Annotated in this window: 55 protein-coding genes (2 of these 55 cut by a window edge); 11 read left to right on the forward strand and 44 right to left on the reverse strand. The window is 66.6% G+C overall.

Translation table 11 applies throughout. From position 1 onward, the window contains the following. A protein-coding gene (locus RCH07_RS00990; protein WP_326965590.1) for an exonuclease domain-containing protein crosses the window boundary here: on the reverse strand, positions 1-489 show its 5' end (the start). 531 nt of this gene lie to the left of the window's left edge; the window shows 489 of its 1,020 coding nt (coding positions 1-489); it begins with the start codon at positions 487-489; its stop codon lies off the left edge, out of view. Positions 490-591: 102 nt separating this feature from the next. On the opposite strand from RCH07_RS00990, the gene RCH07_RS00995 reads away from it, so the two are divergent. Then, a complete protein-coding gene (locus RCH07_RS00995; RefSeq protein ID WP_326965591.1) occupies positions 592-1,359 on the forward strand; it encodes a VTT domain-containing protein in 768 nt (255 codons plus the stop codon). 209 nt (positions 1,360-1,568) lie between these two features. On the opposite strand, the gene rdgB is transcribed toward RCH07_RS00995, so the two are convergent. The 6 genes from rdgB to clpS form a co-directional block, all read right to left on the reverse strand. Further along, on the reverse strand, positions 1,569-2,201 hold the full coding sequence (gene rdgB / locus RCH07_RS01000; protein ID WP_326965592.1) for an RdgB/HAM1 family non-canonical purine NTP pyrophosphatase: 633 nt from the start codon (positions 2,199-2,201) through the stop codon (positions 1,569-1,571). 29 nt (positions 2,202-2,230) lie between these two features. Further along, on the reverse strand, positions 2,231-2,989 hold the full coding sequence (gene rph, locus RCH07_RS01005) for a ribonuclease PH (RefSeq protein WP_326965593.1): 759 nt from the start codon (positions 2,987-2,989) through the stop codon (positions 2,231-2,233). Between the two features lie 30 nt (positions 2,990-3,019). Beyond that, positions 3,020-3,817: an MBL fold metallo-hydrolase gene (locus tag RCH07_RS01010; protein WP_326965594.1), complete on the reverse strand. Its 798-nt coding sequence runs from the start codon at positions 3,815-3,817 to the stop codon at positions 3,020-3,022. After that, a complete protein-coding gene (murI, locus tag RCH07_RS01015; RefSeq protein ID WP_326965595.1) occupies positions 3,814-4,878 on the reverse strand; it encodes a glutamate racemase in 1,065 nt (354 codons plus the stop codon). Before murI ends, RCH07_RS01010 begins: the two co-directional genes overlap by 4 nt. Before the next feature lie 98 nt (positions 4,879-4,976). Next, positions 4,977-5,543 (reverse strand): DUF2017 domain-containing protein, encoded by a 567-nt coding sequence (locus tag RCH07_RS01020; protein WP_326965596.1) that lies wholly within the window; start codon positions 5,541-5,543, stop codon positions 4,977-4,979. After that, positions 5,536-5,916 (reverse strand): ATP-dependent Clp protease adapter ClpS, encoded by a 381-nt coding sequence (gene clpS / locus RCH07_RS01025; protein ID WP_326965597.1) that lies wholly within the window; start codon positions 5,914-5,916, stop codon positions 5,536-5,538. Before clpS ends, RCH07_RS01020 begins: the two co-directional genes overlap by 8 nt. 95 nt (positions 5,917-6,011) lie before the next feature. Here clpS and RCH07_RS01030 point away from each other — a divergent pair, with 95 nt between their 5' ends. The 3 genes from RCH07_RS01030 to RCH07_RS01040 all read left to right on the forward strand — a co-directional run bounded on the left by RCH07_RS01030 (position 6,012) and on the right by RCH07_RS01040 (position 8,542). Then, positions 6,012-7,340: a nicotinate phosphoribosyltransferase gene (locus RCH07_RS01030; RefSeq protein ID WP_326965598.1), complete on the forward strand. Its 1,329-nt coding sequence runs from the start codon at positions 6,012-6,014 to the stop codon at positions 7,338-7,340. Further along, positions 7,340-8,041, forward strand: a complete 702-nt coding sequence (locus RCH07_RS01035) for an isochorismatase family protein (protein WP_326965599.1) — start codon at positions 7,340-7,342, stop codon at positions 8,039-8,041. The genes RCH07_RS01030 and RCH07_RS01035 overlap by 1 nt, the downstream gene beginning before the upstream one ends. Before the next feature lie 138 nt (positions 8,042-8,179). Then, positions 8,180-8,542 carry a hypothetical protein gene (locus RCH07_RS01040; RefSeq protein ID WP_326965600.1) on the forward strand — a complete coding sequence of 121 codons (363 nt, stop codon included), beginning with the start codon at positions 8,180-8,182 and terminating at the stop codon, positions 8,540-8,542. Between the two features lie 128 nt (positions 8,543-8,670). On the opposite strand, the gene RCH07_RS01045 is transcribed toward RCH07_RS01040, so the two are convergent. From RCH07_RS01045 to RCH07_RS01085, 9 genes are all read right to left on the reverse strand, one after another. Further along, positions 8,671-10,464 (reverse strand): DEAD/DEAH box helicase, encoded by a 1,794-nt coding sequence (locus RCH07_RS01045; RefSeq protein ID WP_326965601.1) that lies wholly within the window; start codon positions 10,462-10,464, stop codon positions 8,671-8,673. 271 nt (positions 10,465-10,735) lie between these two features. Next, complete coding sequence (locus tag RCH07_RS01050) at positions 10,736-11,062, reverse strand: DUF3039 domain-containing protein (protein WP_442784754.1); 327 nt, start codon at positions 11,060-11,062, stop codon at positions 10,736-10,738. Positions 11,063-11,141: 79 nt separating this feature from the next. Further along, positions 11,142-11,924, reverse strand: a complete 783-nt coding sequence (gene nagB / locus RCH07_RS01055) for a glucosamine-6-phosphate deaminase (protein WP_326965603.1) — start codon at positions 11,922-11,924, stop codon at positions 11,142-11,144. A 111-nt stretch (positions 11,925-12,035) separates the two neighbouring features. Continuing rightward, positions 12,036-13,607: a transporter gene (locus RCH07_RS01060; RefSeq protein ID WP_326965604.1), complete on the reverse strand. Its 1,572-nt coding sequence runs from the start codon at positions 13,605-13,607 to the stop codon at positions 12,036-12,038. Continuing rightward, positions 13,589-14,398 carry an ABC transporter ATP-binding protein gene (locus tag RCH07_RS01065; RefSeq protein WP_326965605.1) on the reverse strand — a complete coding sequence of 270 codons (810 nt, stop codon included), beginning with the start codon at positions 14,396-14,398 and terminating at the stop codon, positions 13,589-13,591. The genes RCH07_RS01060 and RCH07_RS01065 overlap by 19 nt, the downstream gene beginning before the upstream one ends. A 116-nt stretch (positions 14,399-14,514) precedes the next feature. Continuing rightward, a complete protein-coding gene (locus tag RCH07_RS01070; protein ID WP_326965606.1) occupies positions 14,515-14,799 on the reverse strand; it encodes a hypothetical protein in 285 nt (94 codons plus the stop codon). A gap of 571 nt (positions 14,800-15,370) precedes the next feature. After that, a complete protein-coding gene (locus RCH07_RS01075) occupies positions 15,371-16,471 on the reverse strand; it encodes an NADH:flavin oxidoreductase/NADH oxidase (protein WP_326965607.1) in 1,101 nt (366 codons plus the stop codon). Beyond that, entirely contained in the window at positions 16,471-17,514 is a 1,044-nt protein-coding gene (locus RCH07_RS01080; protein WP_326965608.1) for a tetratricopeptide repeat protein, read from the reverse strand. Before RCH07_RS01080 ends, RCH07_RS01075 begins: the two co-directional genes overlap by 1 nt. Before the next feature lie 148 nt (positions 17,515-17,662). Continuing rightward, entirely contained in the window at positions 17,663-19,570 is a 1,908-nt protein-coding gene (locus RCH07_RS01085; RefSeq protein ID WP_326965609.1) for a hypothetical protein, read from the reverse strand. A 271-nt stretch (positions 19,571-19,841) separates the two neighbouring features. Between RCH07_RS01085 and RCH07_RS01090 the strand changes: the two genes are divergently transcribed. After that, positions 19,842-21,065: an AI-2E family transporter gene (locus RCH07_RS01090; RefSeq protein WP_442784755.1), complete on the forward strand. Its 1,224-nt coding sequence runs from the start codon at positions 19,842-19,844 to the stop codon at positions 21,063-21,065. Between the two features lie 11 nt (positions 21,066-21,076). Here RCH07_RS01090 and RCH07_RS01095 read toward each other — a convergent pair whose 3' ends face one another. Further along, on the reverse strand, positions 21,077-21,892 hold the full coding sequence (locus RCH07_RS01095; RefSeq protein WP_326965610.1) for an alpha/beta hydrolase: 816 nt from the start codon (positions 21,890-21,892) through the stop codon (positions 21,077-21,079). Between the two features lie 23 nt (positions 21,893-21,915). Further along, positions 21,916-22,269 carry an ATP/GTP-binding protein gene (locus tag RCH07_RS01100; protein WP_326965611.1) on the reverse strand — a complete coding sequence of 118 codons (354 nt, stop codon included), beginning with the start codon at positions 22,267-22,269 and terminating at the stop codon, positions 21,916-21,918. A 59-nt stretch (positions 22,270-22,328) separates the two neighbouring features. Here RCH07_RS01100 and nucS point away from each other — a divergent pair, with 59 nt between their 5' ends. The 3 genes from nucS to RCH07_RS01115 all read left to right on the forward strand — a co-directional run bounded on the left by nucS (position 22,329) and on the right by RCH07_RS01115 (position 24,374). Next, complete coding sequence (gene nucS / locus RCH07_RS01105; protein WP_326965612.1) at positions 22,329-23,024, forward strand: endonuclease NucS; 696 nt, start codon at positions 22,329-22,331, stop codon at positions 23,022-23,024. Between the two features lie 319 nt (positions 23,025-23,343). Then, positions 23,344-23,547, forward strand: a complete 204-nt coding sequence (locus RCH07_RS01110; RefSeq protein WP_069952225.1) for a cold-shock protein — start codon at positions 23,344-23,346, stop codon at positions 23,545-23,547. 674 nt (positions 23,548-24,221) lie between these two features. Next, a complete protein-coding gene (locus RCH07_RS01115; RefSeq protein WP_326965613.1) occupies positions 24,222-24,374 on the forward strand; it encodes a hypothetical protein in 153 nt (50 codons plus the stop codon). A 92-nt stretch (positions 24,375-24,466) separates the two neighbouring features. Here RCH07_RS01115 and RCH07_RS01120 read toward each other — a convergent pair whose 3' ends face one another. The 26 genes from RCH07_RS01120 to argS form a co-directional block, all read right to left on the reverse strand. Then, on the reverse strand, positions 24,467-27,130 hold the full coding sequence (locus RCH07_RS01120) for a bifunctional lysylphosphatidylglycerol flippase/synthetase MprF (protein WP_442784753.1): 2,664 nt from the start codon (positions 27,128-27,130) through the stop codon (positions 24,467-24,469). Continuing rightward, positions 27,127-28,557 carry an alpha/beta hydrolase gene (locus tag RCH07_RS01125; protein WP_326965614.1) on the reverse strand — a complete coding sequence of 477 codons (1,431 nt, stop codon included), beginning with the start codon at positions 28,555-28,557 and terminating at the stop codon, positions 27,127-27,129. The genes RCH07_RS01120 and RCH07_RS01125 overlap by 4 nt, the downstream gene beginning before the upstream one ends. Positions 28,558-28,562: 5 nt before the next feature. After that, entirely contained in the window at positions 28,563-28,994 is a 432-nt protein-coding gene (locus RCH07_RS01130) for a DUF2550 domain-containing protein (RefSeq protein ID WP_326965615.1), read from the reverse strand. A gap of 10 nt (positions 28,995-29,004) precedes the next feature. Then, positions 29,005-29,289, reverse strand: coding sequence for a F0F1 ATP synthase subunit epsilon (locus RCH07_RS01135; protein ID WP_104172348.1), 285 nt, complete (start codon positions 29,287-29,289; stop codon positions 29,005-29,007). Position 29,290: 1 nt separating this feature from the next. Next, entirely contained in the window at positions 29,291-30,745 is a 1,455-nt protein-coding gene (atpD, locus tag RCH07_RS01140) for a F0F1 ATP synthase subunit beta (protein ID WP_326965616.1), read from the reverse strand. An 82-nt stretch (positions 30,746-30,827) separates the two neighbouring features. After that, positions 30,828-31,721: a F0F1 ATP synthase subunit gamma gene (locus RCH07_RS01145; protein ID WP_326965617.1), complete on the reverse strand. Its 894-nt coding sequence runs from the start codon at positions 31,719-31,721 to the stop codon at positions 30,828-30,830. Positions 31,722-31,797: 76 nt separating this feature from the next. Continuing rightward, on the reverse strand, positions 31,798-33,435 hold the full coding sequence (atpA, locus tag RCH07_RS01150) for a F0F1 ATP synthase subunit alpha (protein ID WP_326965663.1): 1,638 nt from the start codon (positions 33,433-33,435) through the stop codon (positions 31,798-31,800). Between the two features lie 83 nt (positions 33,436-33,518). Next, positions 33,519-34,346: a F0F1 ATP synthase subunit delta gene (locus tag RCH07_RS01155; RefSeq protein ID WP_326965618.1), complete on the reverse strand. Its 828-nt coding sequence runs from the start codon at positions 34,344-34,346 to the stop codon at positions 33,519-33,521. Continuing rightward, positions 34,346-34,894, reverse strand: coding sequence for a F0F1 ATP synthase subunit B (locus tag RCH07_RS01160; RefSeq protein WP_326965619.1), 549 nt, complete (start codon positions 34,892-34,894; stop codon positions 34,346-34,348). The genes RCH07_RS01155 and RCH07_RS01160 overlap by 1 nt, the downstream gene beginning before the upstream one ends. Before the next feature lie 53 nt (positions 34,895-34,947). Then, on the reverse strand, positions 34,948-35,166 hold the full coding sequence (gene atpE / locus RCH07_RS01165; protein ID WP_326965620.1) for an ATP synthase F0 subunit C: 219 nt from the start codon (positions 35,164-35,166) through the stop codon (positions 34,948-34,950). 79 nt (positions 35,167-35,245) lie between these two features. Continuing rightward, on the reverse strand, positions 35,246-36,046 hold the full coding sequence (gene atpB, locus RCH07_RS01170; protein ID WP_326965621.1) for a F0F1 ATP synthase subunit A: 801 nt from the start codon (positions 36,044-36,046) through the stop codon (positions 35,246-35,248). A 91-nt stretch (positions 36,047-36,137) separates the two neighbouring features. Next, positions 36,138-36,467 carry a hypothetical protein gene (locus RCH07_RS01175; RefSeq protein WP_326965622.1) on the reverse strand — a complete coding sequence of 110 codons (330 nt, stop codon included), beginning with the start codon at positions 36,465-36,467 and terminating at the stop codon, positions 36,138-36,140. Further along, on the reverse strand, positions 36,460-36,945 hold the full coding sequence (locus RCH07_RS01180; RefSeq protein ID WP_326965623.1) for a hypothetical protein: 486 nt from the start codon (positions 36,943-36,945) through the stop codon (positions 36,460-36,462). The genes RCH07_RS01175 and RCH07_RS01180 overlap by 8 nt, the downstream gene beginning before the upstream one ends. Before the next feature lie 132 nt (positions 36,946-37,077). Then, entirely contained in the window at positions 37,078-38,103 is a 1,026-nt protein-coding gene (locus RCH07_RS01185) for an MraY family glycosyltransferase (protein WP_326965624.1), read from the reverse strand. Beyond that, positions 38,100-39,971, reverse strand: coding sequence for a polysaccharide biosynthesis protein (locus RCH07_RS01190; protein WP_326965625.1), 1,872 nt, complete (start codon positions 39,969-39,971; stop codon positions 38,100-38,102). The genes RCH07_RS01185 and RCH07_RS01190 overlap by 4 nt, the downstream gene beginning before the upstream one ends. Before the next feature lie 169 nt (positions 39,972-40,140). Next, positions 40,141-41,100: a glycosyltransferase gene (locus RCH07_RS01195; RefSeq protein WP_326965626.1), complete on the reverse strand. Its 960-nt coding sequence runs from the start codon at positions 41,098-41,100 to the stop codon at positions 40,141-40,143. Between the two features lie 6 nt (positions 41,101-41,106). Next, positions 41,107-42,015 carry a glycosyltransferase gene (locus RCH07_RS01200; RefSeq protein WP_326965627.1) on the reverse strand — a complete coding sequence of 303 codons (909 nt, stop codon included), beginning with the start codon at positions 42,013-42,015 and terminating at the stop codon, positions 41,107-41,109. Position 42,016: 1 nt separating this feature from the next. Further along, a complete protein-coding gene (locus RCH07_RS01205; protein WP_326965628.1) occupies positions 42,017-42,832 on the reverse strand; it encodes an L-threonylcarbamoyladenylate synthase in 816 nt (271 codons plus the stop codon). A gap of 15 nt (positions 42,833-42,847) precedes the next feature. Continuing rightward, positions 42,848-43,741, reverse strand: coding sequence for a peptide chain release factor N(5)-glutamine methyltransferase (gene prmC, locus RCH07_RS01210; protein WP_326965629.1), 894 nt, complete (start codon positions 43,739-43,741; stop codon positions 42,848-42,850). A gap of 16 nt (positions 43,742-43,757) precedes the next feature. Then, complete coding sequence (gene prfA, locus RCH07_RS01215) at positions 43,758-44,831, reverse strand: peptide chain release factor 1 (RefSeq protein ID WP_326965630.1); 1,074 nt, start codon at positions 44,829-44,831, stop codon at positions 43,758-43,760. A 209-nt stretch (positions 44,832-45,040) separates the two neighbouring features. Next, positions 45,041-47,347: a transcription termination factor Rho gene (gene rho, locus RCH07_RS01220; protein WP_326965631.1), complete on the reverse strand. Its 2,307-nt coding sequence runs from the start codon at positions 47,345-47,347 to the stop codon at positions 45,041-45,043. Positions 47,348-47,666: 319 nt separating this feature from the next. Further along, positions 47,667-48,653 carry a homoserine kinase gene (thrB, locus tag RCH07_RS01225; RefSeq protein ID WP_326965632.1) on the reverse strand — a complete coding sequence of 329 codons (987 nt, stop codon included), beginning with the start codon at positions 48,651-48,653 and terminating at the stop codon, positions 47,667-47,669. A gap of 2 nt (positions 48,654-48,655) precedes the next feature. After that, positions 48,656-49,762 (reverse strand): threonine synthase, encoded by a 1,107-nt coding sequence (gene thrC, locus RCH07_RS01230; RefSeq protein WP_326965633.1) that lies wholly within the window; start codon positions 49,760-49,762, stop codon positions 48,656-48,658. Further along, entirely contained in the window at positions 49,763-51,103 is a 1,341-nt protein-coding gene (locus tag RCH07_RS01235; protein WP_326965634.1) for a homoserine dehydrogenase, read from the reverse strand. Beyond that, positions 51,104-52,639 (reverse strand): diaminopimelate decarboxylase family protein, encoded by a 1,536-nt coding sequence (locus RCH07_RS01240; protein ID WP_326965635.1) that lies wholly within the window; start codon positions 52,637-52,639, stop codon positions 51,104-51,106. 5 nt (positions 52,640-52,644) lie between these two features. Next, on the reverse strand, positions 52,645-54,309 hold the full coding sequence (gene argS / locus RCH07_RS01245) for an arginine--tRNA ligase (RefSeq protein WP_326965636.1): 1,665 nt from the start codon (positions 54,307-54,309) through the stop codon (positions 52,645-52,647). Between the two features lie 223 nt (positions 54,310-54,532). Here argS and RCH07_RS01250 point away from each other — a divergent pair, with 223 nt between their 5' ends. The 3 genes in view from RCH07_RS01250 to RCH07_RS01260 are tightly spaced (at most 55 nt apart) and all read left to right on the forward strand, a layout consistent with a single transcriptional unit that may run on beyond the window. Beyond that, positions 54,533-54,970, forward strand: coding sequence for an FMN-binding protein (locus RCH07_RS01250; RefSeq protein WP_326965637.1), 438 nt, complete (start codon positions 54,533-54,535; stop codon positions 54,968-54,970). 55 nt (positions 54,971-55,025) lie between these two features. Beyond that, positions 55,026-55,961: an FAD:protein FMN transferase gene (locus RCH07_RS01255; protein WP_326965638.1), complete on the forward strand. Its 936-nt coding sequence runs from the start codon at positions 55,026-55,028 to the stop codon at positions 55,959-55,961. Then, on the forward strand, positions 55,958-56,944 hold the 5' portion of the coding sequence (locus RCH07_RS01260) for an FAD-dependent oxidoreductase (RefSeq protein WP_326965639.1). Its footprint extends 615 nt past the window's final position; the window shows 987 of its 1,602 coding nt (coding positions 1-987); its start codon is at positions 55,958-55,960; its stop codon lies beyond the right edge, outside the window. Before RCH07_RS01255 ends, RCH07_RS01260 begins: the two co-directional genes overlap by 4 nt.

Consider the following 56,944-nt stretch of genomic DNA (forward strand, 5'->3'; position numbering starts at 1 on the left):
GTCGATCAGGATCCCGGCGCACGCCCGGGCGTCCTCCGCCGCGTCGTGGTGGTTCACCAGCGGCACACCGGCCTCTTCGGCCGCATACGGCAGGGAGTTGGACACGAGCGAGTAGCAGCGGCGCGACAGCATCACCGTGCAGACGTAGTCGTAGGCGGGGCCCGCCAGGCCGGAGACTTCCAGTCCGGAGCGGATCACGCCGAGGTCGAAGGCGGCGTTGTGGGCCGCCAGCACATCGCCGCCGATGAAGGCACCGATTTCCGGGAAGAGTTCACCGAAGCGCGGCAGGCCAACCACCTGCTCCGGCCGGATGCCGTGGATCCGGACGTTGTGGTGGTCAAAGCGGTCGTGGTGCTCCGGCGGGCGCATCAGCCAGGAGGCTTCCCCGACGACGACACCGCCACGGACCTTCGTCAGGCCAACAGCGCATGGTGAACCGCGGAAGCCGTTCGCGGTCTCAAAGTCGATCGCCGTAAAGTCCAAACCCACGCCCCAAACTTTACCGCCGAAAGTCGGCCCGGCCCGCCGCACGCGCCGCCGGGAGGCCCGACGTCGGCCGTCCAGTACCCTTAACAGGTGAACATTTTAGCGATGAGTGACTTTGCCGTGTCCGCGATCGGAGGAGCGGGCCCGGTGCAGCCGCACCTGTCCTCGCTCCTGCCCGACTGGCTGAACCCCCAGGTCTTCCTGGCCGACCCGGCCCTTGCGCCCTGGGTGGTGTTGTTAGTCTGCGGCATCATCTTCGCCGAGACGGGCCTGCTGGTCGGATTCTTCCTGCCGGGCGACTCGATGCTATTCACGGCCGGGCTCCTGGTGGCCACTGGCACCATCAAGTTCAACATCTGGGCCTTCGCGGCGCTGATCATCATCGCCGCGATCGTGGGTAACCAGACCGGCTATCTGATTGGTTCCAAGGCCGGTCCCGCCATCTTCAACAAGCCCAATTCCAAACTCTTCAAGCGCGAGAATGTTGAAAGCGCACACGCCTTCTTCGAGAAGCACGGCGGCAAGGCCCTGATCCTGGCCCGCTTCGTCCCCATCATCAGGACCTTTGTCCCCGTGATTGTGGGCGTTGCCCAGATGAGCAAGCGCAAGTTCTTCCTGTTCAATGTCATCGGCGCCGTGCTCTGGGGCGGCGGCGTGACCCTGCTCGGCTACCTGCTGGGCGACACGGTCCCGTGGGTCCGCGAGAACCTGGATATCATCTTCGTCATCATCGTCCTGGTCTCCGTCATCCCGATCGGCGTCGAGGTCATCCGCGGCTTCGTGGCCAAGAGCCAGGCCGAGAAGTACGGCACGGACATCTTCGAGGAGTTCATCGAGGAGCACGAGCCCGAGGAAGAACGCAAGACCCCCTAGCGGTCATTTTCGTTAGTTCGTTGGGGTCAGACGGACCCTGGACCTTTTCACGCCGCGGGACATGCCCATTTTTCGCACCCGGGACTGGACACAATGACACTATGTCCACCCGCTGCCCCCGGCGCGGGGCATGTCCCCTTGGGCCGGCCACCGCGCCCAGTCCCCCGACGAACTAACGCAAGACCCCTTAGCCCAGCACCAGGGCGGAACTACTTCGCGGCCAGGGCCGCCACGATGGCTGGCAGCAGCGCCCGGAACGCCTGGCCGCGGTGGCTGATGGCGTTCTTCTCCGCCGGGCTGAGCTCGGCGCAACTGCGGTCCAGTCCGCTGGGCTGAAGCACCGGGTCGTAGCCGAAGCCCCCCGCGCCGCGCGGTTCGCGCAGCAGGGTGCCTTCCAGCTGCCCGTACTCGACGATTTCCCGGACCTCCTCCGGCGATGACCCGGGAACGGCCAGCGCCGCGGCGCAGACAAACGCCGCGCCGCGGTACTCGTCGGGCACATCGGCCAGCTGGTCCAGCAGCAACTGCAGGTTCGCGGCGTCGTCCCCGTGCCGTCCTGCCCAGCGGGCCGAGAAGATCCCCGGTGCGCCGCCGAGCACATCCACTGCCAGCCCGGAGTCGTCGGCGATCGCCACGAGTCCGGTGGCCCGGGCCACGGCGCGTGCCTTCAGCAGCGAATTTTCGGCAAACGTCACGCCGGTCTCGGCGACGTCGGGCGCGCCGACGGCGCTGGCGTCCACCACCTGCGTGTCGACGTCGAGACCGGGCACCTGGCCGCGGAGCAGTTCGCGGAGCTCCCTGAGTTTTCCCTGGTTGTGCGTGGCGAGGACCAGAACGGGCACGGGAGTACGGTGCTGTGCCGGACCCGCTGTCACGGGGCTTCCGCCAGGGTTTCGCGCTGGATGGCGGCGAGCTGCCCCGTGCCCAGCAGGGCCAGGTCCAGCAGCTTGTTGAGCTCGTCGCGGTCGAACGGGGCGCCTTCGGCGGTGCCCTGGACCTCGACGAACTTGCCGGAGCCGGTGACCACGACGTTCATGTCGGTCTCGGCGCGGACGTCCTCGACGTAGGGCAGGTCCAGCATCGGAATGCCGTCGATGATGCCGACGGAGACGGCGGCGATGGTGTCGATCAGGGGCTTGGCGTTGCGGGCGAGCATCTTGTTCTCCTGGGCGAAGCGGATGGCTTCGGCCAGTGCCACGTAGGCGCCGGTGACAGCGGCGGTGCGGGTTCCGCCGTCGGCCTGCAGGACATCGCAGTCCAGCACGATGGTGATCTCGCCCAGGGCCTTCGTGTCGATAATGGAGCGCAGCGAGCGGCCGATCAGCCGGGAGATCTCGTGCGTGCGGCCGCCGATCTTGCCCTTGACGGACTCGCGGTCGGAGCGGGTGTTGGTGGCTCGCGGGAGCATGGCATATTCGGCGGTGACCCAGCCGCGGCCCTCCCCCTTAAGCCAGCGCGGGACACCCTGGGTGAGGGACGCCGTGCACAGCACCCGGGTGTTGCCGAATTCGATCAGGGCCGATCCTTCGGCCTGCTTGGACCAGCCGCGGGTGATGCTGATGGGCCGGAGCTGGTCCGGGGTGCGGCCATCGGCACGGATGATGGGGGCAGTGAGTGCTTCGGAAGTCATGCCTCTAGCTTATCGACTCGGGGCACGGGCTCAGATCGTGTAGTGCACACCTGCCACGGCCACGGCGACGTCGCGGCTGAAAACCTGCTTCGCTTCGGCCATCACGGTGGTGGGCGAGGTCCAGACCGGGATGTGCGTCAGCAGGAGCCGCCGCGCGCCGGCGGCTTCGGCGGCTTCGCCGGCCCGTTTGCCGGTCAGGTGCACGTCTTTGATGGCGTCGTCGCGGCCCTCCTCGAACGCCGCCTCGCAGAGGAACAGGTCAGCGCCGCGGGCGGCGTCTTCGAGGCCGCGGCAGGAGTCCGTGTCCCCCGAATAGCTCAGGACGCGGGTGACGGGGGTGCCGTCCTTGCCGGGCTCGGTGACGTCCACGCGCAGCGCATAGGCCTCCTCCACCGGGTGGTTCACGGTGTACGGGGTCACAGTGAAGGGACCCACGGCCACGGGCTTCCGTTCCGCCCAGTTGCTGAAGTCGAACTCCTGGTGCATGCCCGGGTCCAGTTTCAGCCCGTAGGCGGTGGCCATCCGGTCCGCGGTGGCCGCCGGTCCCCAGACCGGAATCCGGCCGCCGCCCCAGCCGCCCGGCTTCCAGCGCACCGCCACATGGAGCCCGCACAGGTCCATGCAGTGGTCCGGGTGCAGGTGGGTCAGGAAGATGCCGTCAATATCCTCGAGGTCTGTGTAGCGCTGGATCGCGCCGAGCGCCCCGCTGCCGAGGTCCAGGACGATCTTCCAGTTCCGCTCGCCGTCATTGGCGGTCAGCAGATAGCACGACGCCGGCGAGCCGGGGCCGGGAAAAGACCCGGTACACCCCACGATGGTCAGCTTCACAGGCCATTCTCCCGCAGCGAGGCAGCATGGGACGCGGCGAGCGAGGCAGCGAGGGAAGACGGTGCCACGAAATTGGAAATCCGCGGCCGGCCGGCACCGGCCTGCGCGGCGGCGAGCATTTCGGGGGTGATCCTGGCCAGGCTGCCGGTGGGGTACTGGGCGGCCACATGATCCACGTGGCGGACGCTGAGAACCTCGGGGCCGAGGAAGCGGCGGGCGAGGTGCTCGAACTGGGCCGCGTCGCCGGTGGCAATGAAGTTGTGGGCCGGAGCTGTGGTGTCCGTCCGCTCCAGACCCCGGGAGGCCAGCGCACGGTAAACGTCCTTGGCCGTCTCTTCGGCGCTGGAGACCAGGGTGACGTCCTCCCCCAGGACGAACGAGATTACGCCCGTGAGCAGCGGGTAGTGCGTGCAGCCCAGCACCACGGTGTCCACACCGGCGGCCCTGAGGGGTTCCAGGTAGTCGCGGGCTACCGCGAGCAGTTCCGGTCCGGTGGTGATTCCGGCTTCGACGTAGGAGACAAACGCGGGGCAGGCCACCGAGGTGATCTGCAGGTCCGGGGCGGCCGCAAAGGTGTCTTCGTAGGCGCGCGAGCCGATGGTGGCAGAGGTCCCGATCACGCCCACCCGGCCGCTGCGGGTGGCGGCGACGGCACGCCGGACTGCCGGCTGGATGACCTCGATCACGGGGATGCCGTAGCGGGCGGTGTAGCGTTCCCGGGCGTCGCGCAGCACGGCTGCGGAGGCCGAGTTGCAGGCGATGGTCAGCAGCTTGACGCCGGAATCCACCAGCTCGTCCATCACGCCCAGGGCGTTGGCCCGGACTTCGGCGATGGGGAGCGGGCCGTAGGGGCCGTGGGCGGTGTCGCCGACGTACAGGATGGCTTCGTTGGGCAGCTGGTCGATGATGGACCGGGCCACGGTGAGCCCGCCGACGCCCGAATCGAAGACACCGATAGGCCGCGATCCCATCAGGCTGGCGGTCCGGCTGCTGGCGGTGCTGCCCGCTGGGGAGTCCGCAACAGCTTCCGCTGCCGGATCCATGTTCGAGGCTGTTGTCATGATTATTCGAGGATAGGGCTTAGCCATGGGTGCGGGCAGCACATTGTGGTGTCCGACTCATGTCTAATTTGTCACACACGGCGCGCGGGAGCGCCGGCTCAGCTGCGTGGTTCGAGCGAGGCCAGCATGGCCTGGACCAGGGATTCCTGGAGCCAGGTGGTGAAGTTGTAGACGAGGGCCAGGTAGCTTTCGACGTCCTCGGCCTGGGACCAGTCCTGCATGAGGTGGACATGCTCGGCGTCCGCATCATCGCGGATGTCGAGGCGTTCGGCGAGCACCAGGCGCACATCGTTCAGGGCAGTGGACCAGTGCCGGGCATCGGCGGGAGTGAGAACCAGTTCTTCCTTGTCCAGCCCCAGCGAGGCGGCCTTCAGTGCGCCGATCTTGTTTTCCCGAAGCGAGCGTTCCGTGTACCGGCGGAACTCCAGCGAGGCTTCGCCGTCGTTCTTCATCACATTCGGCAGCAGCCGCCGCAGGGCGCGGTCCGTTGGTTCGCGCGCCTCAGGATCGACTCCGACGAGTGCGGCGAGGGGGTCCTGGTTGGCCCGCTCCTCCGGCTCCAGCATCGAGATGACGTCATCGAAGAGGCTGCGCAGCAGTTCCCGTTCGGCGGACTCCAGGTAGCCGGTGACACCCTTGAGCCCGTATTTAAATGCCTTAGCCACGTTTTCCTTTACCCTTGCCTGATCCTCCGCCTGACCCGGCACCGCCGGAGCCGCCGGTCGCCTTCTCCACGGTGGCCCAGAGGCCGTAGCCGTGCATCGCGACGGCGTGCTGCTCCACCTGCTCTTTGCTGCCGTGCGCCACGATGGAGCGGCCCTTCTTGTGGACCTCCAGCATGAGCTTGGTGGCCTTCGCCTCCGGATAGCCGAAGTAGCTGCGGAACACGTAGCTCACATAGCTCATCAAGTTCACCGGATCATTCCAGATCACGAGGTTCCAGGGAATGTCCGGGGCGGTCAGGACGTCGGTGGACGCCGCTGTTCCGGTTTGGGTGCCGGCCTGGGTGTCCGGGCCGAGCGCAACGCTGAGGGTCATCTGTCCATTCTATGGGGAGGCTGGGCCCACGCCGGCGAGGGCCCCACGGCGAAGCGAAGCGAGACGAGGGAGCCGGTGGGGACTAGAGTGAATTTGTGAGTACCCCAGCTGGCCCGGACCGTCCCCGTACGTCCCTGTACACCGATCACTACGAGCTGACCATGCTGCAGGCCGCGCTGCATTCCGGCGCCGCCCACCGCAAGTCGGTGTTCGAGGCCTTTGCCAGGCGCCTGCCGGACGGCCGCCGCTACGGGATCGTGGCCGGCACCGGCCGCCTGCTGGAAGGCATCGCGGACTTCCGCTTCGGCGCCGCCGAGATCGACTTTCTCTGCCGCTCGAAGGTGGTCAACGAGGAGACGCTCGAGTACCTGGCCGGTTTCTCCTTCTCGGGCGATATCTGGGGCTATCCGGAGGGTGAGGCGTACTTCCCGAACTCACCCATCCTCATTGTCGAATCAACCTTCGCCGAAGCCTGCATCCTCGAGACCTACATCCTGTCGATCCTCAACCACGACAGCGCCATCGCCTCGGCGGCCTCGCGCATGATCACCGCGGCCGGCGGCCGGCCGTGTGTGGAAATGGGCTCCCGCCGCACGCACGAGGAGTCCGCCGTCTCGGCCGCCCGTGCCGCCATCATTGCCGGCTTCGACAGCACCTCCAACCTGCAGGCCGGCCTGCGCTACGGGCTCAAGACCGTGGGCACCGCCGCCCACTCCTTCACCCTGCTGCACGATACCGAGCGCGAGGCCTTTGCGGCCCAGATTGCCTCGATGGGTGCCGGCACCGCGCTGCTGGTGGACACGTACGACGTCGAGGCGGCGGTCCGGACCGCCGTCGAACTAGCCGGCGACAAACTGGGCGCGGTGCGACTGGACTCCGGGGACCTCGTGGCGCAGGCGCAGTGGGTCCGCCAGCTCCTGGACAATCTGGGCAATGAACGCACCCGGATTATCGTCACTTCAGATCTGGACGAGTTCGCCATCGCGGCCCTGCAGTCCGCTCCGGTGGACTCCTACGGCGTCGGCACCTCCCTCGTGACAGGCTCCGGCGCGCCGACGGCGAGCATGGTTTACAAGCTGGTCAGCCGCACGGACGATGACGGCGAGTTCGTCCCGGTGGCCAAGGCCGCGAAGAACAAGACAAGCAAGGGCGGGCGCAAGTACGCGCTGCGCAAGCTCAACGAACGCGGCACCGCCACCCAGGAGATCGTGGGGATCGGCCACCGTCCTGAGGACGATGGCAACGACCGCCCGCTGCTGCAGCAGTTCTTCAAGAATGGCGAGCTCTTGCCCGGCTGGACCGGAGCGGACGGCGTCGTGCGCGCCCGCAGTCGCCATGCCGACACCATGAAAGAGCTTCCTGCCGTGGTCAACCGGCTGCAGCGCGGCGAAGCCGCCATCCCAACCATCTACGAGGAGAACTGATGTCCCGCGCCCTGATCATCGTCGACGTCCAGAACGATTTCTGCGAAGGAGGCTCGGTGCCCGTCGAGGGCGGCGCGGACCTCGCCGGCGCAATCAGCGAATACGTCGACGCGCACCACGGCCAGTTCGACCACATCGTGGCCACCCAGGACTGGCATGTCGATCCGGGTGCGCACTTCTCGGAGACACCGAATTTCGTCGACAGCTGGCCGAAGCACTGTGTCGCCGGCACCCGCGGCGCTGAGCTGCACCCCGACCTCGACGCGGAATATATCCAGGCCTACTTCCGCAAGGGCCGGTACACGGCCGCCTACTCGGGCTTTGAGGGCCTGCTCGCCCCTGACGACGCCGTCCCCACCGGCGACCGGAAGCCCGGCGCCATGCCGGTCACCGGTATTGCGTCCGGCAGCGCCGGCCCCGTTCACGCGGACGCCGAAGGCTTCGCCGGCGCTGGTTTCGCCGGAAGTGACTTCGCCGGTGGCGAGGACACAATTGGGCTCGACGACTGGCTGCAGAGCCACGACGTCGAGGACGTGGTGGTGGTGGGGATCGCGACCGACCACTGTGTCAAAGCCACGGCGCTCGACGGCGTCCAGGCCGGCTACTCCGTCACAGTGCTGCGCGCCCTGACCGCGGGGGTCGCCGAGGACCTCGAAGATGCCGTCGCCGAGATGGAACTCGGCGGCGTCGACATCGCCTAACCGTTTGCACGTGCCGCCGGCTGCGGGCTGCCGGCTCGTGACGGCGTCCGGCCGTGCTGCTTGACCGGAAAACAGCGCCCTCACAGTAGACTCGAAATCCCTGCCAGATCGTCTGACCGTAAAACCCCGGAGTGCACCATGAAGAAAACCCTCACCGTCCTGATTGTTGCCGGGGCGCTGCTCGGCGCCGCCGGCTGCTCTGCCGCCGCCCCGCAACTGAGCAACGAGGAAACCTGCACCCGGATCCAGGGCGTCGGCGCAGGCCCTACGTCTGCCGCGGACAAGACAGGGATGATCCGTCTGGCCAACCGGCTGCGGCCCGTCGAGGTGACGTCCTCCGATGAGCTGAAGGCTCCGCTGCGCGACATCATTGAATTCCTGGACGAGTCGGCGAAGGCAAACCCGGACGCAGCGAAGCTTGAGGAGCTCCAGCCCAAGTACGCTGCTGCAGGCCAGGCCCTCGGCGCCGTCTGCGGCGGCGGCGGCACCGGCGGACAATAACACCGGCGCTGGGGCATACAGAGGCGCTGCGGTAAACAGGCTGCGGTAAACAGAAGGGACCAGGCTTGCCTGGTCCCTTCTTGTATGCCCTCAACTTCTTTCTGCCCGCAGCGGGCCGCCGCACCACGCTACTTGCGGCCGATGAACCAGTCCTGCAGCTTCCGCAGCCGGGTCTGCAGTTGTTCCTCGTCGGCCTGCGCCACGGGCGGGCCGCCGCAGACAGTCCTGAGTTTGGTGTGCACAACGCCGTGCGGCGTGCCCGTCCGCGCGGACCACGCCGCCACGTTCTTGGCCAGTTCGGTGCGCAGGTCCATCAGCATGCGGTGGTCCGGCACGGCCGGGGCGGCCGCTCCGGCCGGCGGGCCCCCGGCCTGCGGGGCCCGGGCGTTCTTACGGTTCAGCTGTTCGTGCTGGCGCTGGCGCAGCAGCGTGCCGACCTGTTCGGCGTCGAGCAGACCGGGAATCCCGAGAAAATCGAGTTCGTCCTCCGAGCCCACCTCGCCGCCGGTGCCGAACTCGCCGCCGTCGAACAGGACCCGGTCAAAGGACGCCTGCGAATCAAGCGCCTCGAACTTGCCCTTGGTGAGCGAATCCGACGCCTTTTCCTCGCGGTTCGCCTCGTCCATGAGCGAGTCCTCGGGATTGAAAAGACCGTCGCCGTCTTCCTTCTCCGGACGGTCCAGGGCATGGTCGCGCTCTGCCTCCATGGAGTTCGCCAGCGCCATCAGGGTGGGAACGGAGGGCAGGAAGACCGACGCCGTCTCGCCGCGCTTGCGGGCGCGTACAAAGCGCCCCACCGCCTGGGCAAAGAACAGCGGCGTGGAGATGGACGTCGCGTAGACGCCGACGGACAACCGCGGGACGTCAACGCCTTCGGACACCATACGCACGGCCACCATCCAGCGCTTCTCGCTGGCGGTGAACTCCTCGATCTTGCTGGAGGCCTTGGCATCGTCGGACAGGATGACCGTGGGTGATTCACCGGTGATCTTCTTCAGCTGCCCGGCGTAGGCACGCGCGTCATCGTGGTCGGTGGCGATAACCAGGCCGCCGGCGTCGGGGACGGTGCGGCGCACCTCGCTGAGGCGTTTGTCCGCCCCGGCGAGGACGGCCGGGATCCATTCACCCGCCGGGTTCAGCGCGGTGCGCCAGGCCTGGGCGGTGATGTCCTTGGTGACCGCGGATTCGCCGAGCGAGGCTGCCATTTCCTCGCCGCCGCTGGTTCGCCAGCGCATCTGCCCGGAGTACGCCATGAACATGACCGGGCGGACAACGTGGTCGCGCAGCGCATTGCCGTAGCCGTAGGTGTAGTCGGCCCTGGAACGCCGGATGCCGTCGCGGTCCTCGGCGTATTCCACAAACGGGATGGGCGACGTGTCGGAGCGGAACGGCGTACCGGTCAGGGAGAGCCGGCGGGATGCGGGCTCGAAGGCCTCGCGCAGACCGTCGCCCCAGGACAGGGCCTCGCCGCCGTGGTGGATCTCGTCCAGGATCACCAGCGTGCGCGCGGCCTCGGTTTTGGCGCGGTGCAGCATTGGTTTGCTGGCCACCTGCGCGTAGGTGACCGCGACGCCGACGAACCCGCGGCCGTGCTGGCCGTCGGCGTTCTTGAAGTTCGGATCGATGGCGATGCCCACCTTGGCGGCGGCATCGGCCCACTGCCGCTTGAGGTGGTCGGTGGGCGCCACAATGGTGACCCGGTTGACGGCACCGGCGTCGATCAGCATGGAGGCAACGCGCAGGGCGAAGGTGGTCTTACCGGCGCCCGGCGTTGCCACCGCAAGGAAGTCCTTGGGCTGGGTGCTGAAATAGCTGTCGAGGGCTTCCTGCTGCCAGGCCCGGAGCTTCGGCGCGGTGCCCCAGGCAGCCCGCTCGGGATACGCGGGAGGCAGCACTGGTCCGCCAAAAAGTGTCTCTGTCACTCAGGTGCCTTCCATTCCGCGTACCGCTGCTGCCGGAGAAACCCAACTAAGCACAAAAACACCAATCTTTTTCGGATGAACCGTTGCCAAACGCCGGACAGCACGGACCCGACCACAGTCAGCGGACCAGACCACATTCAGCGGGACAAAAGCGGGGTCGGGGCCACCGGCGCACGCGGTACCCAAGCGGCATTCGCACGGACGGGAGACCCGGTCGCACCAGCGCCAACGGACCGGCCCGGACGCAGCAGATGGCCGGGTCGCGTGGCCGCTATTTGTCGCCCGAGCCCTTGCCGCCGCCGTCTTTGCCGCCGCCATCTTTGCCCGGGCGGAGGCCGTCGTACACGTCTTTACATTCGGGGCAGACAGGGAACTTCTTAGGATCGCGTCCGGGCGTCCAGACCTTGCCGCAGAGGGCAATGACAGGCTCACCGGACAGCGCGGATTCCATGATCTTTTCCTTGCGCACATAATGCGAGAAGCGCTCCCGGTCACCGGGTTCCACTTCCTGGCGCAGTTCCTCGCGCTCGATCGTTGCCGTCGACGTCCCGGCTCCGGAGAGCTCGCGCATCGGGTCGTTTTCGAGGGGTTCGGTCATGCTGTTCATGAGACCCATCTTAGCCGCTGGAACAGACAGAAAGGCGACGTGATGCTGACGGGACCGCCACGGCGGCCACTTACAGCCTCTGCCACGATGGCTTGTTGTCATAGCTGTGGCGGTAGTAATCGGCGAGCCGCAGCGAGGACGCCGCCGCCTCATCCACCAGGATCGTGGCGTGCGGATGTAACTGTAGTACCGAGGCCGGACAGATCGCGGCGACGGGACCTTCCACAAGGTCACGCACGCTTTGCGCCTTCTGCGCGCCGGTGGCAATGAGGATCACATGCCGGGCGTCCAGGATGGTTCCGAGCCCCTGCGTGAGGACGTGGTGCGGGACCTCGGCCAGGCTGCCGAAGAACCGTGCATTGTCCCGGCGTGTCTGCTCGATCAGGGTCTTGATCCGGGTCCGCGATGCGAGCGACGAGGCAGGCTCGTTGAAGCCGATGTGTCCGTCCGTACCCACGCCGAGGAGCTGCAGATCCACGCCCCCGGCGTCGCGGATGGCATCCTCATAGGCCCGGCATGACCCGGGGATGTCCTCGGCCGCGCCGTCGGGACCGTGCACATTGGCCGGGCTGATGTTCACCCGCTCGGTAAACTCGCGCCGGATTACCTCGCGGTAGGATTCCGGGTGGCCGGGTGGCAGCCCCACGTACTCGTCCAGGGCGAAGCCGCGGGCCTGGCTGAAGTCGAGGCCGTCCCGCTCGTGCCGCAGTGCCAGTTCGTTGTAGACCGGCAAAGGCGACGAACCGGTGGCGAGACCCAGAACGGCCCCGGGCTTGCGCCTGAGCAGCGCCTCGATTGCGTCCGCCGCGAGCGAGGCGATCGGCCTGCTGCCGGAGAGAATGATGACTTCCATGGCCCTGCCTTTGCAATTGTGCGTTACCGGCAGGCTATCCCAGTCCCGGCCGCGGTGCCGGGACCGTCGCGTCCGGCCAGGTGTGCCGGCAGGCCCGGCCAGCAACTCCGGTCAGCGGTTGACGGCCAGCTGTGCCAGCAACTCCGGTCCACGCGCGTCCAGCCATTTCCCGCCCAGCCGTATCCCGCCCGCGAACAGCGCCAGGCCCAGCACCGGACCGAGGCCTAGGTTGATCCAACCGGGCAGCGTGCTGCCCGTGATCAGCTGCACGGCCATTAGGACCGCCTCCGGCGCCGCGAGCAACAGGAGCACCCCCATGCCGCCGAACTGCACCGCCATGGTCTGGGCAACGTTCCCCGGTGGCTTCTTGAAGGGGCTGTCGCCGGGGAGCGGTACGCTAACGGTGTAGCGCGCCGAGACCACGGAGGACAGGCCCAATCCGCTGAAAAGCATGCCAAGGGACAGTCCGAGAATTCCCGGCAGCAACTCCCAGCTTCCGCTGAAGAGGAACGGGAGGACGCTGAACGCCAGCACCACCGGCAGGGCAAAGAGCAGGCAGGCCAGAGCACGTCCCAGCCGGTCGTGGACGCCGCGGATGCCCGTGGACAGGTGCAGTGCGAAGGCAGTGTTGTCGTAAGAAACATCCGCTGAGATGGACCATGCCAGCAGGAAGGCGGTCAGCGGGCCAATGAAGAGGAACATTCCATAGTTCCCGCTCTGGCTGGCCTGGAACAGCAGCAGGACCGGCAGCAGCGGGACCACCACCAGGGACCCGGCGTAGCGGGGATCCCGCAGCCAGTAGATCAGGGCCCGGGCGGCGACAGCCCCGGTGGGTGTCCCCGGGAACAGCCCAAAGAGGCCTAGTCCTCCGGTCTTTTTCTTGGCAGACCCGGCGTAGGGCGGAGTGACAAGTGCCCGCTGGAGCAGGAGTTTCCAGCACAGGGCGAGGCCCGCCAGGGTGGCGAGCGCAATCAGAAACTTGAGTGCCGCGGCGCCGTAGCTGCCGGCGGCCAGTTCGCCGCCGAGCGACCAGGCCGCGCCTGCCGGGGTCCAGGACAGCGTGCGGGCAAGCCCGGCCAGGAAATCACCGGAATTGGCGATCCCCTCGGCGATCCCTGCCACGATGGGTCCCATCAGCACCAGCGGGATCAGGAACGCGATGGCGCTGACGTCCTTGAAGCGGCGTGAACTGGCGAGGCCTGCGGTGGCGGTGGTGACCACCTTGGACAGGACGACGCAGCTCAGCACGCCAAGGACCGCGCCCACCAGGGCGCCTGCCGCGGCGGGTACGCTCCGGGACCAGGTACCCACGGTGGCAAGGGCCACGAGGGAGGTCGCGACGCCGGGGATGCCGATCAGTCCGCCGAGGGCCAGCCCGGTCAGGAGTTGCGGCATGGGCACGGCCGAGGTGGTGAACCGCGCCGGATCCAGCGTCATATCAGCCGCGGAAGCGACCACCGGAATGATCGCCCAGCCCAGTAGCGCCGCGGCGCCGCCCAGCACCACCACCGTCTGCGCCCGCGCGACGTCGGCCTCCCGCAGGAACAACAGGCCAGTGGCGAAGAGCCCGACGAGGCCTAGCGCGTACAGCGTTCCGATCCCGAGGCCCACCAACTGCCAGGGGCTGCGCCGGATACTGTTGCGCAGCAGGGTGAGCTTGAGCCTTAAAAGGTGCGCAACCATTCCAGCCCTTCCGTATGGTTGCGGCCGCCGACCAGCTGGACAAATCGGTCTTCGAGGGACTGCCCCGCACGGACCTCTTCCACGGTTCCGGCCGCGAGCAGCCGCCCGGCCGCGACGACGGCGACGTGGTCGCACATCCGCTGGACGAGGTCCATGACGTGGCTTGAGACGATGACTGTTCCGCCGGAAGCCACGTAGCTGTCCAGGATGTCGCGGATGTTCGCGGCGGACACCGGGTCCACGGATTCGAACGGCTCATCCAGCACCAGCAGCCGCGGCGCATGGATCAGCGCGGAGGCAAGGGCGATCTTCTTCGTCATGCCGGCGGAGTAATCCACCACGAGGGTGCCGGCGTCCTGGTTGAGGTCCAGGGCGGCGAGCAGTTCCTTGACCCGGGAAGACACCACTTCCTTGTCCATGCCGCGCAGCAGCCCGGCGTAGCTCACCAGCTGCTCACCGGTCAGCCGGTCAAAGAGCCGGACGCCGTCGGGCAGTATCCCCATCAATTTCTTGGCTTCCAGCGGATGCTGCCAGACATCCACACCGTGTACCAGCGCCGTGCCGAACTCGGGCCGGAGCAGTCCCGTGGCCATGGACAGGGTGGTGGTCTTGCCTGCCCCATTGGGGCCGACGATCCCGTAGAAGGAGCCCGCCGGGACGTCCAGGCTGAGGCCGTCGACGGCGATTTTGTCGCCGAAACGCTTGGCCAGCCTCTGCAGGGACAGGGCAGGGACCGGCGCCGCCGGCGGGTTCCCCCCGGGGGCATGAGGATCCGGTTGCTGGTAAGTCATGACGTTAGACTAACGGCCCTGGCGGGTGAAATGGATCCTCCGAAAGGCTTACTCTGCGTTGTTGTCCTTGAGCACCGCTCCGACGCAGAATTGGGGTGTGCCCGCTACGCCCGTTTTCAACCGTCGCGTATCTCCATGTTCTTCCACCAGTGACCGGTTACAGCGATGCCGAGCACAGAGACCGGGAAACAGAGGAAGAGTTGCAGCGGACTGACAGTTTCGGCAGCCGCGGAGCCGCCCATGCCCATCCACAGGCCCGGCGCTGCGTAGGGGAACCATGCCCCGGCTCCGAAGGCCGTCACGACCTGGGTGATAACGACCAGCAGCACCAGTCCGCCCACGCCGGCCCGGTAGCTGCGCGCAACGCTGGCGACGTCCGGGGACAGCTGGCGGGCGCCCATTCTCCACAGATGGCCGGTATGAGACCTTCATCCCGGCCATCTTTGGCGAATCGTTGGCAGGGTGCCGCCCCGTCTGCCACCATGCACCGAAGAATCTGCCGGCCAGCAACCAGGAACCCCGGATGTCGACGCTCCAGCCCAGTTACTCGGGTCCGGAACCCGTTTCAGCCCCAGAGAACCGCGGGATTCCGCGGGTACCGGCTGGCGGGCGTGGAAGCAACTTGGCGGGAGCGTCGTGCCGGAGCCCGGGGCCCCCATAGCGGCCATCTGTGGCGAACCGCTGGCGTCCTCAACTGAAGCTCGTCAGCCAAGACAGGAAGATCCAAGCTTGTGGAGGTAGTCCGCGTGGGAGCAGTTGGGATCCGCATCAACGTCATCTTTCCGGCTCCGTTCAGCCCTACCAGGGCGTGGATTCCGACGGCCCCGCCTCCAGGGACACGTCGCCGAGAACGGGGAGTCCGCCCAGGGCTCTCGTTATCCGCTCCGCCTGATTCCCCGCCGGCGTCGTCACCGAAGGCAACGTGCCGGAAACCCAAGGGGCACCCCGTCCTCCTCCAGGCATAGGAGAGTCTTAGAAGGAATGCCGGGGCACGGCCCGCTCATACTGCGGCGGCCACGCCAGATCGTGCCCCAGCTCGAACGCGGCGCGCAGCCACCAGTGCGGGTCGCGGAGCGCGGCCCGGGCAATGAACACGCCGTCCGCCTGCCCGGTGGCAACGGCGTGCTCGGCCTGGCCGGCCGAGGTCAGCAGCCCGACGGTGCCGGTCCGGACGCCGGTTTCGCGCCGGATCCGGGCGGCGAAGTCCGTCTGGTACCCCGGGCCCACCGGAATCTGCTGGTGCGCCACGGCGCCGCCGCTGGAGACGTCCACGAGGTCCACCCCGTGTTCGGAGGCGGCCTTGGCCACCCGGACCGAGGCTTCGGCGTCGATGCCTCCCTCGGCCCAGTCCGAGGCTGAAATACGCAGCAGCAGCGGCATGGAGTCGGGAATGACGTCCCGGACCGCATCCACCACGGCGAGGGTGAGCCGGTTCCGGCTGGCCTCATCGCCGCCCCAGGCATCGGTGCGGTCGTTGACGAGGGGACTCTGGAATTGGTGCAGGAGGTAGCCGTGAGCGCCGTGGATTTCAATCGTGTCGAAGCCGGCACCAACGGCCCGGACCGCGGCGGCGGCGAAATCGGCGATCACGCCGTCGATCTCCCCGACGGTCATGGCCGCAGGCGGCGCGTAGCCGTCAAAGGCGCCGACGCCGGGTCCCACGGTGTCCCAGCCGCCCGCCGACGACGGGACGGTGCCCTGCTTCCCGGCGAACGGCCAGTACGAGGAGCCCTTCCTGCCGGCGTGGGCCAGCTGGGTGCCGATCTTGGTGTCCGCGGCCCCGTGGCGGTGGACGAAGGCAGTGATCCGCTCCCACGCGGCCGCCTGGTCATCGTTGTACAAGCCCGCGTCGCGGGGGCTGATCCGGCCGGCGGCGTTCACCGCCGCCGCCTCGGTAAGGATGAGGGCCGCTCCCCCGGTGGCGAAGGAGCCCAGATGCATGAGGTGCCAGTCAGTGGGCACGCCTTCCCCGGTCTCCGCCTCGCAGCTGTACTGGCACATCGGCGAAACCCAGCCGCGGTGCTGCAGCCGCAGGGAACGCAGGTCCAGCGGCGTGAATAAAGCGGAACCCATCAGTAGAGCACCCGGGCCAGGTTCTGCCGGGCTTTCGCGACGCGGTGGTCATGGATGCCCACAACGTCGAACAGCTCCAGCAGCCGGATCCGGGCCGTTTCCCGTTCAGGACCGAAGTTCCGCCCGATATATGCGACGATCCGGCCCAGGCCGTCCTCCACATGTCCGCCGGCGACGTCCAGATCCGCGACGCCGAGCTGGGCATCAAGGTTATCCGGCTCATCGGCCCCCTGCTGGCGGAGCACTTCGGGATCCGCGGCCGAGAGCGGCTGGAGGCGGCCCATCAGCTCTACCTGCGCGAGGCCTGCCTTGGCGTCGGCATCGGCTGGCATCTCCAGGAGCGCCTGGCGGTAGGCCGCGGCAGCTGCAGCGTAGTCACCCGCTTCGATAGCGTCAAACGCCTTCTGGTGCAGGGGCGGCAGCGGCGGGGCCTCCGGCTCGCCGACACCTGGTCCCCCGTCGCCCGGCCCGCCCGAGCCTGGCCCGCCGGCGCCGATGCGGCCGGACACGCCGTTCGCGGCGGCAACCTCGAGCAGTTCGTCGAGCAGGCTGCGGATCTGCTGTTCCTCGGCGCCGCCCTGGAACAGGGGCACCGGCTGGCCCTTCACGACGGCCACGGCGGTGGGCACGGCCTCTACCTGGAACGCCTGCGCCAGCTGCGGGAAAGCCTCGACGTCCGCCGAGCCCAGGACGAGCCGGCCGTCGTAGCCGTCGATGATCCGCTCCAGGACGTCAACAAGCCCGCCCGAGCCGGGTGAGTACCCCGCCCAGAGGGCAACCACCACGGGCACCTGGGCCGAGAGCTCCACGAGTTCCTGGAAGTTTGCCTGCGTGACATCCACGCGCAGCGGACGACCCGGCTGCAATGACGCGTCGTCGGTGCCCGCGCCGGCGCCTGCTGCGGGGGCAGCCGGAACGCCGCCGGGGGCAGCCGGGGCCGGCGGCGCGGGGCGCTGTTTGAGCGAGGAAAGGTCGACGGCGCCCCGCAGGTTAAGCAGGTTGGCGGCGGCGGAGGGGACCGGGCGGGAAGCTGGCGAAGTCATAACTCCACTCTAGCCACCCCGGTCCTGTCCCATGCCCGCGGATCCGCTCCCAGCACAACAGAAAAGACCGGGCCGCTGCGGCCCGGTCTCCCCTGCTAGGTTGCTGTCACGTTACCGCCGTGATGCTGTCACATCACTGTTGGGCGTCCTACTTGAAGCTTGCCCCGACGAGCCCGCGGGTGGCGGCCACCAGCTTCATCGGATCCGTGGAGCCGGCCGGCGGGATGTAGACGGCCATGGACTCGGCGAAGCTCAGCACCATACCGGTGCTTGTCTCCTTGCCGCCTGCCAGGGCTGCGGCGTCGTCGCCGATGGTCAGCTTGTCGCCGGCGGCCTTGGGGGTGCCGTCGAAGCCGAAGTTCAGGCGGCCCAGGGCCAGCGCCCCGCCGTCGGCGGTGCGGAACACCACGGTGTCCTCCGGGACAACCTTGTGGGTGAAGGCAAAGGTGCCGTTCACCCCGGAGCTCACCGCGTCGGCCTGGTAGGCGAGCGTGTCCGCGATATACGGGGAGGACTGGCCCTCCACGAGCTTGTCCTTGAACGCCGATTCGGCGTTGGTCAGTCGATCGCCCAGCCCGGCCAGCGCTTCCTCGCCGCTGTACAGCAGCCCCGACTTGTCGCCGGGAGCGAGGGTCTCGGTGCCGCCCTTGGCGATGCCCGGGAACGTTGTTCCCGGCTGCAGCGGAGTGGTGCCCGTGAGCCTGAAGTTCTCCCGCGGGGCTGTCTGGGTCAGGGTGAGCAGCTGGGGAACGACGTTGCCCTCGCCCTGTGTGACGGCCATGACGGAGCGGGGCCAGCCGCGCTTGGTCGTGACCACAGTGGTCAGGAGCTTCGTGGCGCGGACAGGCATCCTGGCCTCGTAGGAGCCAACCTGGGACCGGATCTTGTAGTTTTGTGTGCGGATGTCGAGTTCGGGCGGCGCCACACGGGGAGCGAGCTTGCTGGCATCCTTGGCCGCGTCACCGGCGTCCACCGCACTGGCCACCTGCTCGAGGATCCGGCGGAACTGGGCATCGACCAGCACCGGTGCGTCGGCCCCCTGGACCGCTGCGGCGGAAGCGGATCCCGACGGCGACGCGGACGAGGTGCCCGGCGTCGGCGCCGGTGTCTGGCCGGCCTGTGCGGCCACGCCCGTAGCGGCGACGGCGGTGGCCGTCAGTACTGCGAGGACCACGCCCGAGCGACGCAGTCGCCCGGCCGCCGATGACTGCTGCTTGGCGGTGTTGCCGTCAATCGTGTCCTGCGTGACGGGCTTCCCCTGCGGGACGGGTGTGTCCTGCGGGCGGCGCCCGGGATCCACCGCCGGGGTGGCAGTGGTGGCGCCGGCGGAATTCCGGGCACCAGTGCGGGCACTGGCGCGGGCAGCGGCCCGGGCCTGCGCGCGGCGGGCGAACAGGCTGCCGGACGGGCCGCCGTCGCCGTTGGTGCCGGTCCCCGTCCGGGTGCCGGTCCTGGGCTTGAGAGCCAGGAGCGCGGCACCGGCCAGGATCAGCACGCCGCCCAGCACCATCAAGGGAATGGCCCACGGCGTGGAGGTGTCGTTGGGGAAGGTCATGCTGATCGACGCCGGAGCGGGCTTGGTGCCGTCCGCCGCGAGCAGCAGTGACCAGTCGCCGTCGGCCGGCGGGGTCCAGGAATACTTCATTTCGCCGCTGGCGTTCTCGGTGGTTACCCACAGATCGGAGCCAGCGGGCGAGGGAGCCGTGGCTTCGCCCTCGGTGTGCGTCAGCTGCAGTGCCTTGCCGTCGTCAGAGACCCCGGAGACGGTGTTGTGGGCAGCCTTGCCCACCCATGCCGCCACGTCGTCCGGCCGTCCGGCCGCCAGCATAAAGCTGCCCTCCCCCTTGACGTCGATCTTGACGGTGCCTCCGCGCACGGTCCGCAGCTTCTCGTCGAAGACGGTCAGCGGTGCGGTGGTGGCACCGGCCGGTGCGGTAGCCGTCACGGTCTCGGCCGGAGCCCAGAATGTCTTCTGGCCGATTCCGGCCAGCAGTGTCAGGAGGCCGAGCAGCACTAGTGCAACTGCAGTCTTGAAACGCAAAATATTACCTATCATCAGCGGACACGTAGCTCTAATAGTAACCGTTTTGTTACCCAGGAGTCAGATCGGACGATTTGTCAACCCCTTCCGAGGCGCCCGCGAAGGCCGCAAATCCGTGCGCTGGCAGGGCTGCTGATAGTGTTTGCGGTGATCATCACACAAGGGCCGTGACCGCGGCTCCGCAGGATATTAATAGAGGTAAAGGGCTTTCGACGCAGTGACTGAACACACGGATTCGTCCCCCGCGGGGCAGAAAGAAAGCCAATCCGCCAGCACGGAACGCGGTCTGCAGGATCAGGATCCGCACCGCCGGGGTGCCCTGGCAGGACTCCTGAACTCGGTGGCCCACCGCTTGCGCCAGCCCCTGCCGGGTGCCCAGCCCCGGCTCCGTTTCGAGATGCCGCCCGAGGAACAGAACGGGGCCGCTGCCCAGGGCGGGACCGGCACCCGCTTCGGCGACCCCGGACCGCGGATATCCGCCCAGCACCCCCTCTATGTCGGGTTCATGGGGACCGTCGGCGTCGGACTCGCACTGCTGGTCTACTGGATCGGCTCCAACACAACCCAGCTGCTGCTGTGGATCGTGGCCGCACTTTTCATCGCGCTGGGGCTGGACCCTGTGGTGCGCTGGCTGGAGGGCAGGAAACTCCCCCGGGCCGCGGGCATCGTGGTGGCTGTCGCCACCCTGGCGCTGGCCGTGACAGGATTCTTTGCCACGCTGATCCCCACGATCGTCCAGCAGGTCACCCAGATTGTGCAGGAGGCGCCGCGCTGGATCACGGAGTTCATCAACTCGGATTTCTTCCGCAGCATCGACACCCAGTTCGGCGTGCGGGAACGCATCACCCAGGAACTGCAGAAATTCGTTAATGACCCCGAAGCGATGGGCGGCATCTTCGGCGGCGTCGTGGGCTTCGGGTCCACCCTGGCCAACGGGCTGTTCGGAACGCTGATCGTGCTGGTCCTGAGCCTGTACTTCCTGGCCGCACTGCCGGCCATGAAAAAGTGGGGTTACCGGCTGGCCCCGCGGTCCCGCCGTCCCCGGGTTGAGGCCCTGGCCGAGGAGATCACCGGTTCGGTCGGCAATTACGTGATCGGCCAGGCCGTCGTCGCCCTGCTAAACGCGACCTTTGCCTTCATCGTAATGTCGATCGTCGGGGTTCCCTTTGCCGTACTGCTTGCCTTCGTGGTGGCGCTGCTGGCCTTCATTCCCCTGGTGGGCGGCCTGATTGCCGGCGTTATCGTGTCCTTGATCGCCCTGACCGCAGGGTGGCAGACGGCCGTGGTCTACGCCATCTGCTACTTCGCTTACCTGCAGTTCGAGGCCTACTTCATCTCGCCGCGCATCATGCAGAAAGCCGTCGCGGTTCCTGGCGCCGTCGCCGTCATCTCGGTGATCGCCGGCGGCAGCCTGCTCGGCGTGCTGGGCGCACTGATCGCCATCCCCACGGCCGCTGCGATTCTGCTGCTCGTCAAGGAGCTCTTCATCGTCCGCCAGGACAAGCACTGACAAGAGTAGCCTCAGCCGTGCGCGGTGGCGACGGGTCCGTTCCATTCCTGCGGCAGCACGGCAGCTGTTCCACCGGCAGCGCCGGAGCCATCCGGCAGCACCTCGTCCACGATCTCGTTGAGCACGCGGGCGGCGTACTTCTCGCCCACCCACAGGTGCTTGGCGCCGTCGACCCCCAGAACCCGGGCCTGCGGAACCAGCCTGAACCGCTCCGTGGCGGCAGCCGGCAATAGAAAGTCGTCATGCTCCGGGACCAGGACTTTCAGCGGCTTGCCCGAGGCGGCCCATTCTTTGAGGTGGACGTCGGTAGCGCGGTGCAGCGGGGGTGAAAGCAGGATGGCACCCTCGATCTCCGACGACACCGGCTCCGTGGCCCCGTACATCAGCGCCAGCTCCGTGCCGAAGGACCAGCCGACCAGCCAGCGGTTCGGCAGGCCGCGGTCGACGGCGAACTTCACGGCCGCCTCGACGTCGAGGCGTTCGCCGATGCCCCCCTCGAACGTTCCGCCGCTTGTGCCGCGTGGCGATCCGGTGCCTCGGGTGTTGAACCGGAGCACGGCGATGCCCGCCAGCGCGGGAAGCCGGTAGGAGGCCTTGCGGTAGACGTGCGAATCCATGAAGCCGCCGTGCGTCGGCAGCGGATGCAGGGTGATGAGGGTTGCACGCACCTCCCCGGCAGCCGGGAGGGCGAGCTCGCCGACCAGCCTATGGCCGTCGCCGGTGCGGAGCTCCACGTTTTCGCGGCGTGCCGGAAGCACGGTGGATGCACGGATGGCGGTGGGTGCGGAAGGCTGGCTGAAGACGTACGACGCCGGGTCAAAAGTCATGCTGTCCAGCTTAGCGAAACCGGTTAGCGATACCGGTAGCTGCGTGAGGTCCAGCAGTTCGAATGCCAGTGCCGCCGCTCTGCCAGGCCGGCGGCGGTGCCGAAGAGATGATCCTCTGACCAGACGACGAGGTGGGCAACACCGGGCAGCACCGCCGTCGAACAGCCGGGGCAGATGTAGGTCTTTTCGGCACGGCCGGCCGTGATCGGCCGGACCGTCCACTCACCGTCCGGGGCGCTCTCCCGGCGCGCAAACCCGGAGCGGGCGCGCTCAAGGTCAAGCTCCGGCACCGGACCGCCCTTGGCTCCGGGCTTCTGGGCCTTACCGGAGGGTGCCTTACCGGAAACGGCTCGGCGGGGACGGTTGGAACGGGGCATGCCTCCATTCTGCCCCAGTCCGGATGCCTGCTCCCCCGCAAGACGGTAGTGTTGACGGGGTGCGTTTAGTCATAGCCCGGTGCTCCGTTGATTATGTTGGCCGGCTCAAAGCCCATCTACCGTTGGCCACCCGGCTCCTGCTGGTCAAGGCTGACGGCTCCGTTCTGGTCCATTCCGACGGCGGATCCTACAAGCCGCTGAACTGGATGAGCCCACCCGCGTCGCTGCGCGTCTCCTCCCCGGACGACGTCGACGTCGAGCTCGGCGTTATCGAGCAGTGGACCGTCCAATCCGCGAAGACCGATGACCGGCTCATCATCAATATCCATGAACAGCTGCACGACGCCTCCCATGAGCTGGGCCAGGACCCGGGCCTGATCAAGGACGGCGTCGAGGCGGACCTGCAGCGGCTGCTGGCCGACCAGATCGAGCTCCTGGGCCCCGGGTTCTCGCTGATCCGCCGTGAATACTTCACCGCGATCGGCCCTGTGGATATCCTGGCCCGGGACGCTGGCGGCGCCACCGTGGCCATTGAGCTCAAGCGCCGCGGCGACATCGACGGCGTCGAGCAGCTGACACGGTATCTGGCGCTGCTCAACCGCGATCCCCTGCTGGCACCGGTGCGCGGGATCTTCGCCGCCCAGCAGATCAAGCCACAGGCCAAGGTCCTCGCGAACGACCGCGGCATCGACTGCGTCACCCTTGACTATGACGCCATGCGCGGCGTGGATGACAGCGAGTCCAGGCTCTTCTGAGGAATTGCACCGGAGCGGAATTGCACCGCAGCTAAATTGCACCGCAGCTACTCTTCCGCGGCGAGGGTTCATCCGTTTCTTGGACAATATTTGTCAAATTCTCCGCTGTCCCCGTTGACCTGGCGCAAATGACATGAAATTCTTATACGAGTCTTTGTGTAGGTGTATTTTCATGCTCGCAAGACATGTTGCGAGCGTGGAGCTCCTGCCGCCCAAGCCCGGATTATCCGGGCCCACAGCCACGGTTCTTCCCGCGGAGTGACCAAGTCCGGCACGAGGTGTGCCGGGCTTAAACACGATCCACAATGAGGAGAAATTCATGGCTCAGGGAACTGTCAAGTGGTTCAACGCTGAAAAGGGCTTCGGCTTCATCACTCCGGACGACGCCGATGGCGACGTCTTCGTTCATTACTCCGAGATCCAGACCGGTGGTTTCAAGACCCTCGACGAGAACGCCCGCGTTCAGTTCGAAATCGGCCAGGGAGCCAAGGGCCCCCAGGCTACCGGCGTCACACTGGTCTAGTCCGCCGCGGCGGCGCTGCCTCTGGCACGTTCCGCGCAGAAAATGATTCCCGGCACGAATGCCGGGGATCATTTTTCGTGGGGGGCAAGGTTAACGGGGGTCACGGGGGTCACGGGGGGCGGGGGTGCCAGGGGTTACGGGGGTTACGGGGGCGACGGTAACGGGGTGGTTGTAAGGGGCGCGGCGGTTCTTCGGCCTCTGGGGCATCGCGGAGGTGAAACCGGAAGTCATCGCCTCGGGAGTGACAGGGCCCCGGCACAACGCTCCTGCCCAGTTACTCCCGCGCGCGCCGGCCGGCAACCGCAGGGTCCCCCGGAATCCCGCGGGCCCCTGGGGCTGAATCGGCTTCCGAAACGGAGTAACTGGGCAGGGACGTCATCCCCCGGGACGTAAGGCCGTACGCAGCAGCTCCGCCACTGAGCATGCTCAGCGGCGGGGCGTCATGGTGGCCGGCCGGCAGATCTTTGGGGTATCTAGTGGCTGCCAGCAGAACCTTGGGGGCAAGGTGGACATGGCGGCGGCCGGGGTGGTCACTATGCCGGCGATTCGCCACAAATGGCCGGGATGGCGGTCTCATGGCGGCCATCTGTGGAGAATGGGCGCCCGCGAGTTGGCATCGCAACCGGCACCCGCAAAAAACGCCCGCATCCGGCTCCCGCCCGCGGTCCCCGGACGTGACCTTCCTGGACGACACAACGATGGTGTCCACCGACAAGATGGCGCACGCCGGCACCGCGCCCCGGCTCGAGGCCTCGCTGCGAGACCCCGCCATCAGCCTCCACCGGATAGCCAAAATCACCACTAACGCCAAAGCCACCAGACGGTGATGATGGGACTAGGCCGTTAGCCCGAAACGCCAGCCGCGCCCTCAAACCAGCTAGAATCACGCCACGATCCACGACTTTGCACCGGCCCGGAACTAGCGCACCAGCGACCCGAGCAGGCGCGCACTCTGCCGCACCGACAGGCCCGGCAGGTAGGCCCTGCTCAGGGCCCGCCCCATCGCGGGCAGCTGCAAGGGATCCTGGTAGTAAAGGTAGAGCGTCCGGTATTCGGGTTTGAACCGCGACTTGAAGGTGGCCAGCGAACGGAAGCCGTAAACCGGTTCCAGCGCCCGTCCCACGACGTCAAGGATTCCGGCGAGCCCTTCGGATCGGACGTCATTTCCCGGCTCTTCGGGGAGGATGGCGACGTCCCGGGCAGCTTCCCGACCGCTGTCCCGGGCGGCGTCGCGGGCGGCACCCCGGCCGCTAACCTGGCCGCTGTCCCGGGGCGGATCCTGGCCAGCACCCCTTGACGGGTCCCTGGCCAACGGCGATCCGGACAGCGAGATCACTTCCACCGTTCCCCGCAGCTCCTGCACGGCAGAAGCGATCAGGAACTCCATCACACCGGGAAACGCGTCACCGCGGCGGCGCATGAAGTCCAGGGTCCAGCTGACCAGGCGGCCGCCGTCGAACACCGGCAGCCAGCTGGTGACGCCCTGCACCCGGCCCTCGGCGTCCACGGCCAGGCAACAGAGCACTTCCCGGTCCTCAAGTTCATCGATTCCTCCGAGCGTAAATCCCATTTCCGGGACGGATTTCCGCGCCGCCCACTCCTCGGAGACCTCGCTCAGCTGGGCACGCAGCGCCGGGGCAAAGTCCGCGTACCGCCCCCACACTGCCTTGACCCCGGTCTTTTCCGCCCGGTTCAGTGCGGTGCGGACGTTCTGCCACTCCTTGCCCTTGAACTCGAGCGAGCGCACCGCCAGCCTGGTCTCCTGCGCCACGGCCACCCGGCGGAAGCCTCGCGCCCGCAGCATCGGCCACAACTCATCCGTGCAGGAGTAGAAGCACGGGATGAGCGCATGTTCCACGCAATAGCGCATAAAACCGGCCGCCGTGTCCTCGCGCGAGTCCGCGGGGCCGAACGGCCCGGCAAGGGTCAGCGCCACATTGCCGTGCTGCTGGTAGGCCACGCCGCCGCGTCCGTCCGGGCTGAACCAATACTTGTTCGGATCCCACAGCGCCATCCAGGACAGCGAGTCACCGCCCTGGCGGATCAGGCTGCGGGCCACCTCGCGGTCCCCCGCTCCCTCGTCGGTGCGGTGCAGGCGGCGCTGCAGGACCAGCCATACGGCGGCCAGAGCCACAATCCAGAAAATGATCCCGGAGTAGGCGAAGAGGAAGGCCTCCACCGCGTCGCGGTTCTGGAAGATCCGGCGGTAGGAGCCGGGGATGGGAAGCGGAAGGTACTGGCGGGCCAGCTCGGCCGCGAGGCCCAGCGGCCCGCCGTCGCGGTCCATTCCGCCGGCCGCCAACCACGCCGCGGAATAGGCGAACGCCAGCACCAGCCAGGTTCCGCCGACCACAATGGCTAGGGCCGTCCGCGCCCGCGGGGTCGTCTCCACCCGGAACTGCCGGCGGTTCACCGCAAGCAGGACCACCAGCACCAGCGGGACAATCACCAGCGGCAGCACGTGGACGAAACCGGAACCCATGACCCCGACGCGCGGTTTATCGGCGTAGTACGGAATCAGAGCGAAAAGGGCCAGATACACGGTGGCCATGGCCGTCACGGCAAGCTGCAGGATGATCGCAATCCGCAGGGCCAGCCTGCGCCCGTGCCGCATGCCGTCCGCACAGATGAGCAGCAGCACCACCGGCACCACCGCCAGGGCAAGGCCAAGCGGACCGGCGAAACCGGCACGGCCGGCCTCAAGGCATGTGATATCGATGGCGCCGCCACAGTTCTGTTCCAGCTGGCTCAGCGTCGGCAGCGGGTTCAGGACAACGTCCCGCAGCAGGGCGAGCGGCCCGGTGGGCGTCCGGACTGTGGCCGTGAGGATGGGCCCGACGGCGAAGATCGCCACCGTGAGGGCCAGCAGGTTGCGGGTTTCACGGCCCGTGGAACGGTGCCGGTGGAGGGTGCCCTTGTCGCCCTGGATCCACCAGCCCGCGGCGAGGCCGGACAGTGCCCCGGCGAGGCCGACAATGGTCTCCGCATGACCCACGTAAAGCACCAGCAACAGGGAGACGGAAACCACCGCCGTCCGCAGCCGCCGCTGCCATAGGGTGGGCAGCAGCCCGCAGGAGGCGAGCGACACCGCGAGGACGGCGGCGTACGGGCCGATCAGCCGGGCGTCCACCATCAGGCCAAGCCAGCCGTCACCGGCAAAGCGCGCAAGCTGCGTCAGCAGCATGAACATTGTCACGGCAGCGAACTGCGCGGCGAAGAAGAACACGGCCGTGCGCCCTGAGCCCATTTGCCGCTCGGCAAGGCCCAGCAGTACCAGGATCATCAGCGCAGCCGAAAGGTACGCCAGCGGATTCGTCGCGAAGAACAGCGAGGTGAAAAGCGCCCACCAGCGGCCCGCCTTCAGTCCCGGGGCACTGACCGAGGCCACATCCAGCAGGGATTCCGGCGGCCCGGAAAGCAGACTTCCCGTGGCCGCGCCGGCAACTAGGAGGACTGCCAGGACCGTGAGCGTGAACGGGATGGCACCGAGGTGGCCCAGGGCCCCGCGCAGGCACTCCCGCCCGATGCCAAGGAGGGAGGACCCGCCCGTTCCCCGCGCCCCGATAGCCGGTGACGGCTTCACGGCTGGATCCCCCAGCGGCCGGCCAGGAAGTCGAGACCGGCGGGCAGGCCCCTGGAGGCGGTCTCCCAGGAATGTCCGGCGTTGGGAATGTTGCGCGCCTCCACGGCGAACCCCGCAGTCCGTGCGGCCCCGGAGAGCAGCTCCATGTAGCCGATGAATTCAGGATCCCGGACGCCGGCGCCGAAGAAAATTGCCTGACCCTCGTAGCGGCGCTCCTTCATAAGAGACAGCGGCGTCTGCCGGTCGAAGGCCTCGGTGTCCCCGCCGAAGGAAGCCGCCACGGTTTTGTCGCGTTCCTTCGCGAGGGCAGGTTCCTTCTCGCTGGAAAAGGCCAGGGCCGCGCCGAAAGTGTCCGGATGCCGCGTCACCATCTGCACAGCGCAGGTGGCCCCGAACGAGAACCCGCCGGCTGCCCACTGCCTGCGATCCGGATCCACGTCAAGGGTCTGGCTGATCCAGGCCGGCACGTCCCGGGAGAGGAAGGTGTCGGCCTGGGCAATACGGCTGTCCATGCAGAGGGTATTGCCCGAAGGACTCCCGTTCGGGTCCACCACCACTACCACCGGAGCGATGCCGCGGTGCTCCGCGGCGAAGCGGTCCATGCGGCTCCGCAGGGCGCCGCCGGTGAGCCAGTCGGCCGGAGCCCCCGGCTGACCGGAAAAGAGAACCAGAACGGGAAGTGCCGGCCGCGGTGAGCTCTGGTACGCCGGAGGAAAATAGATGTAGGCCTCACGGCTTTGGAACCCCGAGACGGTGCCGGGAATCCCGGCGCGCCGGAGCACGCCGCCGTCGGGCAGGTCAACCGGCGCTGTCCACCGGGACAGGCTGACACCTGCCGGGGATTCCGGTGCCCGCTTCAGGCCGTCTTCCAGCGGCTGGATCCGCGCCACGGCCGTACCGGTAACGTCACTCAACGTGTGGTTCAGCCCGAAATAGGCATTGATCTGCACCGCGGAGAGCAGGACGACTCCGAGCAGGGAGACCGTTGCGACGGCGGTGGCCCGCCAGCGGGCGGCAGCGCTGTCGGCAGCGCTGTTGGCAGCGACGTCGGCAGCGCTGTTGGCGGCGCTGCCGGCTTGCACCGGAGCCGCAGCCGTCCGGCGCCAGCTCCCCCACAAGCGCAAGAGCCACAGCAGCAGGGCGGTGACGACGACGACGGCCCAGGCCAGGACTTCGGACGGAAGTTCCTCGGGGAAGACCGAGAAGACATAAATCAGCAGCCAGTGGACGACCGCCAGCAGTGCGGCGGCAAGCAGGACAGCGGCCAGGACCGGGAGCAGGGCCGTGAACCATGCCGCCGCGCCCGGGCCGGGCCTGCGGCGTCGGACGGCCTGCCACAGGAAGTAGGCCAGGCCGGCCGCGCCGGCAGCCCAGGCGATCCACAGTACCGGCCCGTCGACGAGCCGGAGGTCCTCGATGACATCCACCGGGGCTAGCGCCAGGTGCCGACGCCGATGACCGGGCCGGCCTCGAGCCAGGACGAGAGGCCCGTGTACGCGTCGAATCTCATCGAGAGCAGGACTTCCTGCCCTTCATACCGGAGCTCAACGATTACGGCGTCGGGAGGGACATTGACAAGCTCGGATTCGGTGGGTTTGCGCCGGCCGATCAGCTCCAGGGAGCTGCGGCGGAAGCTGTGCTTGGGCCGCGTGCTCAGCGAGGCAAGGCGGAACCATTCCAGGTCGTTGTCCTGATAACGACAAACCCCCATCTGCCAGCTGTTTCCAGCCGTGCAAATGGAGGCGTCCACCGTGCCGAGGGCGCGCCGCAGATTGAAGCGGCGCGCCCCCGAAAGGCACAGTGCGAGTACCAGCAACGCAAAGATCGTTGCCAGAACGATGAACGGAAAACCAGTAACGTTCATCAAGGTCGTGCTAGCGGATCCCCGCAGTAGCCGCGTCGCCCATTTGGGCGTTGTCAGCAACTATGACCACCCTGTTGTTGTCGACGGAGAAGAACCCGCCGTCGACCACTACAGCGATGCGGTCACCGGACACCGGCTCGATCGCCAGTTCACCTTCGGCCAGAATCGCCAGCAGGGGCGAGTGGCCGGGCAGGATTCCGATTTCACCATCGCTGGTGCGGGCCTTGACCATCTTGGCCGCTCCGGACCACACGAAGTGATCCGCTGCGACAATCTCAACCTCAAGCTCAGCCATATTACTTGGTCTGTTCCTGGATCTTGGCCCACTGGCGCTCGACATCGTCCAGGCCGCCGACGTTGAAGAACGCCTGCTCTGCGATGTGGTCAAGCTCGCCGTCGCAGATCGCCGTGAAGCCTTCGATGGTGTCCTTGATGGACACCGTGGAGCCTTCGACGCCGGTGAACTGCTTAGCGGTGTAGGTGTTCTGCGAGAGGAACTGCTGGATGCGGCGTGCGCGGGACACGACGATCTTGTCCTCTTCGGAGAGTTCGTCAACGCCGAGGATGGCGATGATGTCCTGGAGTTCCTTGTTCTTCTGCAGGATCTGCTTGACCCGGACGGCCGTGTTGTAGTGGTCGTTGCCGATGTACTGCGGATCCAGGATGCGCGAGGTCGACGTCAGCGGGTCAACGGCCGGGTACAGACCACGGGAAGCGATTTCACGGGAAAGTTCCGTGGTCGCGTCGAGGTGTGCGAAGGTGGTGGCCGGTGCCGGGTCGGTGTAGTCATCTGCGGGAACGTAGATGGCCTGCATCGAGGTGATGGAGTGGCCCTTGGTGGACGTGATGCGCTCCTGGAGGAGACCCATCTCGTCAGCCAGGTTGGGCTGGTAGCCCACGGCCGACGGCATGCGGCCGAGGAGGGTGGAAACCTCGGAGCCTGCCTGGGTGAAGCGGAAGATGTTGTCGATGAAGAGCAGCACGTCCTGGTTCTGCACATCGCGGAAGTACTCCGCCATGGTCAGGGCGGACAGTGCAACGCGCAGACGCGTTCCCGGCGGCTCATCCATCTGGCCGAACACAAGGGCGGTGTCCTTGAGGACGCCTGCCTCTTCCATTTCAACCCAGAGGTCGTTACCTTCACGGGTACGCTCGCCGACACCGGCGAACACCGAGGTGCCGCCGAAGTTGCGGGCCACACGGGTGATCATTTCCTGGATCAGCACGGTCTTGCCGACGCCGGCGCCGCCGAACAGGCCGATCTTTCCACCCTTGATGTACGGGGTGAGGAGGTCGATGACCTTGATGCCGGTTTCCATCATCTCTGTGGAACCCTCAAGCGTCGCGAAGGCGGGAGCCTTGCGGTGGATGGGCCAGCGCTCCGTGATCTCCAGTTCCGACTCAGCCACGTCAAGCGGCTGTCCGAGGACGTTGAAGATGTGTCCCTTGACGACGTCGCCGACAGGCACGGAAATGGGGGCACCGGAGTCCACGACGGCGGTACCGCGGACAAGTCCGTCGGTTGCCTGCAGGGAGATGGCGCGAATGACGTTGTCGCCGAGGTGCAGGGCAACCTCGAACGTGATCGTCTTGGTCTCACCGTTGAGAGTAATCTCCGTGGTGAGGGCGTTGTAAATCGAGGGGATTGCGTCAGCCGGGAATTCGACGTCGACAACCGGGCCAATAACACGTGCAATACGGCCGGTAGCACCGGTCGTCGCGGCTACGTGTTCGGTAGCAGTGGCAGGCATCTCTCTCACTTCACTCAGTAGATGGCGTTGGGGTTAAGTTTCAACGTTGGTGCAGGTACAGCCGGATCCGGGCTCGGGGAGGTCAGGACGCGTTCAACGCGTCGGCACCGGCCACGATCTCGGAAAGCTCCTGCGTAATTTCAGCCTGGCGGGCAGTGTTGCGCAGACGCGTGAACTTCTTGATGAGGTCCGTTGCATTGTCACCGGCGGACTTCATTGCCCGCTGGCGGGCAGCGAGCTCCGAAGCCGCTGCCTGCAGCATCGCCGCGAAGATGCGTGATTCGATGTAGCGCGGCAGCAAAGCATCAAGAACCTGCTCTGTTTCCGGCTCGAATTCGTAGAGCGGCAGGAGGTCCGACTCGGACGCAGCCTGCTCTTCGACAACCTCGAGCGGGAGAAGACGGATAACCGTCGGCTCCTGCGTCACCATGGATTTGAAGCGGGTATAAACGACGTGGATCTCGTCCACGCCGCCCTCTTCGTAGGCCGTTGCAAAGTCAGCCAGTAATGCCTCGCTGATTTCCTTTGCGGTGGCAAACTCCGGTGCGTCCGTGCCGCCGGTCCAGACGCGTCCGTAAGGGCGGTTCCGGAAGTCGAAATACGCCTGCGCCTTGCGGCCAACCAGGTACATCTTGACTTCTTTGCCCTCCTCGACGAGCAACTCGTTGAGGCCTTCGGCCTGCTTGAGGACACTCGCCGAATACGAACCTGCGAGGCCACGGTCCGAGGTGATGACCAGGACGGCGGCCCGACGGATCTGCTCCGGCTCGGTGACCAGCGGGTGGTCGATTTCGCTCTGGCTTGCGACAGCAGAAACGGCGCGCGTGATGGCGTTTGCGTAAGGCAGTGAAGCTGCTACGCGTGCCCGGGCCTTGCCGATGCGCGAGGTAGCGATCAGTTCCATCGCCTTGAAGATCTTGCGCATCGACGTCGTCGAGGTGATCTTCTGGCGGTAGACCCGAATCTGGGCTCCCATACTTATCCTTTCCTAAGATCCCGGTGGCAGGGACTGCCGGAACCCCAAAGGGTCCAGGCACTCCCTGCCAGCGAAACTAGCGCTTCTGCTTGACGATTTTTTCCTGGTCGACCTGTGCCTCGTCGATGGCGGAGTGTTCCTCATGCCCCGCACCGACTAGGTGGCTGTCGCCCTCGCCGAAGAAACCCTTCTTGAAGGCCACAATCGAGGTCTTCAGGGCTTCTGCGGTGTCATCGCTCATGACGTTGGTCTGCGCCAGCGTCGTCAGGATGGAGGACTTGTGCTTAAGGTGCTCCAGGAACTCGGTTTCGAAGCGGTTGATGTCTTCAACCGGAACTTCGTCGAGGTAGCCGTTGGTGCCGGCCCAGATGGAGACCACCTGGTTCTCAATCGGGAACGGCGAGTACTGGCCCTGCTTGAGCAGTTCCATCAGGCGTGCGCCACGGGTCAGCTGCTGGCGCGATGCGGCGTCGAGGTCCGACGCAAACATGGCGAAAGCCTGCATGTCGCGGTACTGGGCCAGTTCCAGCTTCAACGTACCGGAGACCTTCTTCATGGCCTTGACCTGGGCAGCGCCACCGACACGGGAGACGGAGACGCCCACGTCGACGGCGGGACGCTGGTTGGCGTTGAATAGGTCCGACTGCAGGAAGATCTGACCATCGGTAATGGAGATCACGTTGGTCGGGATGTAGGCCGAGACGTCGTTTGCCTTGGTCTCGATGAGCGGCAGGCCGGTCATCGAACCTGCACCGAGTTCGTCGGACAGCTTGGCACAACGCTCGAGCAGGCGGGAGTGCAAGTAGAACACGTCGCCCGGGTAGGCTTCGCGTCCCGGCGGGCGGCGGAGCAGCAGTGACACTGCACGGTAGGCCTCGGCCTGCTTGGATAGGTCATCGAACACGATGAGGACGTGCTTGCCGCCGTACATCCAGTGCTGGCCGATCGCCGAACCGGCGTACGGGGCCAGATACTTGAAGCCGGCGGGGTCAGACGCGGGGGAAGCCACGATGGTGGTGTATTCCAGTGCGCCGTTGTCCTCGAGGGTCTGACGGACGGCAGCGATCGTGGATGCCTTCTGGCCGATGGCCACGTAGATGCAGCGCACCTGCTTGTTGACATCCCCGGAAGCCCAGTTGGCCTTCTGGTTGATGATCGTGTCGATGGCGATTGCCGACTTGCCGGTTTGGCGGTCACCGATGATCAGCTGGCGCTGGCCGCGGCCGATCGGGATCATGGCATCGATAGCCTTGAGTCCGGTCTGCATCGGTTCGTGGACCGACTTGCGCTGGGTGACGCCGGGCGCCTGGAGTTCCAGCGCACGGGTGGTCTCAGCCTTGATCTCGCCGAGGTCGTCAATGGGCTCGCCCAGCGGGTCGACAACACGGCCGAGGAAGGCATCGCCAACCGGCACGGACAGAACCTGTCCGGTGCGGTGGACTTCCTGGCCTTCTTCGATTCCGGCGAAGTCACCGAGGATGATCACACCGATCTCGCGGACGTCGAGGTTCTGGGCAAGGCCCAGGGTTCCGTCTTCGAAGCGAAGCAGCTCGTTCGCCATGACCGAGGGAAGGCCCTCAACACGGGCGATGCCGTCACCTGCGGTTGTTACACGGCCAACCTCTACGCGCTCAGCGTTTCCGGGTTCGTAGGACGCCGCGAACTCGTTCAACGCATTACGGACGTCGTCGGCGTTGATGGTCAATTCGGCCATCTGCAGTCCCTGCTCTCCTGTTTTCGTGATCATCGTTGCTCACGATGACCGGGGTTTCGTTTCGGTAAGTTGTGCTTGTCCGGCTAGCCGGCAAGCTGACGGTGAAGCTGGCCCAGGCGGGCGAGAACCGAAGCGTCAACCACTTCGTCACCGACCTGGATCCGGATGCCACCGATCAGTGCCGGGTCAACGTTCAGGTTGATCTTGAGCTCGCGCCCGTAGAGGGCGTTGAGCCCGGCCTGCAGGCGGCTCGTCTGTGCTCCCGTCAAAGGACGGGTAACGCCGACGGTTGCAATCCAGCGCTGTTGGCGCCTGGCTGCGAGTTCGGCGAATCGACGGACAAGCGTGGTTACCTTGAGGCCGCGGGGCTGCGAAACTGCCTGCCCGATGAGGACCTTCGCTTCCGCGCTTGCACCGGGTACGAGCTTTCCGGCGAGGGCGATCTTGGCTGCCGGGCCCGCCTGCGGCTCGGACAGAGCACGCTGCACCTCGTGGTTGGACCCCACGGCCTGGTTGAAGGAGAACAAATCGTTCTCCAGCGCTTCCAGTCCGGTGATTCCAGAGGCGGAGACGGCCGACTTATTCTCAGCGACGGCGATTACCACCGAAGCAGCAAGAGTCTCGAGTGCATCGCCGATATCCCGGGCCGATGCCCAGCGTGAGCTGGCCAGTCCGCTCGCGATTTCCACAGCTTCGGCACTGACCTGACCGCCGAAGAGCTGCTTGACCAGGGCCGACTTTTCGTCACCACTACGGGACGGGTCAGTCAGGGCGCGGCGCAAGCCAGCCGAGCTGTCCACCGTTCCCAGGATTCCGAAGAGTTCATTAGCCAACTGAAGCGAGGCGAAAGGAAGCTTGGCTTCCAGCGACACCAGCGCCACGGTCAGCGATTCGCTCGATACACCTGCCATTACTTAGCTGCACCTGCGCTCTGGTTCTCCAGATCCGCCAGGAAACGGTCAACCACACGGGCCGAACGCTGGTCATCGTTGAGCGACTCGCCAACAATGCGTCCTGCCAGGGTGGTGGCCAGGGTGCCAACCTCCGCGCGGAGGGACACAACGGCCGCCTGACGCTCGGACTGGATAGCCGCGTGGGCCTGGGCCGTGATGCGGGCAGACTCGGCAGCTGCCTTCTCCTTCAGTTCCGCTAGGATCTGAGCGCCTTCGGCACGTGCTTCCTCACGGATGCGGTTGGCCTCGGCACGGGCATCCGTGAGCTGCTGCTTGTACTCCTCGAGTGCAGCGGAAGCCTCTGCCTGGGCCTTTTCAGCCTTGGCAATGCCGCCTTCGATGGCCTCGGCACGCTCTGCGAAGGTCTTCTCGAACATCGGGACAACATACTTGACCACGATGAACATGAGGACAGCAAAGCCGGCGAGGACGACGCCCATTTCCCAGGGGTTGGGAATTAGAGGGTTAGTGCCCTCTTTGGCGGCTGAGATGATCAGCTGATTCATAATTCACCCGTCCTTTTCTACTCGGTTCTGGATGGTCGCTTAGTTCTGAAGGGTTAGTTGAGAACGAAAGCGAAGACCAGGCCGAGGATGGCGAGGGCTTCAGTCAGCGCGAGGCCGAGGAATGCGATCGGCTGCAGCACACGCTGAGCTTCCGGCTGACGTGCCACACCGTTGATGTACGCGGCAAACACGAGACCCACACCGATACCACCGCCGATGGCGGAGAGGCCGTAGCCGATGAGGTTGAGGGAGCCGTTGATGGAGCCTTCCATTTTTCTTCCTTTCAAGATGCCACCCATGTGGCAGGTTGTTTGGGTTGCTTCATCCCCGCGAGGGGAAGTTTTGGGGTGCCTAGTGGCTGTCCGCGTGCAGGGCGCCTTCGATGTAGATGGCGGTCAGCAGCGTGAACACGTAGGCCTGCAGTGCCATAATCAGCGCTTCCAGCATGTACATGGCGATCGCACCGACGAGCACCAGGACCGAGGTGCCCTTGAGGAGCAGATTCTCCTGCAGGACGAGGTACTCGATGCCGGAACCGGCGATCATCACGATCAGGTGGCCGGCCAGCATGGTCGCGAACAGACGGAGGCTGTGCGTAACGGGGCGGACCAGGAAGTTGGAGATGATCTCGATCGGAATGACGATCGGAAGGATATAGATCGGGACACCGGTGGGAACGGTGGCCAGCTTGAAGTACTTCAGGCCGTTTTTCTTGACGCCGATGGCGATCCAGGTGATGTAGACAACTCCTGCAAGCACGTAGGCGCCGCCGACGTGCGAGAAGCTCGGGAGCTGGATCAGCGGGATAGCGCCGTAGATGTTGTTCACCAGGATGAAGAAGAACAAGCTGAACAGCAGCGGGACGTACTTCATGAAGTCTTTGCCGCCGATGATGTCCTTGGCAATGCCGTTGCGGACGAAGCCGTAGGCGGCTTCACCTGCAAATTGCATTTTGCCGGGGACAAGCTGGCCCTTGCGGGCAGCTAGCAGAAAGAATGTAGCAATAATTACGACCGACAGAATTACCAGCAGCATCTGCTTGGAGAATCCGTCCACCGCCCCCCACGGCAGAATTGCCGGCAGGTGGATTTCGTCAATTCCAGGAGGCGTAAAAGTTCCTGAATCTTGGGCCGGGAGCGCAAGCGCGATCAACGCGTTTCCTCTCTGCAGTGTCCATCATTGGGCGTTTGTCGGAGAGCGGCGACGTTTCCGTCAGCCTTTCCCCGTGTGAAATTATTTGGCATTACTGATCCTCGTCCTGCGACGGGCCACTTGCAGCATTGTCCCCGCCAGCCGAATTACCCGAGCTGGTGAGACCGTGCATATGTGAAAGATAGAACCCTCCCGCGGCTCCAAGCAGAGCGCCTGCGAGCACAATCCAGCGGGTTCCCCACAGATTATCCAGACCCCACCCTATCAAACTCCAGACGATGATTCCGCCAACAATATAGCTGAAGACGGCAATCCCGGCGTTGTATCCGCCATCCCTGCCGTTCTCGGATACACCGGGGGCTCCGCCCCTGGTTCCGGGGGTTCTGGGCTTGTTTCCACGTCCGTCTCTGCGGTTAGACATCGGTTGCCTCTTCCCTGGTCTCGGGGTCGTTGTAGATCTGCAGCCGGGCCGAGCTGAAGCCGAAGATCTCCGCGGCCTGCCACAACACCACGGTCACGACGGCGCCTGCCAGGAACCAGCCCCGGTCCAGCCAGTCGGGGTTACCGATGGCAAAAAGCACCACGGAAAAACCGACCACCTTGATGAAGTACGTTGCGGCGAAAAGACCGATGGCGCCAGAGGGGTTATTCCGGCCAGCGAAGTGGCCGATCACCAGGCTGATGGCAAAGAAAGCCATGACCAGGGCCCCGCCGAAGATCCACGAAAGCGCGGCGGCCATGCCGTTCATGAACAGGGCTACCAGCGCTACCAGCAACAATGCGCCGCCGCTGGCCGCCGAACTCATCGCCAGCAACCGCAGCCACAGGGACTTTGTGGGACCGGAGACGCCAACGGATCCGTCGCCGGACATCGGTCCGGGTTCGGCGTTGGAGCTCATAAGATCCCAATCGTCGCGGGGCGGGTGCTGGCAAGAGGTCGCGGCGCGAAGCCGCCCCTAAATTCTACATGAGATAGAACATGGCGGTGCCCGCATCCGGCCGGGCCGGCCTGCGGCCAAGCCGCCGGCCGCCTAGGAAACAGGGATCCGGGTGACTTTGGGACGCCTCCGGAAGTGCCGGATGAGGTCAGGGGAAGATAGGTACAGCGCCAGCACAGCAAGGCTCCCGGCCACACACAGGGCCACTGTGGGCAGCGTCGCCGTGGCGGCGATGAACCCAAGAACGATGACGGCGGCAGTGCACAGTGTGACAGCTGCGGTCGACTGCAGGTGGGAGAAGCCGACGTCGGTAAGCCGCTGGTAGACGTGCTCCCGGTGGGATGCGTACCACCGCTCTCCCGCCTTGATCCTGCGCAGCAGGGTGAACCCGGTGTCCGCGACATAGACCAGGATCGGCGACAGGACGTATTCAACGTAGACGCCGCTAAAGAACCCGGCCACCGCGAGAGCAGCAACCGAGGCGCCGAGAAGGTAACTTCCGACGTCGCCCAGGAAAACCGAGCCCCGGGAGAGGTTCCAGGGCAGGAAGCCAAGGAAGGCCAGGGCCAGCACCGCTCCCCCGGCGGTGAGCCAGGGCTGATCGGCGAGGACACCGGCCGCCGCATAGGCCGCGCCTGCGGTGACACCGTGCAGGCCTGATATGCCGTTGACGCCATCCATGAAGTTGGCGATGTTGATGTACGCGGCAATTGCCAGCGCGGCCAGCGGCAGCCACCAGAATGACTGACCGGTCAGCAGGATAAGCACCGCCGATCCCGCGGCACCGATGCCCAGTTGCGCGGCGGCACGGCCGCGGATCGAGAGTCCGCGCAGGTCCTCAATCCAGCCCACACCCGCGCTGGCGGCAACGATTCCCAGCACAACAAGGAAAACGGAGCGGTCCACGGTGACGGCGCCGAGGAGCATCGCCGCCAGGTACCCGGCGGCGGTGGCCAGGGCGACGGCCACCCCCATACCGCGGATGGTGGTCCGGTCGTGGGAGGACCTGGCGGACGGAACGTCCACTACTCCCATCCGGACCAGCCACGGCTTGACCGCGAACGGCAGCAGCAGGCTGGCGACCAAGGTGATGCCGGCTGCCAAGACGAGGGGCATCATGATGCCGCCCTGATGCTGTCGCCCGCTTCGTCCGCTTCGTCATCGGGGATGTCAGCGATGTCCAGTCCCTGCTCCGCCTCACAGCGGGCCAGCCAGACTTCAAGGTCCAGCCCGGCCGGGTCCTGTTCGTGGGCCTGGGTGTGCGAGATTTTGGGATGCAGCGGGCGTTCGTCCAGCTCGCCGACCCCAACGAGTTCCTCGTGGAGTTTCTCACCGGGCCGCAGCCCCGTGTAGATGATCTCGACTTTCTTACCTGACATCGCAATCATGCGCTGGGCCACGTCCAGTATCCTGACGGGCTCCCCCATGTCCAGGATCATAACCTCGCCGCCGCGGCCGATGGCGCCGGCCTGGATCACCAGTTGGCAGGCCTCCGGAATGGTCATGAAGAAGCGCGTGACGTCGGGATCGGTCACCGTCACCGGCCCGCCCACCCGGATCTGCTCCGTGAACAGCGGCAGCATCGATCCCCGGCTCCCCATCACGTTGCCGAACCGGACGGACACGAACCTGCGGCCGGTCTGGCCCGCCATCCAGGCGGCGAGTTTCTCGGCAACGCGCTTGGAATGGCCCAGCGCAGTGGTCGGGTTCGCGGCCTTGTCCGTGGAGATGTTCACGAAGTGCGACACACCGGCCCGTTCCGCGGCGCGCAGCACATTGAGCGTGCCCAGGACGTTCGTCTTCCAGGCTTCGATGGGGTACTGCTGCAGCAACGGCGCGTGCTTGAGCGCGGCGGCGTGGAACACCACATCGGGACGGCGCTCATCAAAGATCGCCTGCAGCGCCGCCCCGTCGCGGATGCTGGCCAGCACGGTGTCGCGGCCCGCCAGCAGCCCGCGGCCGGTGATGGAGATCTGGGTGTGCTGCAGGCCGGTTTCGTCGTGATCCAGCATGATCAGTTCGGCCGGGGAGAACTGCGTGATCTGCCGGCACAGCTCGGAGCCGATGGAGCCGCCGGCCCCTGTGACCAGCACGCGTTTGCCCTTGATATAGCCGGCAATCTCGTCCACTTTGATGTCGACGGGCCGGCGGCCGATCAGGTCCTCTACCGCCACATCCCGGAAGTCGGAAAACCCGTCCGGCGCCCCTCCGCCGAGCATGTCCCGGAGCGGCGGAAGGACCAGCACCCTGACATTCAGGCCGGCGACGGCGTCGGAAATCCGCCGGACGACGGACGCTTCCACATGGGCAAAGGCCAAGACAAGCACCGTGGCACGGGTGCGCCGGATAATGGCGGGCAGGTCATCGCCGCGGCCCAGGACCTGGACACCGGAAAGCCGCAGGTGCTTCTTGGCGGGATCGTCATCGATCAGGCCTGCCGGGAAGTACGGAGAATCGGAGTCCTGCAGCATCCGGGTCAGCAGGGAGTTGCCGAGGAAACCCGCGCCGTAGATCAGGGTGTTTTGGGCCCCGTCGCCGGGGCGGTTTTTACTCTCCACATACAACCGCTTGGCATAGCGGGCGGCACCCATAAAGAGGCAGGCAAACGGGAAAGCGATCAGCCCGACGCTGCGGCCGATCCCGATGGCTTCGTAGAGCACCAGCAGGCTCAGTGTGATCGAGGCGGCCACAATCACCGTGACGAATACGAGGGCTTTGGCCTCCTGGAAGCTGCCGAACGGGTACCGGCCGCGGTACAGGGCGAGGGCGTAGCCGGCCAGGGCCTGGGCAACGACGGCGATGCCCATCACGATGGTGGCATTGACCAGCTGGTCTTCCCGGATTCCCATTTCGTACCGCAGCAACAAGGCCAGGACGATCGCCACAACCCAGGACATCGAGTCGAGGAACAGCTGGATCCAGATCCAGAGCGGGGGCTTCTCGTCCCGCACTGCGTCGGGTTCGCGCGCTTCAGATTTCGTAGTCAACAGAGATTGCAACCGACTTCCAGTACCACGGCGGCCAGGCGCCTGTTTCAAAATACCCCGCCGTATAACTGCCGGACAGTACCGGGGCCTATCACGATACTAATCGCAATCACCTGCGAAGCCCGGGTCGGCGAACGCCGGGAGGAGCCGGTTCACCGCGATCCGGGCGTCAGTCAGGCCGGTTCCCGGCCTTCTGCGGAGGTACCGGCGGCATCGGCTGCCAGTTCCGGTCGGCGAGGATGCCGCGCGATTCGCGCCATCCCTGCCAGAGGGCGCCGGCACCCTTCAGCGTCCGTTCAACCAGCACCAGGCGCACCAGTTCTTTCAGGTATGTCAGGGCCGTGCCGGCTCCGAATCCCGGCCGGTTGAACTTGCCGTGCGCCCGCAGGTACTGGGCAACGTGGCCCCGGTTCCGCATCACGTAGCGCCGGCTCAGATCGGAGGAGTCGTTGAGATGGCGCACGCCCAGGTCCACCTGGCGCTGGGCCCGGACCTTCTTAATGACAAAGGCGTTGACGTAGACCACCGGCGTCTGCTGCGCCGCCAGCCAACCGTAGATGAGATCGTCCCAGGTGATGAAGAACCGCGGGTCCGGCAGCCCGATGTCCCGGGCCAGTGACGCCCTGATCAGCATGCCCTCAAAATTTCCCACGTTCGTGGGAAAAACATCGGACCTCCGGAACACATCGCCCCTGACCGGCAGGAAGACGCCGAGCGCCTCAACAAAGCGGTGCTGCCAGAAGAAGGGCTTGCCGGCGGCGTCGTATCTGCGGCCGATCAGGCAGGAGTAGTCCGGCGTGAACTTGTCCAGCGCCTCGATGGCTCCCGGGAGGACCTCGACGTCGTCGTCCATCATCCACAGCCACTCCGCACCGCCCTCAAGGGCAAGCTCGACGCCGCGGGAGAAACCGCCGGAACCGCCCACATTGGCGGGCAGCCGTTCGTACTGGATCGGCGGCCCGCCGGCGGCCGTGGCGCGGGAGACAACCTCAGCGGTGTGGTCGCTGCTGGCGTTGTCCACCACGATGATCCGGTCCGGGCGTGTGGTCAGGCGGCTGAACGAGTCGAGCAGATTCTGCAGGAAGTCGGCACGGTTGTAGGTGACGACGACGGCGAACAGTTTTTTCACGGCGGCCTAGCTGTTGGTCTGCATCAGCCGGGCGGGTGAGCCGAAGCCCTTTCCGCGGAAACCGGTGGAGTAGGCGCGGAACCAGTGCGCCAGCCCCTTGAGGTCGCCGGTCTTCAGGAAGTAGTACGGGAAGCCAACAATGTCCGCGCCGAACCAGCGCAGGTTGCGGTACTTCCGCGTAAGGTAGCCGCGGTTGCGGAAGTAGCAGTACCGCTTGAAGTCGCCCTCGGGGATGACCGGGGTGATGAAGCCGCCGAAGACCGGCTTCATTTCTGTCCATGTGGCGGGGTGCCGGACCGCGACGGTGGCCAGGGTGCCGTACTTGAGGCCTGCCTTCTTGACCCGGGACAGGAAGTCGACTTCGTCACCGCGGATGAAGAACTTCACGTCCGGAATGCCGATCTTGTAGAAGACTTCCGTCCGGATCAGGGCGCCGTTGAAAAAGTGCACCATGTCGGGAAGGTAACCCATCGGGGCAAGCCTGGAGCGGTCATTGGTCAGGAGTCCGTTGATCCGGAAGTTAAAGGAGAGCCGGTCCGGATCGGCGGTCGCTGCCACCAGCGGGCTGACAATATCGAGGCGGTGCTCCTCGGCGGTCTTGAGCAGTTCCGCCAGGCAGCTCGCGTCCTCGGGGTGGCCGTCGTCGTCCATCATCCAGATCCACTCGGCGCCGCTGGCCATGGCGGCCAGGATCGCGTAGGCGAACCCCCCGGCGCCGCCGAGGTTTGCCTCGGAGCGCAGGTAGTTGATGTTATCGCCGCCGGCGTTCACTACCTCCGTCGCCGGAACGGTGCCCGAGTCCACAAGTGCGATCGAGTGAATGGGGGCGGTCTGCTCGGCCAGCCCCTTAAGCAGGAGGGCAAGCTCCTCGTGGCGGTCAAACGTGACGGCCGCGACGGCGACTTTGGGCTGCATGTCAGTTCCTCGGTGAATCGTCGACGGCGGGTACACCGGTGATGTCGGGGCTGTCGGCACCGTCGGCGGGGATCACGACGCCGGCGGGGGTCTCGACGACGGCCGGGCTGTCGGGGCTGTCGGTTCCGTCGGCGGTGGTCACGACGTCGGCCGGTTCCTCGCCGATGCCCAGCACCCCCGGGACCACTTCGCGCAGCCGTGCCAGGCTGATGGCACCCTCGCGGACCACCCGCAGCGGAAGGGCTGTGGCGTCAACGATGGTGGACGGCAGCGCCTCGGTGCCCTCCACCGGGCGGTGTCCGCCTTCAAGGTAGACCTCCACGGACTCCGCGAGCTGGGATTCGGCGTCCGCGGCGGTCTGCGCGGCGGCGTGGCCGGTCCGGTTGGCCGAGGAGACGGCCAGCGGCCCGGTCAGGGCGAGCAGGTCCTGCGCGACGTCGTCGGCCGGGATCCGCAGCGCGACGGTGCCTCTCGTCTCGCCGAGATCCCAGTCGAGCGAGGGCTGGGCGTGCAGGATGAGGGTCAGTCCGCCGGGCCAGAAGGCTTCGGCGAGGCGTCGGGCCCCGGCCGGAACATCGGTGGCAAGTCCGTCGAGGGCGTTGAGCCTCGGGATGAGCACGGGTGGCGGCATCTTCCGGCTGCGGCCCTTTGAGGCAAGAAGCAGGGTCACGGCCTGGGGCGAAAAGGCATCCGCGGCAATCCCATACACGGTGTCGGTGGGGAACACCACGCACTTGTGCTCCCGGATGGCCCGCTGGGCGTGTTCAAGTCCTGCGGCGCGCTGGTCGGCGGCCGTGCAGTCGTAGCTAGTGGTCACTGCCCTATCCTTTCATCACTTCTTGGCTTGGCCGGACTGCCGGGCGTCCGCCCGGGCGGCGAGGACCGCACTGGTGGCCCGTTCCTTGCCGTTGAGGTCCAGATGGGTGCCCACCTCGGTCCACAGTCCCGAGCGGTTCAGCATCGCGGCGATCCAGCCCGCCTGGACTTCGGCGTGTTCCATCACAAAGTAGCCGCCGGGGACCAGCAGCCGGGCCGCAGACGCGGCGGCCGCCGTCGGAAGTTCCATTCCGTCCGCTCCCCCGCCGTACAGGGCCTCGGGCGGATCATGCAGCGCCACCTCGGGCTCCTTGGGGATCGCCTGGGCGGGTATATAGGGAGGATTGGAGACGACGACGTCGAAGGTGCCATTGTGCTCGCCCAGCGCATCGCGCAAATCACCGCGGACCAGGTTGACCCCGAGTGGCAGCAGGTTCTTCGCGGCCCAGGCATGGGCGAACTCGCTGAACTCCACCGCGTACACCTCGGCGCCGGGAACCTCGTGGGCAACCGACCCGGCGATGGCGCCGGATCCGGTGCCGAGGTCCACCACCCTGGGCCGCGCCATCCCCTGCAGCCGGTCAATCACCAGCTGCACCACGGATTCGGTTTCCGGCCGGGGAATGAACACCCCCGGTCCCACCGCCAGCTCCAGATAGCGGAAGTGCGCCACCCCGGTGATGTGCTGCAGCGGGATGCGCCGGGCGCGCTCCGCGACGAGTTCGTTGTAACCCTCAGGCGCCGGCGCGTCGCCCAGCAGCAGGGCGCGGAGCCGGCCGAGTCCGACGCCGAGCAGGTGATCGGCGAGGAGTTCGGCGTCGACCCGCGGGCTCGGAACGCCGGCAGCAGCCAGGACGGCCGTGGCGTCGCGGACCGCCTCCGCCAGGCTTGGCCCTGATTCGTCTGTCATCAAACCGGGTCCGGCACTAGTCGCCGATGGCGTCGAGGCGGGCCTGTTCGTCCATCTCGATGGCCGACTGGATCACCTGTTCCAGGTCGCCGTTCATGACCTGGTCCAGGTTGTAGGCCTTGTAGCCGGTGCGGTGGTCCGCGATCCGGTTTTCCGGGTAGTTGTAGGTGCGGATACGCTCGGAGCGGTCCATGGTGCGGATCTGCGACTTGCGCTGGGCCGAGTTCTCGGCGTCGATCTGCTCCTGCTGGTGGGCCAGGATCCGGGCACGCAGCACGCGCATGCCGGCTTCACGGTTCTGCAGCTGCGACTTCTCGTTCTGCATGGCCACCACGATTCCGGTGGGAAGGTGCGTGATGCGGACGGCCGAGTCGGTCGTGTTCACGGACTGGCCGCCGGGGCCGGAGGAACGGTACACGTCGATCTTGAGATCGTTCTGGTTGATCTCGAGTTCTTCGGGTTCGTCCACTTCGGGAAGCACCAGCACGCCGGCAGCCGAGGTGTGGATGCGGCCCTGGGATTCCGTCACGGGGACGCGCTGCACCCGGTGCACGCCGCCTTCGAACTTCAGCCGCGCGTAGACGCCCTCGGCCGGATCGTTCGAGCTGCCCTTGATGGCCACCTGGACATCCTTGTATCCGCCCAGATCCGATTCGTTGAAGGAAATCATCTCTGTCTTCCAACCGCGGGTTTCCGCGTACCGTGTGTACATCCGCAGCAGGTCAGCGGCGAACAGGGCAGCCTCATCGCCGCCCTCACCGCCCTTGACCTCGAGGATCACGTTGCGGGCATCGTCCGGATCGCGCGGGATCAGCAGCCTGCGCAGCTCCGCCGCGGCCGTCTCCAGCGCAACCTCCAGCACAGGCACTTCCGCAGCAAACTCCGGATCCTCCCCCGCCATTTCCCGGGCGGCCGCAAGGTCATCCTGGATTCCATGCCAGGCATGGTAGGCCTCGACAATGCCGTTCAGCTGCGCGGAACGCCGCCCCAGTTTCCGGGCAGCCTTCTGGTCAGCATAAACAGCAGGATCCCCAAGCTGCGCCTGGATGGCATCATGCTCATCCAACAGGCCCTGTACGGACTCAAACATTTCAAAACCTCTTTCGACTCTCTCAAGTCTAGTTACTGCAACGCGGGGTCACATACGGCCCATGTCCCGGGCTCTCATGGGCTGTATGTGACCCCGCGTTGCTTTTTGACGCGGACGAACCGGCTAACTCAGCATCCGCTTTAACGCAACAACCGCTCGAAAAATTGGCGGCCAGGTAAAGGCCGCCAACTTTCGAGCGGTTGACTCAGCTATTTGTCGTTATCGGACTTCGCACCAAGCGTCGTTTTCTGCACCTGCATGAGGAACTCGACGTTGCTCTGGGTCTCCCGGATCTTGTTGGTCAGCAGCTCAAGGCTCTGCTGCGTTTCGAGTCCGGAAAGGACGCGGCGCAGCTTCCACATGATCTTGACTTCCTCGGGGGACAGCAGGTTTTCCTCGCGGCGGGTACCGGACGCGTTGACGTCCACGGCCGGGAAGATGCGCTTGTCCGCGAGCTGGCGGGACAGGCGCAGTTCCATGTTGCCGGTGCCCTTGAACTCTTCGAAGATGACCTCGTCCATCTTGGAGCCGGTCTCGACGAGCGCGGTTGCCAGGATGGTGAGCGAGCCGCCGTTTTCGATGTTGCGGGCTGCACCGAAGAAACGCTTCGGCGGATACAGCGCTGCGGAGTCCACACCACCGGACAGGATACGGCCCGACGCCGGCGCTGCCAGGTTGTATGCGCGGCCCAGGCGGGTCATCGAGTCGAGGAGCACCACGACGTCCATGCCCATTTCCACGAGACGCTTGGCGCGCTCGATGGAAAGTTCGGCCACGGTGGTGTGGTCGTCGGCGGGACGGTCGAAGGTGGAGGCAATGACCTCACCCTTGACGGTGCGCTGCATGTCCGTGACTTCTTCGGGGCGTTCGTCAACGAGCACCATCATGAGGTGGACCTCAGGATTGTTAATGGTGATGGCGTTGGCGATGGACTGCAGGATGAGCGTCTTGCCGGCCTTCGGCGGCGAAACGATCAGGCCGCGCTGGCCCTTGCCGATCGGGGCAACCAGGTCGATGACCCGCGGACCGATCTTTTTGGGGTCCGTCTCCAGGCGCAGGCGCTCGGAGGGGTACAGCGGGACGAGCTTCGCGAATTCGACGCGGTCCTTGAGTTCCTCGGGCGTCTTGCCGTTGACCGAGGTGATGCGGACCAAAGCGTTGAACTTTTGGCGGGCAGACTGCTGCTGATTCGCTTGCTGGGATTCGCCTTCACGCGGTGCACGGATGGCGCCGACGACGGCGTCGCCCTTGCGCAGGTTGTACTTCTTGACCTGGGCGAGGGAGACATACACATCGTTCGGACCCGGCAGGTAGCCGGATGTGCGGATGAACGCGTAGTTTTCGAGCACGTCCAGGATACCGGCGACGGGCACCAGGACATCGTCCTCGGTGACCTCGACGTCGTCGACGTCCGGCCCCTGGACGCGGCCCCGACGGCGGTCGTTGCGGTCGCGGAAGCGGTCGTTGCGCGGGGTGTTGTCGCGGCTGTCCTGGCCACCGGAGCGGTCGGGACGGTCGGGACGGTCGTTGCGGTCGCGCCGGTTGCGGCGGTTCCGGCGGCTGCCGCCGTCGGCATCGTCGTTGTCGCGGTTGGCGGCGTTGTCGCGGTTACCGGCGTTGTCGCGGTTGGCGGCGTTGTCGCGGTTACCGGCGTTGTCGCGGTTGGCGGCGTTGTCGCGGTTGGCGGCGTTGTCGCGGTTACCGGCGTTGTCGCGGTTACCGGCGTTGTCGCGGTTGGCGGCGTTGTCCTTGGTAACTGCGGTCTCGGCGGTGTCGCGGCCGCCACGGGTGCGGGTGTTCTCGCGGCGCTGTCCGTCGTCGCTGCCCTGCTCCGCCTGGCTCTGATCGGTGCGCTGTTCGGTGCGCTGTTCAGTGCGCTGTTCCGGCTGGCGTTGCTCGGCGGGGGCCTGCTCGGCTGGAGCTTCGCTACCATCAGCACTCTGGGCTGCGGCTTCGCTGCGGCGGCGGTTGCGGGTACGCGGCTGGCGGGTACGTTCGCCGGCTTCCGTCCCGCCGGAAACGGCTGCGCCGTTGTCGGCGGCGCCGTTATCAGCAGAACCGGTCTCAGCAGAGACCGCGGGAGCCTCCGTCGGAGCGGCTGCGGCCGGGGCCTCGGCGGCGGGCGTCGTGATCACGCCGTCGCTGCCTGCGCGGCGGCTGCGGCCACGGCCCCGGGCACGGGGGTTTTCCTGGGCGGGAGCCTCGGACTCGGCGGCCGCCGGCGCAACGGCCGGACCAGCGGCGTGGGCTACAGTGCCGTTGCTGCTCGCCTTATCGGCGGCGCTGGCCGGGGCCTTGCTGACCGGAGTGCCTGCACGGTGAGCCGAAATGGCTGAGACCAGATCGCCCTTCCGCATCCGGGAACCGCCGGGAATCCCCAGCTGGCTGGCAAGAGCCTGGAGCTGGGCGAGCTTGAGGCCGGCAAGGCCACTGCTCTTGGCGGGTGCTGCCGTAGACGATCCGGCAGCAGAAGATGATGTTTCCACAGCTGAAGACAGCTCAGTGGTTTCGGTCACGAAGGATCCTTCCCCCTCGACGGCGTCCAGACTAGGAGCTGGACGCGATGATTTGATCTGGGCTGCAGTTCAGATCTGCAGCCGGGATTTCGGCCTTGCCGGATGGATATTGGCCGGCAGGGCCGGATACTGCTTCACCTGGTTCCGAAAGCAAGGAACAGCGGGCTGACAACTCAGGGGTGCAGAGCTGATGTCTGCGGATTCCTGCGTCAGACCAAAAGCAGGTGGCACCGGAAGATATTGCGCAGTGAAAGATGAGAGAGGCAACTTGGCCAACATCGCGGTCTTACGAACAGTAACTGATTTACCGCCTGCGTGATTACCGCCGGTGCACTTCCACTTTAGCACCTTCACCGTCGACGGCCAGCGTCATCACATGCCAGCCCACCTCCGGCGTGTTGCCTGCCGTAAAGGAGCCGATGAAGTCCACCACTGTGCGGGCCTGCACTGCTCCATTGGCGAGAACGAGCACGGTCGGACCGGCCCCCGACACCACGGCGGCGTGGCCTTCGCGCCGCAGTGCGGCGATCAGGTCCGCGCTGGGCCGCATCGCCTGGGCCCGGTAGCTTTGGTGCAGGTAGTCCCGGGTTCCGGGAAGCAGGAATTCCGGCTTCTGCGTCAGCGCGTGGATCAGCAGGGCAGCACGGCCCGAATTCATCGCCGCCGCGTGGTGACCCACCGAGGCAGGCAGCAGCGCGCGGGCGGCTGCCGTCGACAGCTCGAAGTCCGGGACTGCGACGACGGGAATCACCGAACCAGCCACAGCCGCGCGGGTGCTGCTGTACCGGTCACTGTCCTGCCATGACAGCGCCAGTCCGCCGAAGATTGCGGGGGCAACGTTGTCAGGGTGGCCTTCCATCTCACTCGTCAGCTGCAGGATCCAGTCCTTGTCCCGGCGGGACGCCTCCGGAACCAGGGCGTTGGCCGCGGTGACGGCCGCGACCACCGCGGACGCCGAGGAACCCAGGCCGCGGCCGTGCGGATTGACGTTGTCTGCGGTGATCCGCAGCCCCTCATGGCGGAAACCCAGGCGATGCAGTGCTTCCGTGATGGCCTTGACTACGAGGTGGCTCGCGTCCCGGGGCAGTGTCTGGGCACCTTCACCGCTGAGTTCAAACTCGAGCTCACCGCTGGCCAGGGTCTCCACCGTCAGGGTGTCATGCAGCGACAGTGCCAGGCCCAGGCTGTCGTAGCCGGGCCCCAGATTGGCGCTCGTAGCCGGCACCCGCACAGTCACGAGCTGCCCGGCCGGAATCGCCGGCGCACCGGCAGCGGACTCGGCCGGGATGGTGAGGGTGGTTTCCACGGCTATTGATCTTCCAGTCCCAGGGCGGTGGCGACGGTAACGACGTCGTTGGCGACCTTCACCGGCTCCACCTCGCTGCCGTCTTCCGTGCGCAGGGCCCACTGCGGGTCTTTCAGGCCGTGGCCGGTGACAGTGATCACGATGGTCTTACCCGCGGGGACTTCCCCGGCGGCGTGCTTCTTGATGAGTCCCGCGACGCCGGCGGCAGAGCCCGGTTCCACGAAGACGCCTTCACGGGCCGAGAGCCAGCGGTGGGCAGACAGAATCTCCTCGTCCGTCACGGCTTCGATCACGCCGCCGGATTCGTCGCGGGCGGCGATGGCACCGTCCCAGGAGGCAGGGTTGCCGATCCGGATCGCCGTCGCAAGGGTGTCGGGCTCGGTGATGGGGTGGCCCGCCACGAACGGCGCGGCGCCTGCGGCCTGGAAGCCCCACATGACCGGGGTCTTCGTGGAGACCGCGGGCAGGGTGCCTGCCGTGGCGGACTCGTACGGCGTGCAGTACTCCTTGTAGCCCTTCCAGTACGCGGTGATGTTCCCGGCGTTGCCCACCGGGAGGACGTGGAAGTCCGGGGCGTCGCCGAGAGAGTCGACCACCTCGAAGGCCCCGGTCTTCTGCCCTTCGATCCGGGCCGGGTTGACCGAATTGACCAGGAAGACCGGGTAGGACTCCCCCAGCTTGCGGGCGATGTCGAGGCAGTTATCGAAGTTGCCGTCAACCTGCAGCAGCGTCGCGCCGTGCGCGATCGCCTGGCTGAGCTTGCCCATCGAGATCTTGCCCTCGGGCACTAACACGACGCATGTGAGCCCGGCCGCCGTAGCGTAGGCCGCTGCGGAGGCGGAGGTATTGCCGGTGGACGCGCAGACCACCGCCTTGGCGCCGGCGGCAACGGCAGCCGTCATGGCCATTGTCATGCCCCGGTCCTTGAAGGATCCGGTGGGGTTCATCCCTTCGACCTTGAGGTAGACGGCGCTGCCGGTCAGCTCGGAGAGCTTCCGGGCATGCACCAGCGGAGTGCCGCCCTCGCCCAGGGTGATGACCGTGGTGGCCTCGGTGACGGGCAGGCGTTCAGCGTATTCGCGGATGACACCGCGCCATTGGTGAGCCACTTAGACTCCTTCTACCCGCAGTACGGATGTAACGGAATTGATGACGTCGAGACCCTTCACGGCCTCGACGGTGGCTGCCAGTGCAGCCTCGCTTGCGCGGTGCGTCACGATCCGTAGTGCCGCCGATTCAATCTTGGAGTCGGCATCGCGCTGGATGGTCTGCCGCATGATTTCAATGGACACGCCGTGCTCCGCGAAGAGCTGGGCGATCCGGGCCAGGACGCCGGGCTGGTCCGCGACGTCGAGGCCGATGTAGTAGCTCGTGGCCGCGGCGCTGATAGGCAGCGCCGGGACCTGGCCGGTGGCGGTCTCGGCGCGGCCGGGGCCCCCCAGGACGATGCTGCGGGCCGCCGAGACGAGGTCGCCCATCACGGCGGACGCGGTGGGCGTGCCGCCGGCGCCCTGGCCGTAGAACATCAGCTCGCCGGCGTTTTCGGCTTCGATGAAGACGGCGTTGAACGCGCCGCGGACCGCTGCCATCGGGTGTTCGCGCGGGAGCAGCGTCGGGTGAACGCGGACCGAGACGCCCGTCGCGCCGTCGGTGTCCGTGCCTGTTTCCCTGCCTGTGGCCCCCAGCTTCTCGGCGATCGCCAGCAGCTTGATCACAAAGCCGGCATCCTTCGCGGCGGCGATGTCCGCGGCGGTGACGGAGCTGATGCCCTCGCAGTAAACATCGGCCAGGGAGAAGCGGGTGTGGAAGGACAGCGAGGCGAGGATCGCGGCCTTCGAGGCGGCGTCGTGGCCCTCGACGTCGGCGGTGGGATCGGCCTCCGCGTAGCCCAGACGCTGCGCCTCTGCCAGGGCATCGGCGAACTGCGCACCGGTGGAGTCCATCTGGTCCAGGATGAAGTTGGTGGTGCCGTTGACGATGCCGAGCACCCGGGTGATCCGGTCGCCGGAGAGGCTGTCGCGGATGGGCCGCAGGATGGGGATCGCGCCGGCCACGGCGGCCTCGTAGGACAGCTGAACACCGGCCCTGTCGGCTTCCTCGTGCAGCGTCGGGCCCTCTTTGGCCACCAGCGCCTTGTTGCCGGTCACCACGCAGGCGCCGTTCCGCATGGCGGTCAGGATCAGGGTCCGTGCGGGCTCGATCCCGCCCATCAGCTCAATCACCAGGTCGGCGTCCTTGACGAGGGTTTCGGCGTCGGTGGTGAACAGCTCGTGCGGCAGTTCGACGTCGCGCGGGGCCGCGACGTCGCGTACGGCGATGCCGATCAGTTCCAGCCGCGCGCCGGCCCGGGACGCCAGCATCTCGGCATCGTCCAGGAGAATCCGCGCAACCTGGGCCCCGACGTTGCCGCAGCCCAGCAGGGCCACCTTCAGGGTTCGTAATTCCGTCATTCAGACTCCCATGTCGCGGTTCAGCAAATCTTCTTCGGTTTCCCCGCGGACAATCAGCCGGGCGGATCCATCGCGCACCGCGACAACGCCCGGCCGGGCCAGATAGTTGTAGTTGCTGGACAGGGCCCAGCAGTAGGCACCGGTCCCCGGGACAGCGAGCAAATCACCGGCTGCCACGTCCTCGGGCAGATATACATCTCTAACAACTATGTCGCCGCTCTCGCAATGTTTGCCCACCACGCGGGACAGCTGCGGAGCCGCGGCGGACGTGCGGGAGGCCAGAATTGCGGAGTAATCCGCGTCGTACAGCACCGGACGGGGGTTATCGCTCATGCCGCCGTCCACCGACACATACCTGCGCGGGTACGTAACGTTTTCGCCGGTTGTGCCGGGTTCGGCGGCTTCGTCCGAGACATCGGTGCCGGGCGCGGTCGCATCGACCCGGACGGTCTTGAGGGTGCCCACCTCATAGAGCGTGAAGGTGGTGCTGCCCACGATCGCCCGGCCGGGTTCGATCGAGATCCGCGGGGCGGAGATGCCCAGCCCGGCGCATTTTGTGCGGACGACGGCGGCCATCGCCCGGGCGATCTCGGCGGCCGGGCGGGGGGTGTCCACCGGTGTGTAGGCGATGCCGTAGCCGCCGCCGAGGTCCAGTTCGGGCAGCACGATGGAGTACTTGGCCTGCATGGCGGCAAGGAAGTCCAGCAACCTTTCCGCGGCGAGGGCGAAGCCGTCCGGCTCGAAGATCTGCGAGCCGATGTGGCAGTGCAGGCCCAACAGTTCGACGCCGGCGTACCCGGCGGCCGCCGCCACGGCTTCCTCGGCCGCAGAGAGCCCGGCCTGTTCGGTGGAATCCCCGGCCATGGAGAGGCCGAATTTCTGGTCCTCATGCGCGGTGGCGATGAATTCGTGGGTATGGGCGTGCACGCCGGGGGTCAGCCGCAGCATGACCTTCGCCCTTTCCCCACGGGCGTCCGCGATCTTCGCGACGCGGTCCAGCTCGGCGAGGCTGTCCACCACGATCCGGCCCAGTTTCATGTCCAGGGCGCGGTTAATCTCGGCGTCGGACTTGTTGTTGCCGTGCAGCGCGATGTCGGCGCCCGGAATCCCGGCGCGCGCAGCGACGGCGAGTTCCCCGCCGGAGGCCGTGTCCAGCCGCAGCCCTTCTTCCTCCACCCAGCGGACCACCGCCGTGCACAGGAAGGACTTCCCGGCGTAGTAGACATCCACTCCCCCGCAGATGTCCGCGAACGCATCGTTGAAGGCGTCGGAAAAGGCGCGTGCCCGGCTCCGGAAATCGCTCTCGCTCAGGACGTACAGCGGGGTACCGAACTGGCGCTGCAGCTCGCTGACGGGAATCCCGTCGATGGCGAGTTCGCCGCCGGCGGTCCGGGCCGCACCGGCCGCCCACAACGGCGCGTGGAGCGCGTTCAGGTCGGCGGGGACCTGCAGCCATCCGGGTGCCAGCGGGGAGGCGCCGGCGTTGGCGGCGTTGGTCGCGCTGGCGGCGGACGGGATTGCGGGGTTCGCGGTCATGATGGTTACATCCGTTCCGGCGCCGAGACGCCCAGCAGTTCCAGTCCGTTGGCCAGCACCTGGCTGGTGGCGTCGTTGAGCCACAGCCGGGTGCGGTTTAGGTCGGTAATGGGTTCCTCGCCCTGCGGCGCCACCCGGCAGGCGTCGTACCAGCGGTGGTACGCGCCGGCGATGACCTCGAGGTGGCGGGCGATCCGGTGCGGCTCGCGCAGCTCGGCCGCCCTGGCCACGATCGAGGGGTAGCTGCCCAGATGGGAGAGCAGCTCGTTTTCGGTCGCGTGGTCCAGCAGCGAGGCCTCGAAGCTGTCTTTGCCGTCTACACGGCGGTCCACACCCGCCGCGACGGCGTTGCGGGCCGTGCCGCGGGAGCGGGCGTGGGCGTACTGGACGTAAAATACGGGGTTTTCGTTGCTGTGCTTCTTGAGCAGATCGGGGTCCAGGGCGAGTGGCGAGTCGGCAGGGAAGCGGGCCAGCGAGTAGCGGACGGCGTCCTTCCCGAGCCAGGAGATGAGGTCTTTGAGCTCAATGATGTTGCCGGCCCGCTTGGACAGCTTGGCTCCGTTGACCGAGACCAGCTGGCCGATCAGGACCTCGATGTTAACCTCGGGATCGTCGCCCGCGGCGGCTGCGATGGCCTTGAGCCTGTTGATGTAACCATGGTGGTCTGCGCCGAGCAGGTAGATCTTTTCGGTGTAGCCGCGGTCCTTTTTGGACAGGTAGTAGGCAGCATCGGCCGCGAAATATGTGGGCTCACCGTTCGCGCGGACCATCACGCGGTCCTTGTCGTCGCCGAAGTCCGTCGTGCGCAGCCAGACTGCGCCGCCGTCGTCGTACACATGGCCCTGCTCCCGCAACCGGACCACGGCGTCCTCGATGGCGCCGGCGTCGTGGAGTTCCTGCTCGGAAAAGTAGACGTCGAAGTCGACGCCGAACTCGGCAAGGGTCCGTTTGATGTCGTGCAGCTGCGCCTTGTAAGCCGCGCCGCGGATGACCGGCAGCGCCGCCACCTCGGTCAGTTCGCGGATGTCCGGGTGCTGCGTGAGCACCTCGTGGCCCAGGTCCGCGATGTATTCGCCCGGGTAGCCGCCGTCGGGAACACCACGGCCGTGCAGCCGGGACAGGACGGACTGGGCGAAGACGTCCATCTGCGAGCCGGCGTCGTTGACGTAGTACTCGGCTGTGACCTCGGCGCCGGAGGCCCGGAGCACGCGGGCGATCGAGTCGCCGAGGGCTGCCCAGCGGGTATGCCCGATGTGCAGGGGTCCGGTGGGGTTGGCAGATACGAATTCCATGTTCACCACGTGGCCTGCGAGCGCCGAGTTGGTGCCGTAGGCCGCCCCCGCTTCGACGATTGCCCTGGCCAGGGCGCCGGCCGCACCGGCGTCCACCGTGATGTTCAGGAACCCGGGGCCGGCGATGTCGACGGCGGATACGCCGTCGATGGACTTCAGCCGGGCACCTAGGACGGCGGCGAACTCCCGCGGATTGGTTCCCGCGGCCCTGGCCAGCTGGAGGGCGATGCTGGTGGCCCAGTCGCCGTGGTCCCGGTTCTTCGGCCGCTCAACGCGCACCTCAGCCGGGATATTGGAAGCGGGGAGCCCGATTTCGCCTGCGGCGACGGCGTCTTTCAGGCAGGCGGAAATAGCGAGGGAGAGTTCTTCTGGGGTCACGGTTCCAGCCTACCGGTGGCCCGCGGTGCGGCGGAATTTGGCGCCGGTCATGACGGCCCGGTCACCGGCGCGGGGACGCAGCCGGGAACCCCCACGTTTTTCCAAGCCGAATCGTGTGTGAACCATTACGCTAAGGACAACGTTGTCATGGGTGTACCCGTAGTAGGTCAGTGTTCTCGAGTCACTCCCTTATCCAGTCTTCGCCAACGAAACGAGCAGCGGTATGAATGCCTCCCTCCGAAAAAGCGTCCTTGTCGGCATCGCCGGCCTGTCCCTGGCCGGGACCGCGGCCGGCTGCGCGCCGGCCCAGGCCCCCGCCGCCCAAAGTGCAGCCCCGGCACCTTCCTCAGCCGGAGCGGGAACCGCCAGTTACAAGGACGGCATCTACGCGGCCGACGGCAACTACGCCTCCCCCAACGGCACCGAGACTGTGGGAGTCAAGCTGACGCTGGCCAGCGGGGCCGTGTCAGATGTGGAGATCACCCCGCATCCCTCCACCCCCAACACCAAGAAGTTCCAGGGCGAGTTCGCCGGCGGCATCAAGGCCCAGATCATGGGAAAAAAGCTTGATGAGATCAAGGTTTCCAAGGTGGCCGGGTCCTCGCTGACCGGCGGCGGCTTCAACCAGGCCGTGGAAAAGATCAAGGCCGACGCCAAATAGCCCACGCCAACCAGTGGTGCGGCCGCCGCGCCGCGCCGGCAGCAAAGGAGAACTCGTGCCGCATCCGGGCTGGACAGGCTTCAGCTTCGACGGGATCGGTACCCGTTGGGAAATCTCCACACCATCGCCCCTGGCCGACGGGCACCGCCGCCGGCTGCTGGCCACCGTGGCGGAGTACGACGCGGCCTGGTCACGTTTCCGGCCGGACTCCCTGATCGCCGAAGCGTCGCGGCAGCCCGGCAGATACGAGCTGCCCGCCGGGGCGGCCCAGCTCGGCCAGCTCTACGAGTCCCTGTACCGGCTCAGTGGCGGGGCTATGACCCCGCTGATCGGCGGCAGCCTGGAACAGCTCGGCTATGACGCCCGCTACTCGCTGCGCGCCGGTGGGCTGCCGTTGCCGGCCCCGCCGTGGGAGACAGTGCTGGACTGGCAGGGCACGGTGCTGACCACCAGCGCCCCGGTGGTGATCGACGTCGGAGCGGCCGGAAAAGGACAGCTGGCGGACCTGCTCTCGGCCGAGCTGCGCGCCCGCGGCGTCGAAGAACACTTCATCGACGCGAGCGGGGACCTGCTGAACTCCGGACCGGGCCCCGGTCTGGAGAACGGTCTGGAGAACGGTCTCGAGACCAGACAGGAGACCGGCGGCGCCGCGCCGGTCGAGGTGGCACTGGAACATCCCTACGACCCGGGCCGGGCAATCGGCATTGTCAGCCTGGGAACTGGTGCGCTCTGCGCCTCCGCCGCCAACCGGCGCACCTGGGGCGACGGGCTCCACCACGTCCTGGACGGCACCACCGGCGCCCCGGTGCGCACCGTCGTCGCCAGCTGGGCAATGGCCGCCACAGCGATGGTGGCGGATGCGCTGGCCACCGCCCTGTTTTTTGTCGGCGGCGCCCAACTGCGCGAGGAATTCGAGTTCTCCTGGCTTACCGTGTACTCGGACGGACACGCCGAGTATTCCGCCGACTTTGAAGGGGCCCTGTTCTCATGACTGCCACCGTCTTCACCCCCATCGGCCCGCGGCTGGACACGGCGCTGGGCCGGTTCACGATGTACCGGCTGGTGCTTCTGGTCCTGGTCGTGCTCGCCGCCTACAGCATGCTGCTCAATGTGCTCGGCTGGCTGACATTCGGGCTCGTGGAGATGATCGCGCATCTGGCCCTGTGCCTGGGCCTGACGTACGCGTCCAACCGCGCCCTGGCCGCCCTGTTCCGGGTGCGCCCGCACTCGGAGTCAGCACTCATCACGGGCCTGCTCCTGTACTTCCTTTTCTGGCCGACACAGTTTTCAGCGGGGCTCCAGATGCTTGACCTGGCCGGCGTTGCCCTCGCCTGTGTGCTGGCATCCGCGTCCAAGTACGCTCTTGCGTGGCGCGGCCGGCACATCCTGAACCCGGCGGCGGCCGGCGCGTTCATCACCGGACTGACCGGACTCAACATCGCCACCTGGTGGGCCGCCACGCCGGCGATGCTCTGGCTCCTGCTGCCCGGCGTGCTGCTGGTGCTCTACCGGATCCGGAAGGTGCTCATGGCTGCGGTGTTCACGGTGGTCGCGGTGTCCATCGTCGCCGCGGACCTGCTGCGGTCCGGCTCGGGGCTTGGCGAGGCCCTGTGGCAGCCGCTCGCCCAGCGTCCGGTCCTGTTCTTCGTCGGCTTTATGCTGACCGAACCACTCACCCTGCCGCCGCGCCGGTGGCAGCAGCTGGCGCTGGCCGCCGCCGTCGGGGTGCTGTTCGCGATCCCGTACAACTTCGGTTTCGTGGCCAGCTCCCCGGAGCTGGCGCTGCTGGTGGGGAACGTGCTCGCCTTCGCAGCCGGCCAGCGCGGCGGGGTCCGCCTTCAGTTCCTGAACTCCCGGCCGCTGACGCCTACGACGACGGAATTCAGCTTCCGCCCGGAGCGTCCCGTCCGGTACCGCCCCGGACAGTACCTGGAACTTCACCTGCCCCACGAAAAGTCCGACGGCAGGGGCCTG

Origin of the sequence: Arthrobacter sp. CG_A4 (assembly GCF_035985125.1) — a bacterium.
In the GTDB taxonomy this organism is placed as follows: Bacteria; Actinomycetota; Actinomycetes; order Actinomycetales; family Micrococcaceae; genus Arthrobacter.

What these genes read in the sequence shown, in the direction of transcription:
- RCH07_RS01235 (WP_326965634.1), bottom strand. Translation starts at nt 51,103, where the DNA reads ATGACGGAATTACGAACCCTGAAGGTGGCCCTGCTGGGCTGCGGCAAC.
- RCH07_RS00995 (WP_326965591.1), top strand. Translation starts at nt 592, where the DNA reads ATGAGTGACTTTGCCGTGTCCGCGATCGGAGGAGCGGGCCCGGTGCAG.
- RCH07_RS01050 (WP_442784754.1), bottom strand. Translation starts at nt 11,062, where the DNA reads ATGACCGAACCCCTCGAAAACGACCCGATGCGCGAGCTCTCCGGAGCC.
- RCH07_RS01060 (WP_326965604.1), bottom strand. Translation starts at nt 13,607, where the DNA reads ATGGTTGCGCACCTTTTAAGGCTCAAGCTCACCCTGCTGCGCAACAGT.
- RCH07_RS01240 (WP_326965635.1), bottom strand. Translation starts at nt 52,639, where the DNA reads ATGACCGCGAACCCCGCAATCCCGTCCGCCGCCAGCGCGACCAACGCC.
- RCH07_RS01200 (WP_326965627.1), bottom strand. Translation starts at nt 42,015, where the DNA reads ATGCAGCCCAAAGTCGCCGTCGCGGCCGTCACGTTTGACCGCCACGAG.
- RCH07_RS01035 (WP_326965599.1), top strand. Translation starts at nt 7,340, where the DNA reads ATGTCCCGCGCCCTGATCATCGTCGACGTCCAGAACGATTTCTGCGAA.
- RCH07_RS01175 (WP_326965622.1), bottom strand. Translation starts at nt 36,467, where the DNA reads ATGTCTAACCGCAGAGACGGACGTGGAAACAAGCCCAGAACCCCCGGA.
- RCH07_RS01250 (WP_326965637.1), top strand. Translation starts at nt 54,533, where the DNA reads ATGAATGCCTCCCTCCGAAAAAGCGTCCTTGTCGGCATCGCCGGCCTG.
- RCH07_RS01110 (WP_069952225.1), top strand. Translation starts at nt 23,344, where the DNA reads ATGGCTCAGGGAACTGTCAAGTGGTTCAACGCTGAAAAGGGCTTCGGC.
- RCH07_RS01185 (WP_326965624.1), bottom strand. Translation starts at nt 38,103, where the DNA reads ATGATGCCCCTCGTCTTGGCAGCCGGCATCACCTTGGTCGCCAGCCTG.
- RCH07_RS01100 (WP_326965611.1), bottom strand. Translation starts at nt 22,269, where the DNA reads ATGCCCCGTTCCAACCGTCCCCGCCGAGCCGTTTCCGGTAAGGCACCC.
- nagB (WP_326965603.1), bottom strand. Translation starts at nt 11,924, where the DNA reads ATGGAAGTCATCATTCTCTCCGGCAGCAGGCCGATCGCCTCGCTCGCG.
- RCH07_RS01155 (WP_326965618.1), bottom strand. Translation starts at nt 34,346, where the DNA reads ATGGCAGGTGTATCGAGCGAATCGCTGACCGTGGCGCTGGTGTCGCTG.
- RCH07_RS01070 (WP_326965606.1), bottom strand. Translation starts at nt 14,799, where the DNA reads ATGGGCGCCCGCCAGCTGTCCCCGGACGTCGCCAGCGTTGCGCGCAGC.
- murI (WP_326965595.1), bottom strand. Translation starts at nt 4,878, where the DNA reads ATGACAACAGCCTCGAACATGGATCCGGCAGCGGAAGCTGTTGCGGAC.
- RCH07_RS01080 (WP_326965608.1), bottom strand. Translation starts at nt 17,514, where the DNA reads ATGACTTCGCCAGCTTCCCGCCCGGTCCCCTCCGCCGCCGCCAACCTG.
- rph (WP_326965593.1), bottom strand. Translation starts at nt 2,989, where the DNA reads ATGACTTCCGAAGCACTCACTGCCCCCATCATCCGTGCCGATGGCCGC.
- RCH07_RS01040 (WP_326965600.1), top strand. Translation starts at nt 8,180, where the DNA reads ATGAAGAAAACCCTCACCGTCCTGATTGTTGCCGGGGCGCTGCTCGGC.
- RCH07_RS01145 (WP_326965617.1), bottom strand. Translation starts at nt 31,721, where the DNA reads ATGGGAGCCCAGATTCGGGTCTACCGCCAGAAGATCACCTCGACGACG.
- atpE (WP_326965620.1), bottom strand. Translation starts at nt 35,166, where the DNA reads ATGGAAGGCTCCATCAACGGCTCCCTCAACCTCATCGGCTACGGCCTC.
- RCH07_RS01065 (WP_326965605.1), bottom strand. Translation starts at nt 14,398, where the DNA reads ATGACTTACCAGCAACCGGATCCTCATGCCCCCGGGGGGAACCCGCCG.
- RCH07_RS01160 (WP_326965619.1), bottom strand. Translation starts at nt 34,894, where the DNA reads ATGAATCAGCTGATCATCTCAGCCGCCAAAGAGGGCACTAACCCTCTA.
- RCH07_RS01095 (WP_326965610.1), bottom strand. Translation starts at nt 21,892, where the DNA reads ATGACTTTTGACCCGGCGTCGTACGTCTTCAGCCAGCCTTCCGCACCC.
- RCH07_RS01180 (WP_326965623.1), bottom strand. Translation starts at nt 36,945, where the DNA reads ATGAGCTCCAACGCCGAACCCGGACCGATGTCCGGCGACGGATCCGTT.
- RCH07_RS01135 (WP_104172348.1), bottom strand. Translation starts at nt 29,289, where the DNA reads ATGGCTGAGCTTGAGGTTGAGATTGTCGCAGCGGATCACTTCGTGTGG.
- prfA (WP_326965630.1), bottom strand. Translation starts at nt 44,831, where the DNA reads ATGTTTGAGTCCGTACAGGGCCTGTTGGATGAGCATGATGCCATCCAG.
- RCH07_RS01085 (WP_326965609.1), bottom strand. Translation starts at nt 19,570, where the DNA reads ATGATAGGTAATATTTTGCGTTTCAAGACTGCAGTTGCACTAGTGCTG.
- clpS (WP_326965597.1), bottom strand. Translation starts at nt 5,916, where the DNA reads ATGACCCTCAGCGTTGCGCTCGGCCCGGACACCCAGGCCGGCACCCAA.
- RCH07_RS01075 (WP_326965607.1), bottom strand. Translation starts at nt 16,471, where the DNA reads ATGGGTTCCGCTTTATTCACGCCGCTGGACCTGCGTTCCCTGCGGCTG.
- atpA (WP_326965663.1), bottom strand. Translation starts at nt 33,435, where the DNA reads ATGGCCGAATTGACCATCAACGCCGACGACGTCCGTAATGCGTTGAAC.
- prmC (WP_326965629.1), bottom strand. Translation starts at nt 43,741, where the DNA reads ATGACAGACGAATCAGGGCCAAGCCTGGCGGAGGCGGTCCGCGACGCC.
- atpD (WP_326965616.1), bottom strand. Translation starts at nt 30,745, where the DNA reads ATGCCTGCCACTGCTACCGAACACGTAGCCGCGACGACCGGTGCTACC.
- RCH07_RS01130 (WP_326965615.1), bottom strand. Translation starts at nt 28,994, where the DNA reads ATGAACGTTACTGGTTTTCCGTTCATCGTTCTGGCAACGATCTTTGCG.